The sequence below is a fragment of the Agrobacterium genomosp. 2 str. CFBP 5494 genome (assembly GCF_900013495.1).
GTDB classification, from domain to species: Bacteria; Pseudomonadota; Alphaproteobacteria; order Rhizobiales; family Rhizobiaceae; genus Agrobacterium; species Agrobacterium pusense.
In genome coordinates this window covers 1,204,888-1,257,721 of the sequence record NZ_LT009718.1, presented here as the reverse complement: position 1 = coordinate 1,257,721, position 52,834 = coordinate 1,204,888, and the positions used below count along the sequence as shown (strand labels likewise).

The window sequence follows — 52,834 nt, the reverse complement described above, 5'->3', positions numbered from 1 at the left end:
TCAGTGGCGCTGAGGTCTACCGGTACGATGATCTTCTTGTACATGGCTGTCTCCTTTGACGTGATCCGCCGTTGTGTCGGGCTCAAGCTCATATTTGCCGGCCGGCGCAGCCTTCACCTTGATCGAAGTCAAAGCCGAAGCCATGCCGGAACAGGGCATTGTCAACGAATAGTGGACAGTCAATCGCCAGCTGGTGATCTTTGCTGAACGACGAAACCAGCCCATATTCGTCTTCGACAAACGCCGCAAAGCGGCGAAGCCGATCTCGTCGGCAACCGGCCCACCCCTTGGCGCGTCGGAATCAATATGGAGATGATGATGAGTGAAATCAAACAATTCGCCCTGACGCGCCCGGCCTATGTCGGCCAGGCCCATCTCGTCGTTCACGATCTGCCGCGCGTTTCGGATTTCTATCAAAAGATCATCGGTCTTTCCGTTCTTGAAAAGAACCCGAGCGGCGAGGAGCTTGGCGTCGGAGGCCAGCCGCTGCTCACACTTTCCACCTCCAGCACGGCGGAACGCGCGCCGCGCAATGCCGCAGGCCTGTTCCACACCGCATTCCTGATGCCGAGCCGCGATGACCTCGCGCACTGGCTGGCACATGCCGCTCAGAACAATGTTCAGCTTCAGGGCGCGTCTGACCATCTGGTCAGCGAGGCCATCTATCTCGCAGATCCGGAAGGCAACGGCATAGAGGTCTATCGCGACCGGTTGCCGGAAGAATGGACCTACCAGCCGGATGGCACGGTGGAGATGGCGACAATCGGCCTCAATCTTCAGGCGCTTTACGACAGCGCCCCGAAGGCGGCCTTCACCGGTGCAGCGGAGGGAACCGCCATCGGCCACATTCACCTGCAGGTCGGCAATATTCCGCAGGCAGATGAGTTTTATCAGGATGTGCTGGGGCTTAAGATCATGGCGCGGTATCCCGGAGCAAGCTTCTTCGGATCGGGCGCGTATCACCACCACGTGGCCGCCAATATCTGGAACAGCCGTGGCGCCGTGGCCCGCAGGGAGAATATGACCGGGCTTTCCGGTTACTCGCTGAAATTCAACGAGCCGGCCGCGCTCGAGATGGCTCTTGCCGCACTCGACCGGCTGGAAATATCCACCGAAAGGCAAAGTGACGGCATCTTTTTGAAGGATCCGTGGGGCATAGGGCTAAAGCTTTCCGCATAAACGCTGAACGGGGCGGCAGAAATTTCAGCCGCCCCGGAACCGCCGGATTTGTCGGACGTTAACCTCGTTATTGGGGGATAGTCCGATGAATGAGAATGCCAAGCCGGATCTTTCCGGCACTGCGGCCTTGCCAGTAGACAAGGCCGATCCGCTTGCGACACCCGCCTCTGTTTCACAGCGGGATGACGCGCGCAGTCAGCAGCCGCTGGGGCGGGAGGCGCTTGACGTTTTCGTTGCCTGGTCGGTCATCGGCATTTTCCTGATCGTGTCCATGGCGGTCATTCACGAATTATCGATGATTCTGATGCCCGTCGTCATGGCTGTCGTCGTTGGCATGATCCTGGGCATCTCCGCCGAAAAACTGGCCTCCTACGGCATTCCGGGTGCCGGTGTCGCCATCATCCTGTCCACACTCGTCGCTGCGGTCATTTTTTTCGTGGTCAATTCCCTGATCGACCCGGTCTCACAGCTGGCATCGGAAGGCCCTGCCCTGATCGAGCGCAGCATCGACCGCTTCCTTCCTTACCTCGAAAATCTGCGGTGGCTGAATATTTCCGCGGCCACGTTCAGCATGGGCTCCATGTCGATGGAATCGCTGCTGTCGCGTAGCGGCGAAATCATTTCCCTGCTTGGCGCGAATGTGACGCCGGCCATCGTTCAGGGACTGATCTTCCTGGCGGCTCTTCTAATGTTTCTCTACAGCCGGCTGCGACTGCGCAAGGCTCTCATCATGGCCTTTCCGGCGCGCCATCAAAGGCTCAGAACCATTCGCATCATCGGCTCGGTGGAGAAGGTGCTGGGCACCTATTTTGCCACGGCAAGCCTCATCTACGCCGCGCTGGGTGTGACGATGATCGTGATCGCCTATCTCGGTGGCCTCGCCATGCCGCTTCTTTGGGGGCTTTTTGCCTTTCTTTCGAGCTTCATTCCGTTTCTCGGCATCACGTTGATGACAATATCGCTGACCGTCGCCGGTATCATCACGCATGACAACATGATCCTCGCGCTGCTGCCGGCGGGAGTGTTCTTCACCATCCACCTCTTGATGGAAAACCTCGCCTTTCCGGCGGTGGTGGGCCGCAACATGGAGATCAACCCCTTCCTCGTCTTTGTGATGATCATCTTCTGGACGTGGATGTGGGGCGCGGCCGGCGCCATGCTGGCCCTGCCGTTGTCGCTGATCGTCATGACGGTGACACGCGAACTCTTCCCCTCCCGCCGGGTCGTGCCGAACCTGCCGGATTGAACGGCGGATACAGAGGCGGAGGGCGCGACGCGCCTCCGCCAACGGAAAATCTCCTGAAACCCCACAACGAGGCCGCTCAGGAAGCGAGCGGCATCTCGCGCACCTGCCCTTGCGCCATGCGACGCTCATGCTCGATCAGCCATTTCTTGCGCCACAGGCCGCCGCCATAACCGGTCAGACTGCCATCCGCACCGAGCACCCGGTGGCACGGCACGACGATGGCGATCTGGTTGGCACCGTTGGCGCGCGCCACCGCGCGCACGGCGGATGGCCTTTCCATGGCGGTTGCGAGTGCCGAATAGCTGACGATTTCACCCACCGGGATCTGCCGCAGGCTGCGCCAGACATCGCGCTCGAAGGGCGTGCCGTGGCCGGCAAGGCGGGTTTCGAAGGAGGCTGACTGCCCGGCGAAATAGGCCTTGAGCTCGGCTTCGATCTGACCTGTTACCGCCGTTCGGCCGAGCACCATGTCCGCGCCGGTGCGGCTCTTCAGCCGCTTCAGTTCGGCCGGAAGCGCCGGCCGGTCCGCGAATTCTAGCAGATGCAGGGCATGATCGTCGGCAATGGCGAGCATCGGACCAATCGGCGTATCGATCCAGTCACCCTTCAGGAACCCCCTGCCCTTCATGGCGGCGGGAGAGGAGCCGAAGAACTGGTTGATCGCGGCGCGGAAGCCGCTGCCGGAGTCGTAACCGGCGTCGATCTGCGCGCCGATCACCGCTTCGCCGGAAGCGATGCTTTCCACCGCATCGCCCAAGCGGCGCAATCTGGCGATCTCCAGAAAGCTCATGCCGAAACGGCGCTTGAAGGTGCGCCGCACGGTGGAGGGATCATGGCCAAGCGCCACCACATCCTCCTCACGCCAGCGCCGCGCCGGTTCGTTTTCCAGCACCGTCAGCAGTTGCGTTACCGTTTCATCGGCCGTGCCATAGGAGAGCATCGGTTTGCAGCGCTTGCAGGGGCGGAACCCCGCCTCCAGGCATTCGGCGATGGTCTCGCGGAACCGGCAGTTTTCGATCTTCGGTTTGCGCGCCGTGCAGGTGAAGCGGCAGAAGATTTTGGTCGAGGTCACGCACACATAGGCCACGCCTTCATAGGCGGGGTCCTTGTTCACAAGGGCGGAATACAGGGTTTCGGTGTCGGGGCGTTTGAACAGCATCATGACGAAGATGCTAGCGCAATTTCGAACGGCACGCCGCCGAAAAACGGGCGTAGATGTGGGGGATTTGTCAGCTCTTTTCTTCCGCGCCGTTTGAAGGAAAAGTCTGCGGCATATTTCTTCTCCCCGGCGGGGAGAAGAAACGGGCGGCAACCTTGGAGATCAATTCCCCGGCGGCGCGAATGACGGGTCGTCCAGCCGCGTGAAAATCACGCCGCGTGCCTTGAGCGCCAACAGGCCCTTCACCACGCCCTCGCCCGCCTCGTGGGTGGGCTGGTTGATGTGGGAGATGATGACATCGCCATTCTTCGCCGCAGCGATATGTTTGGCCGTCGCGGCAGCGCCCAGCAGCGAGCCGCCATCGCCATTGACGGAGTAGCCCGCCACGCGCATGCCGAGCCGGTTGATGGTGGCCATGGACGAGCTTGTATATTTGGCCGTCGCACCCCGAAACCATTGCGGCTGGATGCCTGTGGCAGCGACGATGGCCTGACGACCGCCTTCCACTTCCTGCACGACCGCAGCTTCCGATCCCGCAGCAGCGATGCCGTAAATCGAAACGGGCTTGTCCACCGCCGGCACATGGTTTTCGCCGTGGTTTTCGATCTCGAACAGGTCGGGATTTGCCATCAGCACCGCGAGTGCCTCGCCATTATGCTTCAGCCAGCGGGCGGTCACGAAGATTGTTGCGGGAATACGTTCGCGAACGAGCGTATCGAGAATGCGGTGGTCGGTCTTGCCCATGCAGGCGTCGAGCGTCATCGCCACCCGCACCTTGCCATCATGCTGCGGCGACATTTTCAGCGACGGCTCGACAAGGCCGTTCGCCGCAAAGGCGGTCGTGGCGGCAGAGGCAAACAGGGCAGCGAGGAGGAGACGACGTATCATTTCTGGTTCCGCAATTTCATGCAGTCATGGTGTGTGGCAATCCGCCCGCAAAGCGCCCGAATTATGGCGCGGTTTCCAGCGCGGAGAGCGCCTCCAGCGCCTCTTCCACCCGCTGGCGTTCCGCACTCGTAAGCGGCAGGAGCGGTCGGGGCGGTTCGCTGACCGTCAGCGACAGGGTATTGGCGGCTGCATAGACCACGCGGATGCTGCCGAATTCCCTGAACAGCGCCCAGAGCGGCTGGAAGACCGCATCGAGCCTTTTTGCCTCCTCCGCATTGCCGGTCTGTGCCGCCCGCATCAATTGCAGCGCCGGAACCGGCAGCAGGCCGGCGATGACGCTGTACCATGTATCGCCGCCGGCAAGCGTGGCCTCGGCGCAGCCCCAGTCACCGCTATAGCCGATGGCGAAATCGTCCGACAGTTTGGGCCTGAGCCGCGCAAGCTCGCCCGCATAATCGGAATCAGCGGGCAGCGGCATCTTGATGGCGCGGATATTGGGAATATAGGCGAGCCGCACCAGAAGTTCGTCGCTGAAGGTGAAGCGGGTGGTCGTCGGGTTATTATAGATGGCGAGCGGCAGGGCCGTCGCACCCGCCACGGCGGCGAAATGGTGATAGGCCTCTTCCTGCGTCAGCGGCGTGTAGGAGACCGGCGCGAGCAGCAGCGCATCGGCACCGGCCGCTTCCGCATCCCTTGCCAGCGCCAAGGCTTCATCGGTGCGCAAGGCGCCGACGCCCGCCATCAATATGCGCCTGCCCTTGAGGATCGCGGCGGCCGCTTCGATGGCGCGGCGTCTCTCCTCGCGGGTGAGATACATATAGATGCCGGTGCTGCCGAGAATGCCGACCGAATCAACTGCCGCGACATCCAGCCGCTCGATCAGGGCGGAGAAGGCTTCAACATCGACCCGCCCTGCCTCGTCTGCCGGCGTTATCGGAAAAGCAGAAAGTCCCTTGAATCGTCTCGCCATGTCTGTGCCCCTCACTTCGATCAGATGTCAGGGTTACAGAGCCGGTTGCGACGGGGCAACAAAGCGGCGGCTAAACGCCGGTTCGAAACCGAAAAATTCCGTGATCAGTCATAAAGATACAACTTCTTCCACTGCTCCTCGGGAATTTTGTCGCCCACACGGTAGTCGAAGGACTGGATGCTGAGACTATCGCTCTTCAGCTGACACTTGTATCTGAGCTTGTACCATTCGCCCGAACTTCTGAAGACCGCGCCCGGCGCCTTGATGGAGTTTTTTCCCACTTCCGGATCACCGAACGTATAGGCGATCACCTTGTCCGGCTTCATGCCCTTCTGCTCGGTTGCTATCCGCTCCATCGCCTCAATGTCGCAACGCTGCTCTAGACGCTCCTCGGGAGCAAGCGCGTTCAACTGCCGCATGACGCTGGCATCAATCGCAAAAGCGGGGGTAAGGGTCTGCAAGCCAAGGAAAAAGGCAGAAAGGGCAGCGGGAAGAAGCTTTCGCATGGGGTCCTGTCAGTTTTTTCGTTTGTTCTTGACGATGGATGGCGTGCCAGCGGGCGGCACGCATCATCGCTGATTTGCCGGATATTGCCAAAATGTGATCGAAAGCTGACGAAATTGTGCCCGAACGCCATTCCGCCTGTGGAGATTTGAAACTTGATCGGCCGCAAGCCCCGCTCTACATCTTGGTGCCGCTCAAGAATTTTTACAGGAAAGCGAGTTTCCATTGCCGATTTTCAAAAACCTGCCCGCCGCCCCGACCGCCGAAAAACGGCCCGTTCAGGATACGCATCACGGCATTACCCGCACCGACGATTACGCATGGTTCCGGGCCGATAACTGGCAGGCCATGTTCAAGGACACCTCCATTCTCGACCCGGCGATCCGCGCCCATCTGGAGGCGGAAAACGCCTATATGGAAGCGGCCATGGGCGACACCAAGGCGCTTCAGGAGAAGCTTTTCGAGGAGATGAAGGGCCGCATCAAGCAGGATGATTCCTCCGTGCCGGTCAATGACGGGCCTTATGCCTATGGCACGCTTTTCGTGACCGGCGGCGAGCAACCGCATTATTTCCGCACCCCGCGCGGCGGCGGTGAGAAACAGGTGCTTTTGAACGGCGACAAAGAAGCCGAGGGCAAGGATTATTTCCGTCTTGCCGGTCTCGACCAGTCTTCCGATCACACACACGGCATCTGGGGTTATGACGACAAGGGCTCGGAATATTTCACCCTGCGCATCCGTAACCTCGAAACCGGCGAGGACCTTGCCGATATCGTCGAAAACACCGGCGGCGGCGGCGCATGGGCGCCTGACGGCAAGAGCTTCTTCTATACGCTGCAGGATGAGAACCACCGCCCTTCCAAGGTTTTCCACCATATTATCGGCGAGCCGCAATCGGCCGACCGGCTGGTCTATGAGGAGAAGGATCCCGGTTTCTTCATGGGTGTCGGTGCGTCCGTTCTCGACGATTTCATCTTCATCGACATTCACGATCATGAGACCAGCGAATATCGCATTCTCTCCACGAAAGACCTGACCGCCGAACCGGCTATCGTGGCGGAACGCGAAGAGGGCATCGAATATTCGATGTGCGAAGGCGGCGATGTCTTCTTCATCCTCACCAATGACGGCGATGCCAAGGATTTCCGCATTGTGGAAGCCCCGGTCACGGCGCCCGGCAAGGAAAACTGGAAAGAGGTGGTGCCGCATGAGCCGGGCCGGCTGATCCTCTCCGTCGATGCCTATGCCCGCCATCTGATATGGCTGGAACGCCGTGACGGCCTGCCGCGCATCGTCATCCGCGACCGCCGCACCGGCGAGGAACATTCCATCGCTTTTGCCGAAGAGGCCTATTCGCTCGGCCTGCATGGCGCGGCGGAATATGACACCGACGTCATCCGGTTCTCCTATTCCTCGATGACGACGCCGAGCCAGCTGTTCGATTACGACATGGTGACGCGCGAACGCACGCTCCTGAAGACGCAGGAAGTGCCATCGGGCCACAACCCTGATGATTACATCACCCGCCGCATCATGGCCCCTGCGCATGATGGTGAGCTGGTGCCGGTCTCCCTGCTTTACCGCAAGGACGTGGCGCTCGACGGTTCCGCCCCCTGCCTGCTTTATGGCTACGGCGCTTACGGCATCACCATTCCCGCTTCCTTCTCCACCACGACGCTGTCTCTGGCGGACCGTGGTTTCATCTATGCCATCGCCCATATTCGCGGCGGCAAGGACAAGGGTTTCGAGTGGTACGAAACCGGCAAGATGGAGCACAAGCAGAACACGTTCAAAGACTTCATTGCCGCTGCCGATCATCTCGTTCAGGAAGGTTTCACGTCTTACGAGCGCATCATCGCCGAAGGTGGTTCTGCCGGCGGCATGTTGATGGGCGCCGTCGCCAATATGGCGCCGGAGAAGTTTGCCGGCATCATCGCCGCCGTTCCCTTCGTGGACGTGCTGACAACGATGCTGGACGACACGCTGCCGCTGACGCCGCCGGAATGGCCGGAATGGGGCAATCCGCTGGAATCGGCAGAGGAATATGGCTGGATCGCCGCCTACAGCCCCTATGACAATGTCGGTGCGAAGCCTTACCCGCCGATTCTGGCGCTTTCCGGCCTCACCGATCCGCGTGTGACCTATTGGGAGCCGACCAAATGGGTGGCGAAGCTGCGCGAAAAGACCACGGGTGAAGCGCCGATCCTGCTCAAGACCAACATGGCGGCAGGCCATGGCGGAAAGTCCGGTCGTTTCCAGCGGCTGGAGGAAATAGCCTTCGAATACGCCTTCGCGCTGAAGGTAGCCGGCAAGGACGCCGTCTGATGCCCGATGCGGGCGGCGTAGGCTGCCGCCCGCATCGTTTTGCACAAAAATACCTCGCGAAAAAAGATTTCAGATTATTTTTTCCACAAATTGCGGCAAAAATTTCTTATTTAAATAAAACTTGAAATTATTGGGAATTTTTATTTCGATCTACTGTATAGTATATATTTTTTACTGAACAATAAAATACACGCCATGTATTACCCGAACAGGAAAATCGCTCCATAGATCACCTGCATGGCTGCCCTGCGCATTGCCGCGTTGCATTATCACTTTTTGGCCGTATTATGCACGGCGTTGACATATTCATGCGCCTTTTCGCCGCAGTTTTCGCGGCAATCCCGCGGCTTGTTCTGCGGATATTCTCTCGCCGGATTTTCGGCATCTCCACGCGCCATGTCAGTTCGCCCTTGGCAATCCGGGCTTTGCAGTGCTCCCGCTTTGCCAAATGAAAACACTGCATCAGACTTGGAGGTCTCCTCATGAAGAAACTCCTGGCCTCGACCATTCTCGTAACGGGCTTTACCATCGCTGCCGGTGCAGCATCTTCCGCCAATGCCGCAGACAGCTGCGGCAGCATCACCATCGCCGAAATGAACTGGGCATCCGCCGGTGTCGCGGCCTACGTCGACAAGTTCATCATGGAAAACGGCTATGACTGCACGGTTAATGTCGTCAGCGGCGACACCACCCCCACTTTCACCTCCATGAACGAGAAGGGCCAGCCCGACATGGCGCCCGAAATGTGGGTGAACACACTTGGCACCCCCTACGAGGAAGCCGTCAAGAGCGGCAATCTCATTCAGGAAGTCAAAATCCTGAGCGAAGGCGGCGTTGAAGGCTGGTGGATCCCGAAATATCTTGCCGACGAACATCCAGACATCAAGACCGTCGAGGATGCGCTGAAGCATCCCGAACTGTTTCCCGCGCCTGAAGACGCCAGCAAGGGCGCCGTCTTCGGCTGCCCGCCCGGCTGGGGTTGCCAGCCAACTACCGCCAACCTGTTCAAGGCCCGCAAGGCTGATGAAAAGGGCTTTGCATTGATCGATACCGGCTCCGCGGCCGGTCTGGATGGCTCTATTTCCAATGCCTACGAAAAGAAGCAGGGCTGGCTCGGCTATTATTGGGCTCCGACGGCCATTCTCGGCAAATACGATATGGTGAAGCTGGACGATGGCGTTTCACTTGACCGGGCGGCTTACGACAATTGCATCGCCAAGGCGGACTGCGCCGATCCCAAGCCGAATGCCTATCCCGTGGCGGAGGTCTTCACCGTCGTGACCAAGGATTTCGCCGAAAAGGCGGGCCCTTCCATCGACTACATCCGCAAGCGGCAGTGGGACAACGACACCGTCGCCAAGGTTCTGGCGTGGATGGATGAAAATCAGGGCACCAATGAAGATGGGGCCGAGTATTTCCTCGAGAACCATGAGGAACTCTGGACGAAGTGGGTTTCGCCCGAGGTGGCTGAGAAGATCAAGGCTTCGATGTGACGGGAGGCGGGGTTGGCGCAAGCCGCTTACCCCCCTCTGCCCTGCCGGGCATCTCCCCCTCAAGGGGGGAGATCGACCTGCGGCGGGGGTCTCGCCCATCGCTTACGTTGAGATTTTGGAAAGGGTGCGCCCTGCCGATCTCCCCCCTTGAGGGGGAGATGTCCGGCAGGACAGAGGGGGGTGCCCGCACGCACCAACCTCCGCCGCACCATTCCCCAACAACCCAAAGGGAAAACAACAATAATGGCCCTCTGCACCTACCTGCCGGACCTGCTCTGCAAGTTCCCGGCAATCGACAACTCCACCATGCGCGTGGCTCGCAAAACCATCGATGACGGGTTTCGCGATATCGTGCGCAATTACGGCGATGCGATCGACGTCGTCGTTCACCCGCTGCAGCTTTTCCTCAATTCGTCGGAGCGTCTGTTCATCCAGACGCCGTGGATCATTACCATGCTGGTCATTCTCGCCATCGTGCATCTGGCCGGACGCAGCTTCAAGATCACAGGCGGCACCGCCATTTCCCTGCTGATGATCGGCGCGGTCGGCCTCTGGCGCGATGCCATGACGACGCTCTCCATCGTCGCCATCGCTACCCTGATCGCCATCGTCATCGGCCTGCCGCTCGGCATTCTGATGGGTCGTTCCGAACGCCTGCAACGCCTCATCAATCCCGTGCTCGACGTGATGCAGACCCTGCCAAGTTTCGTTTATCTCATCCCCGTGGTGGTGATTTTCGGCATCGGCAAGGTTCCGGGCCTGATAGCAGTGGTGATCTATGCCATTCCACCCGTCATCCGCCTGACCAGCCTCGGCATCCGCCTCGTTGACCGCGAAGTGCTTGAGGCGGCAGACGCCTTCGGTTCCTCCAACGGTCAGAAGCTGTTAAACGTGCAGCTGCCGCTGGCGCTGCCCACCATCATGACCGGCATCAACCAGACCATCATGATGGCGCTCGCCATGGTCGTCGTTGCCTCCATGGTCGGTGTCGGCGGGCTTGGCAAGAATGTGCTGCAGGCCATCAACAACCAGTTCTTCACGGTGGGCTTCCTGAACGGTTTCGCTCTGGTCGCCATCGCCATCATGTTCGACCGGGCGAGCCAGGCTTTCGGCAAGCGTCTGCAGAAATACCGCGAGGTCTCCCATGGCTAAAAGCATCGAAATCAGGAATCTTTACAAGATCTTCGGCAAGCATCCCGAGAAGTACCTCGAAGCGGTGCGTAAAGGCATGGACAAGGTCGAGCTGAACGACAGGCACAACCACGTTCTCGGCCTCAACAACATCAACATCACCATGCCGGGCGGCAAGATCACCGTCGTCATGGGGCTGTCAGGCTCCGGCAAATCGACACTGATCCGCCACATCAACCGGCTGATCGACCCGACCGCCGGCGAAGTTCTTTATGACGGCGAGGATATCTGCGGCATGAGCGCCTCGGCGCTCAGGCAATTCCGCCGCCACAAGACGGCGATGGTGTTCCAGAAATTCGGCCTTCTGCCGCATCGCACGGTACTCGAAAACAGCGTCTACGGCCTCGATATCCAGGGCGTACCGCGCAAGCAAAGCGAGGAAAAGGGCCGTTACTGGCTGGAGCGTGTCGGCCTTGCCGGTTACGAGGATTATTATCCGAACCAGCTTTCCGGCGGCATGCAGCAGCGCGTCGGCCTTGCCCGGGCGCTTGCCAATGACGCCGATATTCTCCTGATGGATGAGGCCTATTCGGCGCTCGATCCGCTCATCCGTGTGGATATGCAGACCATGCTGCTCGATCTGCAACAGGAGCTGAAGAAGACCGTTGTGTTCATCACCCATGATCTCGACGAGGCTTTGCGGCTTGGCGACCATATCGCCATCCTCAAAGACGGCGAAGTGGTGCAACAGGGCGACGGCCAGAGCATCATCCTCTCGCCAGCCGATGGTTACGTCACCGACTTCGTGCGCGACGTCAATCGTGGCCGCGTGCTGCAGGCAAACACTGTCATGGAGCCGCTGGAGAGCAAGCCCGAGGGCATGCCGGTCCCCGAGACCGCAACGCTCGAAACCATCGCCCGCGACATGTCGGAAGCCAACGAAACGACCGCCCATGTGGTGGACGAGGACGGCAAGCCGGTCGGCAGCATCGGGCTCGATACGCTGGTGGCTGCGATGGTGACGCCCGCGCCGCAGGAAGCGGCGGTGACGGTCGACGTTGAGGAAAAGGAGCTGGAGGCCGTGCGGCAAGCGGCGGCACCTGCGGCGAAGGAGACGGCGTGAGCCTGTTGGCCGCGCCTCTCTAGCCCGAAAACTATCCGTCGTCATCCTCGCCCTTGAGGCGAGGATCCATGACCCAAGGTCGGCGCGTGGAAAATGGATCCTCGCCTCAAGGGCGAGGATGACGCGGAATGTGAGGAGACCTACCGGCATTGATGCCGTCCCGCTTCTTCTTGCGCGTAAAACGGGTGCAATCCCCTTGCTCGTCCACTCTCGATGCCAAAACGAAGCACTACTTCGCCGGCTGTCAACCCTCGACAGTCGCTGCAGCGCAGCAAGCGCAAGTTTCGGACAAGTCGCCGCCGTTAACCATTCGTTAACTTTTGAACGCGGAATCACCGACATGCAGATCGAAAGCAATATTGGCGGATATAACTATCAGGGTCGCATCCGTGACATCGAAAAAGCTGGCAGCGCCCAAAGCGCGCCGGAGGAGCAGGCGGTAAAACGCGGCCCCGGCAACCCCACCGTTTCCAGCACCATTCTTTCCCAGTCGCTGGCCAATGTTCTATGGGCCGTAGGCAACGGCAGCGCGCCGGCCTATCAGGATGCGGCCACCGCCTCCCCCGAGGACAAGGCGGAAGCGCAGGCTGAATGGGTACGCAGCGCCTATTCGGAATATACCGAATAGGCGATTCCAATCAGCCTCTTGCCGGGCTGACTTCCACCGTCACATGCGAGAGTTCATGTATGGCGGCAAGTTTCTGCTTATAAAATGCCGGTGCTTTGGGCGCCTGCGAAAGGATCGCCACGATGGCGGCGTGATGCCCCGGCCCCACCTGCCAGACATGCAGATCGGTAATGCGATCCTCTTCCGTTTCCACGCTTTCACGGATTTCCTGCGGCAGATCCTCAGCCGGCGGCAGCGCGTCAAGCAGGGTTGTCGCCGTGGAGCGGATCAGGCCCCATGACCAGCGGGCAATCACCAGACCGCCAACGATACCCATCAACGGATCAAGGAACGACCAGCCGTTCCACTTGCCGAGCAGCAGCGCGACGATTGCCAGAACCGAGGTCAGCGCATCCGCCAGCACATGCAGATAGGCAGCGCGCAGATTATTGTCCCGGCCGCCCTTTGCGCCGTGCCCGGCATGGTGCCCGGCATGGGACCCGTGATCATGGTGGGCGTGGCTGCCGTGCCCATGGTGGGCATGTGAGCCGTGGGCATGACCGTGGCCGTGGCCGTGGCCATGATCGTGGTGATGGTCATCCTTCAAAAGCACGGCGCTGAGAAGATTGACGGCAAGGCCGATGATGGCGACGAGGATGGCCTGGTTGAAATCGATCTCGACGGGACTGACGAGGCGCATCCCGCTTTCCACGGCAATCAGCAATGCCACCACCGCCAGCACGATGGCGCTGGCAAAACCCGCGAGATCGCCGAACTTGCCGGTGCCGAAGGTGAAGCGTGGGTTGCGGGCCTCGCGGCGGGCATAGAGATAAGCGAGTGCCGAAATCAGCATCGCGCCCGCATGGGTGGACATGTGCCAGCCATCCGCCGTTAGCGCCATGGAGCCGTACCAGTGACCGGCGACGATTTCCGCCACCATCATCGCCGCGGTCAGTGCGATGACCATCCAGACGCGCCTTTCATTACGCTCGTGGTTCTGGCCAAGGAAAACATGGTCGTGACCGGCTGCTGCGCGGTATTCGGATGTCGTCGTCATGTCGCTTAATCCTGTCGGTTTTACCGGATGTAGGTCTTCAGCACCTGGGCCAGCTCTTCCGCCGCCCGCGCCCGTTCGTCTTCATTTTCGGCATGCACCACGTGCTCGTGCAGATGCTCCTGCATTACCTCCCCCGTCAGGCCCGAAAGCGCGCCGCGTACCGAAGCGAGCAGCTGCAGCACCTCGCCGCAGGGCTTGGCATCATCGAGCGCACGTTCGACCGCTTCCATCTGCCCTTTCAGGCGGCGGATGCGGGCGAGAAGCTTTTCCTTGTTGCGGATGGTATGGGACATGGCCGACCTCATATACTATAGGGGGGTATAGTATATTTCCCATGTTTTTTGCGCAAGTCGTGTGAGACGCAATCCTCGCGAATGTTTCGGGCATTAAAAAACACCCATCAGAACTTAGGGGACTCAGTCATGACGACTATTGCAGCAACCAGCAGCATCAATTTCACCTCTCCTGCCCGGAGCATCGAGCCGGCGCGGAGCAGGGAGACACAGTCCACCACCGAGGCTTTGCAGGAGCTGACGCGGGCGGCCCATCGCGCCATTTCGGTGGCCGGCAATGTCGCCACGTCCGTGGCACCGCTCGCCAGCGCTTCCGCGAGCCTGGCTGCGGCCCTCTGGAACATGGATAGCGGTGCCTCCGCCGCAACCGGCGTCAACGCTGATGTGGCCGCCTCCACACAGCCCGATATGGCAAGCCTCGAATCGCAGGTTCTGAAGGCGCTTGCCCAGGCACTCGGCGTGGAGGACGCTGCCTGACCCATTGAACAACGGGCCGAAAGGCCATATCTCTAGAGACTGGAGATATGGAGAAAGCCATGCTGTCCATCGGTGAACTGTCCAAACGCACCGGCGTCAAGGTGCCCACGATCCGCTATTACGAGCAGATGGGCCTCATCCGCGAGGCGGATCGATCGGAGGGCAATCAACGCCGCTACGAAAAATCCGATCTCGAACGGCTGGCCTTCATCCGCCACGCGCGCGATCTCGGCCTGAACATAGACGCCATTCGCGAGTTGATCGCGCTCAGCCAGCACCGGGAAATGCCGTGCGAGGGTGCAGACCGCATCGCCGCCGAACATCTTGCCGATGTGCGGGAAAAAATCGCCAGCCTGAAGAAGCTGGAACACGAGCTGGAGCGGATCGTCTCCCATTGCCACGGCCATTCCATCGAGGATTGTTATGTCATCCGCGCGCTTTCCGATCATGGCATGTGCGAGGGGGAGCATTGAGCCGAAAAGAGGCTGACATTCGAATGTCACCTGTACCCGATAATCGCCTCTTGCCCGCCTGAAAAAAGGACGTCAGATGGCCGAGCTCCTCCCTGAAATCACGCCATCAGACACGATTTTCCTTGATGTTTCCGAGGGCCATCGGCTGCACGTGACGATTGCCGGCAATCCGGCGGGGCGACCTGCAATCCTGCTGCATGGAGGGCCTGGTTCAGGATTGTCATCGACAGCGCGACGCTATTTCGATCCTGCCATTTTCCGCATCGTCCAGTTCGACCAGCGCGGCTGCGGTCAAAGCACGCCAAACGCCGCTGATAGTCTTGAGCATAACACCACGCATCATCTGATCGATGACATGGAGGCCATTCGCTGTGCCCTCGCGGTGGAAGACTGGCTGATCTACGGCAGTTCATGGGGCTCCACGCTGGCCCTCGCTTACGCACAGCGCCATGCAGACCATGTTCGCGGCATGGTTCTGGCCGGCGTCACCACCACCCGGCAGAGGGAAATCGACTGGCTGTACAAGGGGCTGGCAATGTTTCTGCCGCAGCAGTGGCAGCGTTTCATCGCCGCGATCCCCGATGACATGTCCAGGCAAGATCCGGTCGGCGCCTATCGCCGGCTTCTGAATGATCCCGATCCCGCCGTGCGCGCGACGGCCGCCTTAGAGTGGCACCTGTGGGAGGCGGGCTCGATCAGCGCGGAGGGCATTTCGGCCTTTCCGGAGAAATGGCGCGACAGCGCGTATATTCTCGCCCGCGCCCGCCTCTGCGCCCATTATTTCCACCATGCGGCCTGGCTGGATGATGGCGCGCTCCTGCGCTATGCCGGAGACCTCGCCGGTATTCCCGGGATACTCATTCAGGGCATGCGCGATTTGCAGGGGCCGCCCGTCACCGCTTTCGAACTAGCCGAGGCGTGGCCGGGAAGCGAGCTTGTTACCATCGATGGCGCTGGCCATTCGACGGGCGATGCGGGCGTGGAAGACGCAATCCTGTCGGCAATTGCGCGATTTGCGAATTGACCCGCTTGACAGACGGCGGATTCGGGCGCATTTCATTTTCCATGATCAACGAACGCGCACCCATCTCCTGCTCGTATTTTTGGGCCTTCCTCTAAGGGCGGCTCGACAGATCATATTGTCAACAAGCCGCCGTCAGGCGGCTTTGTTGTTTTCAAACGTCCTGACGGCACCGATAAGACCAAAGGACCGAAAAAATGACCGAAGATAGCTCCCTGACACTGGAAAGACCGCCCGTCGTCATCATCCGTGGCGCGCGCAAGACGGATCTGCCCGAACTCAACGAGATGATCACGCTGCTGGCCTCCTACCACGGCGATGCGGCGGCGATCACGCCGGCGAAACTGGAGCGCGACCTGTTCGGCCCGCTGCCCTGGGTGCATGGTCTCGTGGCCGAGGCCGATGGCGCGTTGATCGGTTACGCCCTGCTTCTGCCGCTCTACAGGGCGCAGGAGGGCCGCCGCGGGCTCGAACTGCATCATCTCTTCGTGCGTGACGGCCATCGTGGCCATGGCACCGGCCAGCATCTGGTTTCCCGGGCCCGCGATATCGCCAAGCGTCTCGGCTGCGACTATCTTTCCGTCAGCGCCACAACCGGCAATGTGGCGGCGCATCGTTTCTACGAAAACATGGATTTCGCGCCCCGCCCGGTGACCGGCATGCGCTATATGCAGTCCATCGCCTGATTAAAAAACACGGAGACGACCATGACACGGATCGCCATTGCGCTCGCCCAGGATTTTGCGGACTGGGAGCCGGCGCTGCTTGCCGCCGCGGCGCGCAGCTATCTCGGTGTCGAGATCGTCTATGCCACGCCGGACGGACGGCCGGTAACCTCCATGGGCGGGCTGAAGGTGACGCCGGATACATCCTATGACGCGCTCGATGCCGTTGACATCGATGCGCTGGTTATTCCCGGAGGTCTGAGCTGGGAAAAGGGAACAGCTGCCGATCTCGGCGAACTGGTGCGCCGGTTTCGCGAGAAGAACCGACTGGTGGCCGGCATCTGCGCGGCGGCAAGTGCGCTGGCAGGCACGGGCGTTCTGAACGCCGTTGCCCATACCGGCAATTCGCTGGCGTCGCACAGGGCCTATTCGGCCTATGGCGGCGAGACGCTTTACCGCGACCAGCCGAAAGCGGTCAACGATGGCGGCATCATTACCGCGGCCGGCAGCGCGCCAGTCAGTTTCGCGGTGGAAATTCTGAAAAGCCTCGGCCTCTTTGGTCCGGAAGCCGAGGCCGAACTTCAGGTTTTTGCGGCGGAGCATCGCTGAGGCATAGCCGCCTCGGTTGTTTGCACTCCCCTACTCCCCGTCATTCCGGCCTTGAGCCGGAATCCAGCCGACGCGCATCTGCGCGGCGAGATGACTTCTTTCAGCCCAAGGACTTGGGCTGGATGGATTTCGGCTCAGGGCCGGGATGACGGAGGTGAGAACAGCGATGATTATCGCTGATCCAGCACCCGGCACACACGTGCTGTGTGATCGCCGCCCTCCCCGGCAATCGCCCGGCGAATATCGCGGCTGTTCAGATGCAGGCTGCGGCCGGCGGGTAAATTTGCACGTTTGATCTTGGCGAGTGCCGCCGCCACAAAGGCGGCCTGATGGTGTTGGAAAAAGGCAAGAGCCGCCTCATCCGCCGGGCTCGGGCCCAGTACCGCCTTGAAGGCGAGACGATGCACGGCGCAGTAAGCGCCGTGACCGGGAACTGCAAAACGCAGCGCATCGAGTTCCTCACTCCAATCCGCTGCGTCCTCCATGACTTAGGCCGACTGGAAGCGCTTGAGGAAAAACGTGCTCAATGTTCCGAGCAAAGCCCAGAAGACGAAGCTTGTAACCGTAGCGGCGACGATGAACTGACGCTCCAGCGGCAGCGGCGCCAGTGCATGTTCGCCTTCCGGCGGCAGGGGCGCACCCACCACATGCGGCGCGACGATCAGCACCAGCGCAAGGACGATGGCCCAGGGTTCGCGACGGAAGGCGATCAGCGCGATGCCGCCGGCTGTTGCGGCAACGGTTGCGAGCCACCAGATCTGCCGTGCCTCAAGTGCTGCGGCGGGGCTGCCCGGCAGTTCCGGCGGCAGGCCGATCATCGGGGCGAGCATGACGGCGACAAATCCGGCAACGCCCCACAAAAGCCCCTCACGCCAGCCGCCATTGGTGCCGCGCAGCGAAATCAGTCCGGTCAGCACCAGCGCATAACCGATCGCGGTCAGGACATTGGCGGCAACCGTATAGGCAGTGCGTTCGAAACCATCGGCCGGAGTCCAGGCCTCTTCATTGTGCTCGTGGGCGGGAACCACAGCACCGGGCGCCGTGGCCTCGTGGCTGTGGGCAGCTTCACCGCCCGCGCCCTCATAGGTCTCTGCCTGAAGGATGAGCGGCGTAGTGCCGAAGGCCTGCATGGCTGAAACGGCTAAGCCGCCGAGGATGCCGACGAGAACGGCGGTAAAGACGATATTGCGAAAAGACGACATGACATTCCCCTCAATGGCAGGGGAAGGCATTGGCATGACGCGTGTCATGAGCGGCATTGTGAACGGCTTCCACATGCGAGAAACCGACAAAACCGACAACGAACAGGCCAAGCACGATCGCCGTCAGCGATTGCGCGAAGCTGCCCGTTTTTGCTGAAACGGCTGAATTGGCCGTATTCTGGTGGATGGACATGGTGACCCCTCTCCGGCGCGACCCCGCGCCTCTGGATGCGGTCGAACGGCAAAGCCATGCGACCGCCTGCGATACACTTCACCACGGGGATACGAGACTGACACAGGGGGCATCGATCTTGCCACCCTGACATTCCGCTCTTCCGGACACCCCGCCGGCATGGACATTTCCGTGATGGCAGGTCTCCTGGCTTACGGGTCAAAACCTGAAACACCTTCCCGGCATCACCTCGCCTCAACCGGAAACGCCGGTTCGGTCGAAGGGTCTGCCAGTGGCATTTCGTTTCAGGCTCTCCGCTCACAGTTGCGGGGGCAGCCACGAATGAGGATTTCTCCCTATCGTGTTCCCTTTTCACCTTCCGGAACGCCCGGAAGGAACCATCACAGGGTTGTTATCCGCCGCGTGGGGACGGGAGTCAATGGGCACGCATGCCAACGGGACCCTCAGCGCGCCGGGATCGCCTTCAGATAAGCGGCGATCGCGTCGCGGTCCTCGGCTGTCAGATGCGCCATGTTCTGCTGCACCTTCACCATGGAACCGCCGACACTGTCGAATTCCGGGGTGAAGCCGGTTTCGAGATAGCTCGAAATATCGGCCTCGGCCCAGCTTCCGATGCTTTGCGAGCCGGGGGTAATGTCCGGAATGCGGCCTTCGCCTTCCGGATTGGGGCCGCCGGCCAGCCACTTGCCCTTCAGGAAGCCACCGAGCGCATTGCGCGGCGTGTGGCATTCGCCGCAATGGCCCGGACCTTCCACCAGATATTGGCCACGCAGAAGTTCGGCATTGGCATTGGCCAGCTCGACGCGCGGCGGTGCCGAAGGGTCGAAATACAGGAACTTCCAGCCGCCGAGCGCCATGCGCATGTTGAAGGGGAACGGCAGATCGTGGTCGGGCGCATCGTTCTGGCTCGCCGGCAGGGCCTTCAGATAACCGAAGAGGTCATTGATGTCCTTCTGCGTCATCCGGGCATAAGAGGCATAGGGGAAGGAGGGATAGAGATGTTCGCCGTTCTTGCCCACACCACGCGTCATGGCATCGCCAAATTCCGCCAGCGTCCAGCCGCCGATGCCGTGCTGCGGATCAGACGAAATATTTGGAACATGAAAGGTGCCGAAGGGGCTTTTCAGTGCCTGCCCGCCTGAAAGCGTCAACAGCGCTTCACCCTTAGCATCCGGCGCGGCATGACAGCTTGCGCAGCCGCCCGCCCAGAACAGCGTCTCGCCATTGGCGAGATCCGGCTCACCGAGGCTCACCCAATGGCTGGGCGCCTGGCGCTGCGGCGCGGTCACCCATGCGAAAATCCCGTAGCCCGCAACGGCCGCGACCACGATCCCGCCCACAAGCTTCGTCCAAATGGAAGACATGCCCCTCTCCCCATTCTCCCCTGACAAGGTCAGGTGTCTTTCGTGACGGAAAAACGCCGCCCGGGAGCGGCGTTTCAAACTCGTTCGATTATTTCTTCAGGCGATAGGTCTGGTGGCAGGTGCCGCAATCGGCGCCCAACGTCTGCATGGCGGTGGTTACACCCGCCTGATCGGTGGGGAGATTGGCGAGAATCTTATCCGCATCTGCGCCGAGCTTGGCGGACTTGGCCTTGAAGTCCTCGAAGTTTTCCCAGATCGCGGGCGCTGCCGCGCTGCCGGTCTCGGTGCCGGCGGGGAACTGGTCGGGGAAAGCCTTGGCATTGGTGCTGATGGTCGTCACGGCGGCCTTGACGGCTTCGGCGTCGAAAGGCTTCTGGCCCTTGGAGATGGCGGCGAGCGCTCCCATGGAGCCACCGATCTGCTTCATCATGCCTTCACGTTTTTCGACTTCGCCGGCAGCATAGACCGCTCCGGCGCAAAGACAGCCGAACAGCGTGGCCGCTGCGATTGTTTTCAGTTTCATACACTCTCTCCTTGATTCCGGCGGGCGCCGGACGCTTGATGGAACGCCGCGAGGATGCCCTTTCCACATGGCGAAAAGAAGTCACATTGCGGTGAATTCCATCGTGAAAACAGAAGCCTAAGACAAGGCTTCCCACAATGTGAGAAGTGCTGCGGCGATCAGCATGAAACCGGCGATGCGGCCGATGAAGATCGTGGCGGCGGGAGAGGAAACGAGCCATGCCCGGCTTCTATCCGCCGTCAGCGCCAGCGCGCCATAAACGGTGAACTGCGTTACCGCCACCATCGCCCCCATCACCAGCCCCTGCATCCAGATCGGCCCATAGGCGGGTTTGAGAAACTGTGGGTAGACGGCCATCATGAACAGGTAGGCCTTCGGGTTCGACAGGCAGGTCAACACCGCCCGCCAGAATGCCTTTTTCACCGAAGCGCTTGCTTCAGCCTCATCGCCGTTCACGACAATAGCACTGCGCACCAGGCCGATACCGATCCAGACCATGTAAGCCGCGCCGACGACAAGCAGCGGCAGGAACAGCGACGGCATCCATGCGGCAAGCATGCCGACACCCAGCGCGCCATACAGCGAATGCACGATGCCGCCGGCGCTCATGCCGACGGCGGCGGAAAGGCCGGTTCTCCTGCCACCTGTCAGCGCGCTTGCCAGCACAAAGAGCATGTCCATGCCCGGCAGGATGATGATGCCGAAGAGGACAACAAAGAAAAGCCAGAGATTTTCGGCATAACTCATGTCAGTATCTTTCATACCGGATAGAGGTGCATTCGAGAAACCCCATGTTTCTCAATGTATTTTTCCGTTTATAGGGAACGCCAACTGACAGCGTTGTGTCAGTTGCGTGGGAAAATCCATCGGGAAGACGGCAATGCGCAAGGCCTCAAGACTGTTCGAGATCATCCAGATTTTGCGGCTGGCGCGCCGCCCGGTGACCGCGCAGACGATTGCCGACATGCTGGAAATAACAGTGCGCTCGGTCTATCGCGATATGGCAGCGCTTCAGACCATGCGTGTGCCCATCGCAGGGGAACGCGGCGTGGGGTATATTCTCCGGCCCGGTTTCAACCTGCCGCCACTGATGTTTTCCATTGAGGAAACCGAGGCAATCGTGCTGGCGCTCGCCATGGTCGATCGCACCGGCGATATGGAATTGCGCCGGGCCGCGAAGAAGGCGAGCGACAAGATTGCCGCGTCTCTGCCCGAACCGCTGTCAAAGACCCTTTCCGCCAATGCCCTCCACGCGTGGGGCAGCATCGCGCCGGCACCGGCAGGACTTGATCTCTCGACGGTCAGGCGTGCGGTGCGCGACGAGGAGACGCTGGAAATCATCTATCGCGATGAAGCCGGCGCGGAAACGCGGCGGCGGGTTCGGCCAATCGCGGTGATCTACTATTCCGAAACAGTGAATATTGTCGCCTGGTGCGAGCTGCGGCAGGCGATCCGTAATTTCCGCTCGGACCGGGTGCAGAGCTGCCAGGCCACCGGCAGCTTCTTCAAGCTCGAAGGCGAGAAGCTGCGGCATTTGTGGATGGCCGGCTGGCAGAGCAACCAGCCGGCCATCCCTTACTCACAGCCGTAAGAGGCGATCCTCCTCCCGCCCGAAACCGCGAATGGCGATTCGGTCGGCAAAGACATCGGCGATGGCGAAGGTGTTCTGGTCTGGCGTGTCGACCATGCCCTTGAAATTCACGAAATGTGTAGTGCCCGATACGCCGTAATTGCCTTCATGGTTATGGCCGTTGAACCATGCGATGGCGCAAGGATGGGCGTTGAGAAGATCAAGGATGCGCGGCGCGTCCCACATGTTATGGGCGTTCTCCGGATAGACAGGGTAGTGGCACAGCACGATGACTCTTTCGCCCGCCGCATTCGCCTTTTGCAGAACCGCCCGCAGCCAGTCGAACTGCTCTTCGCCAAGCGAGGCGTTCCAGTCCTGCGCGTTGATTGCGCCTACATCCGAGAGGCGCTTCAGCCGCTCGGCAGCAAGGGTGCGACGCGGATCCCCGACCGGTGGGGCGAAAAGGCTGACGTCATTGCCATCAAGCACGGCGAAGCGGATGCCGCCGACGGTAAAATCATGCCAGGCGGCGGCCATGCCGAGGCGGGCGTGGACGCCAGGCAAATGCTCGGCGGCAACGGCGAAATCGTGATTGCCCGGCAGCAGGAGCGAGCGGTGGCGAAGCCGGTCGTAAACGGCAAGAATCGCATCGAAATTTTCAAAACCGCGATCGATGATGTCGCCCAGCGTCACGACGAAGGCCAGATCTTCGCGATTGAAGGCATCCACCGCCTCCGCGAGCTTTTTGGGACTTTCGCGATAATGACGGCCCATCTCGGGACGGGGATCGATATCGGCATATTGGGGATCGGCGACTATGCCGAAGGAGAAGAGAGGAGTTGTTTTTTCAGTCATGATGCGCCGCGATAAACCCGGCGGATGACAGGCTTGTGACAGGAGCAGAATATGCTCCAAAGCAAAACACCCGGCCTGAGAGCCGGGTGTTCAATAGGTGGTTCCGCAAGCTTTCCGTCGCCATGCTCGGGCCTGTCCCGGTGCATCTGCTGACATCCCGTTTCAGGGAACATCCGCGGATCCTCGGCACAAGGCCGAGGATGACGTCGCGCAAGAGGTGGCTGCCTCGATCAGCAACCACGCTTGTCGCAAGCCTTACTTGGCAGCAGCTTCGTAACGCTCCAGGACGTAGTCCCAGTTGATGAGGTTATCGACGAAGGCTTCAAGGTACTTCGGACGCAGGTTGCGGTAGTCGATGTAGTAGGAGTGTTCCCAAACGTCGACGCCGAGGATCGGTTCTGCACCATGAACCAGCGGGTTTTCGCCGTTCGGGGTCTTGGAGATTTCGAGCTTGCCGTTCTTGACGGACAGCCACGCCCAGCCGGAGCCGAACTGCGTGGTGCCGGCTGCGATGAAATCGGCCTTGAACTTGTCGTAACCGCCGAGATCGGAGGCAATAGCCTGCTCGAGCTTGCCCGGCAGCTTGTTGCCGCCGCCGCCCTTCTTCATCCACTTCCAGAAATGAACGTGGTTGTAGTGCTGGGCCGCATTGTTGAAGAGACCGGCATTGGTGCCAAAGGACTTCTTCACGACTTCTTCGAGCGACAGGTCGGAAAGACCGGCTTCAGCTGCAAGCTTGTTGCCGTTGTCGACATATGCCTTGTGGTGCTTGTCGTGATGGAACTCGAGCGTCTCGCGCGACATGTAAGGTGCAAGCGCGTCGTAGTCGTAGGGGAGTTCGGGAAGTTCGAAGGCCATGGTTTTTACTCCTTTTTGCAGCGCGTTACCGCTCCTAGAAACCGTGTGAGCGGACCATAGGAGCGAAGCTCTGTTTGGGCAACCTGTGAATTATCAAAATGTTCCGCCAAAAGAGAAAATTCCTCTCGCGCCGGCCGCCACCATATTTGTTTCACATCGCTGGCGTACCGTTTTCCACCCTATCGGTTCGCTTTTGATCGAGATTGCAGGAAGGAAATTCCATGATACGCCCGATGATCCACACAGCCGCACTTCTTGTTGCCGTCTCGTCGGCTGTCCTGCCTGCGTCCGCATCTTCGGACGATGCGTGGAAGGAATTCGTGGCGGATGTGCAGACTGCCTGTCTTGCCGCAGCCGGAGACATGATCGACGACGCCAAGGCGGCCGTCGATCCCGTTGGCAGCGAGAATTACGGTCTTGCCATCCTGACCGGCAGGGCAAAGGGCGCGGATGTAACGGTCAGCCATATCTGCGTCTATGACAAGAAGACAAAGGCCGTGGAACTCGGCAGCGAACTTGCCGGCGATACGCTGAAGGTGGAAATTCCCGGCTCCACCAAGCCCTGACGCGGGTCAAAAACGCGGCGTGGTATCGCCTTCGCCCAGTGCGCGCTGCATCAGCACAGTGTCCAGCCATTGACCGTGTTTCCAGCCGATGGATTTGAAGGTTCCGACGTGCTCGAAACCGGCGGCGCGATGTACGCCGACCGAAGCCGCATTTGCGCTGTCGCCGATGACGGCGATCATCTGCCGGAAGCCGCGCACGGTCGCCTCCTTGATGAGCGCGTCGAGCAGCTTGCGGCCAATACCCATGCCTTTCATCGAAGGGTCGATGTAAACGGAATCCTCAACCGTCGCGCCATAGGCCGGGCGGGCGCGATAAGCCCCGGCATAGGCATATCCCGCCACCTTGCCGTCACGCTCAGCGACGAGATAGGGGAAATTGCCCTCCACCAGAAGGCGGCGGCGCTCAGCCATCGTTTCCGCCGTTGGCGGATCGATCTCGAAGCTGGCGCGGCCATGCAAAACGGCGTCCCGGTAAATTTCGGTAATGGCTGGGATATCCGCCTCTTCACAGGGGCGGATCAGAAGGCTGGAAACGGTGGAAAGGGTCATTCTCTTGTCCTGCGGATCATTCACATCGTCATTGTGCATTGCGGCGCAGCCAAAATAAAGATTATCTGACTTATACAAACGATAAGGTTTTCTTTGATGATGGATCTCGACCTTCGGCAAGTGCGAAGTTTCATGGATGTGGCCGATCTCGGCAGCTTTTCCGCCGCCGCCGACAAGGCCGGAGTGACGCAGCCGGCCATCAGCCTGCACATAAGGCTGCTTGAAAAACAGCTGGGTGTGCGGCTGATCGAGAGGGTGGGCAGGCGCGCCCAGCCGACGGCGGCGGGCCGCGACTTCCTCATTCATGCAAGGCGGATTGCAGAAGAGGTGGCGCACGCCATCGATACGGTCGCGCCGCATCGCAGCGGGGTGATGGGACGCCTGCGCATCGGCACGGGCGCCACCGCCTGCATCTATCTCCTGCCGCCGGTTCTGGGGCGGATTCGCGCAGCCATGCCTGGCATCGAGATCGTCGTGCAGACGGGCAATACCCACGATATCCTACGGCTTCTGGAGGCCAACACGATCGACGTCGCCGTGGTGGCCCTGCCCGCCAGCGGCCGCAGCCTCGATATCAGCGATATCCATTTCGATGAGCTGGTCGCCGTCTTCCCGAAAGATATGATCGCGGACACAGCGCTGCTCACCGCAGATGTGCTCTCGACCAAGCCGCTGTTGCTCTACGAGGGCGGCAATACGCGCAGGCTGGTGGATCAATGGTTCGCTGCAAGCGGTCGTGCCGTGCAGCCGACGATGGAACTCGGCAGCGTGGAAGCCATCAAGAAACTGGCCGGGGCCGGGCTTGGGCTCGCCATCGTGCCAAGGATGGCGGTGGAGCAGGAAGCCACCTCATCTGGGCTCGAGTGGCGTTCGCTCGAGCCGCCACTCGAACGCCGGATCGCGCTGGCCATGCGCCGCGACAAACATATGACGGCGCCGCTGAGGGCGCTTGCCGCTGCGCTGGAGGATGTGCGGAAGGGATGAGGCCCGCGCCGGTTTTTGGGCACAGGTCAGACCATCGGAGCCGATAGCGATAGTGCGCATTTAATCAACGTCATCCTTTGGGCTCGTCCCAAAGATCTGAGCACGTCCACAAATCAATCGGTTGCAGATCCTCGCGACGAGCCCGAGGATGACGTCGCGAGGGGGAACCTCAGTAACAACATTGCCCGCGCCCTTTGATGACGCGGGCCTCGCCGGCGAAACTCAGAACTCCGTCCAGTCGTCACCCTTCACGGCCAGTGCCGCATTGCCGCGTGCAGCGATCGGGCGGGCTTTCGGGGCGGAGGTGACCGGCGCAGGGGCCGGGCTTGCAACGCGCTGCATCTGCCGCGCCGTCTCCCGCAGGGCCGAGGTCTGGTGGCCAAGCTGGAACTGCGCCAGCAGCGCCTGGAGGTTGGCGCATTCCTGTGCGAGCCCCGCACCGGCCGCATTCATTTCCTCGACCATGGCAGCATTCTGCTGCGTGGCCTGATCCATGTGGTTGACGGCGGTGTTGACCTCGGAAAGGCCGGCCGACTGTTCCTGCGCCGCCGTGGCGATGGCGTCCATGTGGCTGTTGACGGAAAGCACCAGCTGCTCGATCTCGGAAAGCCCGACGCCGGTATCGGCCACCAGCTTCACGCCTTCGCCCACCGCAACGGCTGACGTATTGATGAGCTGCTTGATTTCCTTGGCCGCATTGGCGGAGCGCTGCGCCAGTTCGCGCACCTCCTGTGCAACGACGGCAAAGCCCTTGCCGGCATCGCCCGCCCTCGCCGCTTCAACGCCGGCATTCAGCGCCAGAAGGTTGGTCTGGAAGGCGATCTCATCGATCACGCCGATGATCTGACCGATCTGACGCGAGGAATGTTCGATGCGTTCCATGGCGGCAACGGCATCGCGCACCACCTTGCCGGAAAGATCGGCCTTCGTCCGCGCTTCCCGTACCGTGTCGCGCGCTTCGCCGGCGCGTTTGGACGTGGCGGACACGTTGGCGGTGATCTCTTCCAGCGCGGCGGCTGTCTCTTCCAGGGAGGCGGCCTGCTGTTCGGTGCGGCGGGAAAGATCGTCGGATGCCGACGACACCTCGTGTGCGCCGCCATTCACCGTCTGCACGGACTGGCCGACGCTGGTCAGCGCTTCGCGAAGCTGGTGCACGGAGCTGTTGAAATCGTGCCGTAGCGCCTCGAATTGCGGCGCGAATGGCGTGGCGATCTCGCAGAGCATATCGCCCGAGGCGAGGCGGCGCAGGCCGCCTGCCAGCGAACCCGTCGCCTGGTTGAGCCGTGCTTCGGCTTCGGCCTCGGCACGCTGCTGCAGCTCGATGCGGTCGCGTTCGGCCTGTTCCCGGTTTGCGACGGCATCCGCCTCCAGCTGCCGATTGCGGATGGCGGCCTCACGGAAAACTTCCACGGCCCGGGCCATCTCGCCGATCTCGTCACCGCGTTTTGCGCCAGCGATATCGATTGCGAGATTGCCGCCCGACAGTGCCATCATGGCATTGGTCAGCCGGCTGATCGGCCGGGTGACGCGGCCGACGATGACGGCGAGCGAGACAATGCAGAGGGCGAGCGTGACCACGAAGACCGCGAGAAAGATCACCGCATCGGTGAAGGCTTCCTGTTTCGCCTTCTCGGCGTTGGCATCCAGCACGTCCATGGCGGCAGAAGCGATCTTGGCAATCGTGCCGAGATTTTCCGTGACGGTGGTGCGCCAGCTATCCATGGTAAAGGACGGCGTGCGGCCATTGTTCAGATCTTAGATGAGCTTGGTTCGCTGGGCGTTGAAATCGCCCTTGAAATAAGTCTTGTCCGCAGTGGCGTAGATGTCCTTGAGCGATTGCGGCGCCGATTCATGCGCCACGAGATCGCCCGTTGCTTTCCACGCGAAAGCCGCGCCGGCATCGAAGGCGCCGAGCTGCTGCATTTCCTGGGCGGTAAGAGGACGGTTCTGCGCCACAGCAGCGTTGAGGACAACGGTGGCGCTGCCACCAAGCGCGCGGGCGGACCAGCCGTAGGATCGCAGCTGAATGAGGCCTGTCTGGCCCTGATCCAGCGAACGGACGGCGCCTTCCAACGCAGTCGAGCCGGCTTCGAGAGACGCAAGGAAATCGGCGCCCAGCGTCATCACGGTCTTGTCGAGGCCGTTTTCGCGCCGATCAAGCGGCTGGGAAATATTGGCGTCCACCTTCTTTCGCAGGTCGACGAACTGTGCGTAGACATCGCTCACGCGCTTGAGCGGCCCCTGGAGCTTCGCATCTGCAATCGACGGAGACTGCGCGATAAAGGCCGTCATGGCGGCATCCACCTTCTGACGCGCCGCCTGCACGCTGGCGACGCTGCCCGCCGATTTCGAAGGATCGACAGTGAGCGCGGTGGCGCTGTCGCCGCGCTCACTGCGGAAATTCAGAAGCGCGTTGAAGAGAAGCTTGTCGAGCGCGACAAGCTGCGCAACCTCAGAAAAGGCGCTGGCGCGATTGACCGAGCGCCAGGCTTCGTTGCCGACCAGACCGGCAAGTGCAAGGCTGATGGTGAGAAAAAAACCTACAAGTACATTTCGAATGCTGAAAGACATCTGGCGGCCCCCGCTGCCCGGAAGTGAAGATGTCGCAAGCTACAATTCTGTTTTCTAAAATTGGATTAAATTACCCCCTGTTTTCAGGGTTTTTTTGCATCGCAAAAAAATGGCCATGACCGAACGAATGTCTGTCATGGCCGTTTCACGCGAATAGATGCAGAATTCAGACGTCTGCGCCGAGACGTGCCCATTCCATGTAAAGATCAAGCGCCTTGCGGGCGACCGGGCCGGCCTGCAGCTCGCGGTCGTCGAGCTTCACGACAGGCGAAACCTTGGAATAGTTGCCGGAGCAGAAGATTTCGTCGGCCTCACGGAAATCCTCAACCGAAAGCGTCGCTTCCCGCACGTCAAAACCGGCCTGGCGCAGAAGACCGATCACGCGTGAACGGGTGATGCCGGCAAGGAAGGTACGGTTCGGGACCGGCGTGAGAACGACGCCGTCCTTGACCATGAAGATGTTGGCGGAGGCTGATTCCGCGACATTTCCGTTCATGTCCCGCATCAGGGCGTTGTCGAAACCGCGTGAGCGCGCTTCCAGAATCGCGCGGCCGCTATTCGGATAAAGGCTGCCTGCCTTCGCGTCCGTCATTGCCGTTTCCGGCGAAGGGCGGCGCAGCGGCGAGACGGTGAGCGTCAGCGGCTTGCCGGCGTCCATCGGCGCTTCGAAAAGGCAGAGCGCAAACCGGGTGGAACTGGCATCCGGTGCAACGACGCTGCCGGGCATGCCGTGTTCGGCCCAGTACATAGGCTTGATGTAGATCGCCATCTTGCCGTCGAATTTCTTCACGCCTTCGAGCGCCAGGGCCTCGATTTCCTCGGCGGTCATGGTCGGCTTCATGCCCATGTTGACGGCAGAGCGATTGACGCGCTGGCAGTGCAGATCAAGATCAGGCGCGACGCCATCGAACCAGCGTGCACCATCGAATACCGCAGAGGCCAGCCACATGGCATGCGAGGTTGGCCCGATGAGCGGCGGATTGCCAGGCAGCCATTGACCGTCAACATAGGTCCAGGTGGTTGATCGGGGTGCGGTATCGACGCTCATGATGGTCTCCTGTCTCGAGCGTTTCCGTTCGGTAAAAACGCTCCGTCTTTTTGTTCTGATGCATTGCCGGATGAGGAACGCTGTGCGCGCGCAACCTGGCATGTGCGGGAAATCGGCCGGAGTGAATGCCTCTCCCTCAATGAGGTCAAGTTTTAATTGCCGCGATTTCTGATTTTGATGGAAAATAACAAAGCAGCGGCCCCGGCAGGATGTTTTATGAGGCGAAACAAAAGGTTGGTGAATAGATTCATCACAATAATTCATCGATTGAATGATGGCGGGGCGATTTCGCCCATGCGATGCTGACGATCTGACGGCAGCCCGCAGGAGAAAAATCATGGCATGGTCCGCACAGCAATATCTGAAATTCGAAGACGAGCGGACGCGCCCGGCGCGGGATCTCCTGGCCCAGGTGCCGCTGGAGCGGGTGCTGAACGGCTATGACCTCGGTTGCGGTCCCGGCAATTCCACCGAGCTTCTGACCGACCGTTACGGCGTCAATGTCATCACCGGTATTGATAGCGATGATGATATGCTGGCGAAGGCAGCAGACCGGCTGCCGACCACCCGCTTCGGCAAGGCCGACCTCGCGCATTGGAAACCGGCGCAGAAGGCGGACCTGCTTTACGCCAATGCCGTTTTCCAGTGGGTGCCGGATCATCTCGCCATTCTTTCGCAGCTGATGGACCAGCTGGAAAGCGGCGGCGTTCTGGCCGTGCAGATGCCTGACAATCTGCAGGAGCCGACGCATATCGCGATGCATGAGACAGGTGACGAAGGCCCATGGAAACAGACTTTTTCCGATGGCCGGTTGCGGCGCAAACCCCTGCCCGCACCTTCGGATTATTTCAATGCGCTTTCACCGAAATCCGTGCGGGTGGATGTGTGGCACACGATCTATAATCACCCGATGAAAGATGCGGATAGCATTGTCGAATGGGTGAAGGGCACGGGGCTGCGCCCCTATCTCGCCGCCGCCGGCGAGGAGAACCGCGAAGCCTTCCTCGCCGACTATACGCGGCGTATCAGGGAGGCCTATCCGCCGATGGCGGATGGCCGGTTGCTTCTGCGGTTTCCCCGCCTTTTTGTCGTGGCGGTCAAGACGTAGGGCATCAGATGCGACGTGCGATTGTCACACGCGGACGCCTCCCCACCGCCCTCATTCCTGTGCCTGTCCCAGGAATCCAGCCAACCCAAGTCCTTGGGCTGGCAGGGCTCTCCCCGCCGCGCAGACGCGCGTCGACTGGATCCCTGTGACAAGCACAGGGATGGGAGCGTGCGGAATACCGCGTGCATGGACGAGGATGGCTTTATTTGACCAACCCGGCCAAGCCGCTTGTCATCAGCTCGCGAAGGCATAGACCCGGAGGCGATGGCTGTCCGGGTCGGCGGCCGTGAAGGTATAACCGAACTCCATTTTCGCTGGCTGCTGCAGCATGGCGACGCCTCTTGCCTTCCAGCTCGCGAAAGTCTCTTCCACCTGAAGGTCGTTTTCGACGCGGAAGGCGAGTTCGACGCCGCCGCCCGTAACGGATGCCTTCGGTTCCACCGTGTGCCGCGACCAGAGGCCGAGCTTCATGCCGTTGGCAAGGACGAAGAGGGAAAATGTCGGGGAGGCTTCGACGGGATCGACGCCCAGCAGGGCCTTGTAGAACTCGGTGCTGGCCGGCGGATTATCGACGTAAAGAATGGTGAAATCGGGGTGGGTCATGGTTGTTCTCCTGTGTTGCGGATGAACGGTTTCTAGACCCCGATGCTGTCAGTTTTTGTCAGCATGTTGCCGCCGCCGCTGTTTTTCCCGTTCGCGCCATTCTTTCAGCAGCACCTGGCGGCGGCGCGGATAACGGCCGTCGAGAGGACGAAAGCTTTCGATGCGGTCAGCCCGGAAACTGCGGTAGTCCTGCCGTGTCTCGCACCAGCCCAGCACCACCCGCACCAGATCGAAAAAAGCGAGTGCGAAAGGCCAGATGACCCGCTCCGTCACGTCCCCCTTTTCGTCGCGATAGGTGATGACGACCCTGCTTTCCCTGCGAATCGTATCGCGAATGGCCGCCAGATCGACATGGATGGCCGCAAGCCCCCGCCCCGGACCGACAAGCAGGGTGGAGTGATCGAGTTCCTCGCGCAGGGCTTCGGGCAGAACGGCGCCGATCTTGACGAGTGCGGCGCGCGCAGCCTCCGCCAATCCGGCATCGGCGCGGCCCGCCACCCAGCGCGAGCCGAGCACCAGCGCCTCGATTTCGTGCTGGGAAAACATCAACGGCGGCAGCAGGAAACCGGGACGCAGCACATAACCCACGCCCGCTTCGCCCTCGATATCGGCGCCCTGCGCCTGAAGCGTTGCTATATCACGGTAGAGCGTGCGCAGGCTGACGCCGGTCTTCGCGGCAAGGGCTGCACCACTCACCGGCATGCGGTGGGAACGAAGAATCTGCAACAGATCAAGAAGCCGTTGTGAACGTGACACGCGACATTTCCTTCCACCCCGCACGGTCGGATCATCTATTGACGATGCCCGCGATAGACGCGTAGCGCTGCCAGCCGCCGTGCGCAACCACGCAAAAAAGGGTGGACAAGGCCGCGTAGCCAGCATGTAGATAAGGGTAGGGATTTCCACGCGCCCTCACCCGCCACAGGCATTTCGAGTTTCCACCATGATCGTTCGTCCAAAACCGAACCTGCTGCAGCTTTTCCTCATCGTGCGCGGCTCCATCATCGTCCGCATCTTTCCGCAGGTGCTTGCGGTTTTCCTGCTGTCGACGCTGGTGGTCTGGGCGCACAAGGATCGCCCGGATCTGGTGCCGGCGCTAAATGGAGCGCCGTTCTCGCTGCTCGGCATCGCGCTTTCGGTGTTTCTCGGTTTTCGCGCCAATGCCTGTTACGATCGCTGGTGGGAAGCCCGCAAGCAGTGGGGCGCGCTGATTACCGTGGCCCGCACGCTCTCGCGCCAGACCGTGATGCTGGAAGGCCGGCAGGATGTGGCCGATCCCGTCACCCGCAGACGGATCACCGATCTTGTCATCGCCTTCTGTCACGCGCTGGTCTCACATCTGCGTCCGGCGAATGCGACGGTCACCACCGACCTCATTCCGGAGGACCTTTCGCTGACCTATGCCCGCAGCCGCAACAGGCCGGACATGCTGCTGCGGGAAATCTCCGGCGCCATCGTCGCCGCTCATGGCAAAGGCCAGATCAGCGATATACAGTTGCAGATGCTGGATGCGACCGTGCAGCAGATGGGCGCCGCACAGGCTTCGTGCGAGCGCATTCGCCACACGCCGGTTCCTTTCGGTTATTCGCTGCTGCTGCACCGGACCGCGCATCTTTTCTGCCTTCTCCTGCCGTTCGGTTTCACCGATCTGCTCGGCTGGGCAACGCCTTTCACGAGTACGTTGATCGCCTATACGTTTTTCGGCCTCGATGCGCTGTCCGACGAGCTGGAGGACCCCTTCGGCACCGGCCTCAACGCGCTGCCGATCAATGCCCTTGCCACCACAATCGAGATCAATCTGCGCGAGGCGATCGGCGATACCGACCTGCCGGCCGATCCGCGTCCGGTGGATTACGTGCTGATGTGACTGGCGTCGCCGGGTTGAAACCGATCGTGCGGATACCAGTTAATGAAAGACGGCTTCCCTGCCCGGCGTCCCGCGCCGGCCATGTTTCAGCAAACAGGAGAGACATCCCATGTATGACGTCAGCGCAAATGGCGCGAACATTCCCGCCCTCGGTTTCGGCACCTTCCGCATTCCGGAAGACGATGTCAGGCGCATTCTGCCGGAGGCGCTGAAGCTCGGTTTCCGCCATGTCGATACCGCGCAGATCTACAAGAACGAAGGGGCCGTGGGCGAAGTCATCGCCAAGTCGGGCATTTCCCGGCACGATATATTCCTGACCACAAAGGTCTGGGTGGACCGCTATCGCCACGACGATTTTCTCGCTTCCGTTGATGAGAGTCTTGCAAAGCTGAAGACCGACTATGTCGACCTTTTGCTGCTGCACTGGCCAAAGAGCGATGTGCCGCTTGCCGAGCGCATGGGCGCGCTGAACGCGGTGCGCAAGGCCGGAAAGGCGCGCAATATCGGCATTTCCAACTTTAACGTGGCGCTGACCGAAGAGGCGGTGAAACTGTCCGACACGCCGCTTGCCACCAACCAGATCGAATATCACCCCTATCTCGACCAGACCAAGGTGATTGCGGCTGCGCGCAAGCACGGCATGTCGGTGACAGCCTATTACCTGATGGCCGACGGCAAGGTGCCGAACGACCCTGTTCTGAAGGATATCGGCGCGAGGCATGGCAAAACCGCCGCGCAGGTAGCCCTTCGCTGGGCGGTACAACAGCCGGATATCGTGGCGCTTTCCAAGACGGCGACGGAAAGCCGCCTCAAGGAGAATTTCGATATTTTCGATTTTGCGCTCTCGGAAGAAGAAATGCAGGCGATCCATGCGCTGGCAAAGCCAAATGGCCGCATTGTCAGCCCCGGCCACCTCGCGCCCGACTGGGACAACTGAGGCGACGGGGCCGTTTGGTCCCCCCTTATCGCTCGGTCAAGGCCAGCTTCGCCCCCAGCGCCACGAATGCGGCGGCGAAGCTGCGTCTCAGCCAGGCGAGGACCGCCGGGCGTGACACCACCTGCCGCCGGACCGAGGCGGCAAAACAGCCGTAAAGCGCAAAGACCAGAAACGTCATGGCCATGAAGATCAGCCCGAGATCGACCACGCGCCATGTCGGCAAAGCCTCATCCGGCGCGATGAACTGCGGCAGGAAGGCAAAAAAGAAGATCGACAGTTTCGGGTTCAGCAGATTGATGAGGATCGCCTCACCGATGACGCGGGCGGCTTTCTGCGGCTGCCTCGTCTCATCGATCTTCAGCGCGCCATTCTCCTGCAGCGTGTTCCACGCCATGTAGAGCAGATAGGCGACCCCCAGATATTTGACCACGCTAAAGGCCAGCGCACTGGTGTGCAGGATGGCGGCAAGACCGGTGATGGCGGCGAGCAGATGCGGCACGATGCCGAGCGTGCAGCCGAAAGCCGCAATGACGCTCGCCCGCGTCCCCTGCGAAAGGCCGGCAGCCAGCGTGTAAACCACGCCGGTGCCCGGAGAGGCAGCGACGATGAAGGATGTGATGAGGAATTCGGGTGTCATGATGCAGTGTCCTGTGGGTGAAGGACGAGAGCATGGTGATGACTGGGGCGGGTGTCTTGGATGAAATTGCAGGGCCAAATCCGCACACCGTCACCCCGGCCCCCGAGCCGGGGTCCAGCGTGGTCAAGTCCTTGACCACGAAAGACTTCTTTCACGGCGCAGACGCGCCATGGCTGGATGCCGGATCTAGTCCGGCATGACGGAAGAGAGCGACGATCCGCCGCCCGTCGCCGCCCGGTAAACCGCCGGCGTCACCCCGAACTGGCGCACGAAAACGCGGTTCAGATGGCTCTGGTCGGCAAAACCGGCAAGGAAGGCAACCTCGGCCGGCGGCTTACCTCCGGCCAGCGCGTGCCGGGCCAGATGGACGCGCCGCTGGAGAAGATAGCTGTGCGGCGTCAGGCCGGTTGCTTTTGCGAAGGCGCGCAGGAAACGGAATTGGCTCATGCCGGCTTCCGCGGCCAGATCGGCAAGGCGGAACGGGTGGGCAGGGTCGTCATCGATGCTGCTTTTCGCGCGCCTGATGGTGTCGGGCGAGGTCACCACGGGCGGTTTAGCCGCCGTCTCCATCGCAGCCGCCAGAAGCATCAGCAAGGTCTCGTCGCTGTGCAGGGTTTCGCCCGGACGTTCCTTTGCAGTGACGGCGGAAAAGACAGCGTTGAACCGCTCCGCCAAAGGCCTTGCACCAACAGGATAGGCGAATTCGAAAAAGCCGCGATCCTTCTCACAGACATCGGCAATGACATCGCGCACGATATCGACGCCGAGATAGAGCATCCGCCAGGCGCGGCCGCCCTCCCCGAGCGGGATACCGTCATGTATCTCGCCGGGATTGACGGTGATGACCTGACCGGCGGCCGCTTCCACCATGCCACGGCCGGAAAGCGATTTCTGCGCGCCGCGTTCGATGACGCCGATACCGAATTGATCATGCATATGGCGTGGGAAAGAACGATCGCTATCCGCCACTACGGCGACGACACCGGGCATGCTGGTTTTCGGCATCAGGAACCGGCCTTGGGCCATGAAAGCGCGCACTCCTCAGATAGGAGCGCGACGCTATCACAGGATGTCCCCATGCGACAGACGCTGCCGCTCAAGGATGCATATGGTTGATCATGGCGAAGACCTGATCGAAATTTCCGTTCTGCGCGGCAAACCGCAGCGGCTTGCAGCGTTCCACCACCACTTCCTTCTCGTCCGGACGATTTTCGAGGATATCCATGACTTCGGCAATGAAGGCATCAAGCGGCATGGCTCTTTCATCCTTCGCCTGCCCCTCACCCATCAGCGTCGTCTGCACGTAAGGCGGCACGATTTCGATGACTTCCACCGGCGTCTCTTCAAGCTGCTCGCGCAGAGCGACCGAATAGGCATGAATGGCGGATTTGGTGGCGCTGTAGGTGGGGGTCAGCACCATCGGCACGAAGGCGAGGCCGGAGGAGACCGTCAGCACCGTCGCGGCGGGTTGCTTGAGGAAATGCGGCAAAAGCGCCGCCGTCAGGCGGATGGGTGCAAGAAGATTGGTAGCGATGGTTTCTTCGGCCGTGTCCAGATAATCCGGGGCTGCGGCGATGTCTTCCGGCCGCATGATGCCGGCATTGTTGATGACGGCGTTGAGAGTGGGATGGGCCTTTACCAGAGCCTCTGCGAAAGCGCGGATGCCTGCCGCGTCAGTCGCATCCATCACCATCGAGGCCATGGCGGGATTGGCGGCCGTCACCTCGTCGAGTACGGCCTTGCGCCGGCCGGAAATGATGACCCTGTTGCCGGCCTTGTGAAAGGCCTCCGCCAGAGCACGACCGATGCCGGAACCGCCGCCGGTGATGAGAATGGTATTGCCAGAGATTTTCATGGGAACATCCTTTGCTTGTTGGCTGAAAGGAAGTTAGCTATGATGCTCTCCAATCGAAAGTAGGCACCCAAAAGATTTATACTTACTAAATGGAGAGTGTAAAATGAAGCGGCACGCAGCCGACCCGGCCATCGAGAACCGGCGCAAGGTTCCGCCACCCACGGATACAGATCCGGCAATAGAGGCGCTGGTTCAGGACATCATTGCCAAGGTGGCCGACAAATGGACGATGCTCATTCTCGAAGTGCTGGAAGAGCACGGCACGCTGCGCTTTACGCAGATCGGCAAACATGTCGGCAATATCAGCCAGAAGATGCTGACGAAGACGCTGCGGCAGATGGAAAGCGACGGGCTGGTGCGCCGCACCGTCCATCCCGTCATTCCACCACATGTGGATTATGCTCTGACGAATCTTGGCCGCACGCTGGGCAGCGCTTTTTGCGGGGTGTGGATATGGGCGGAAACGCACCATGCCGAAATAGAAGAGGCGCGGCGCCTGTTCAACGAACAGCCGCCACGCCCCGCGATGGAATAGTCCGGCTCAGGCGAACTGGCTGAGGCCCGGGACCGAGGCGATCACCTGATCGACGGTTTCATCGCCGGCATGCTGGCGGGCAGCGGCGATGGTTTCCTTGGCGAGGGTGGAAATCTCGCTCATGCCAAGGCCCTGGCTCATCAGCTGCTGGCCAAGCCCCATGATGCCGCCGCCGCCGATGGCGCTCATCAGGCCACCGAGCAGACCGCCGCCGCCGGCACCTTCGCCATTATACTGCGCCACCAGCTCGCTCGCGCCGGGAATGGCTTCGATCATCCGCGCGATCGGGCCGTCTGCAGCCTCGCGCTGGAGAAAACCGAGAATCATGCCAATGGCCTTTTCAGCCAGTTCAGGGTCGATCCCCGCCTTTGCGGCGATCTGATCCACGACTTCGTTCATTCTTGCCTCCTGTTGAAAAACGACGTCAACTTCTACGAACTGACGTTAACGTCAACGTAAAACAATCTCATGTGGCATTCAAGCGGCCATGAGCGGTGCGGCAACTTTCATCAAGCGCTTTTTCTTCATCGCCATCAAGCAGTTGTTGCGCCTTGAAACTGTCCTTATAAGATCATCGCAACCAAACTATGAAAGGGCTGCTCCCTGCCGGAGTCTCCCTATCATGCCGGAACACTTTTAATTCGGACATGACTTTTGCAAAATCCGCCGCGATTTTAGGGGTCGTGTTTCAGCCGCAGGAGAAATTGGTCGATGTTGCAGGACGGACAGCTCTATATCGGCGCCAGCCGCAATCCGGATGACAGCCTGAACAAGGGCGAATATCTGGAACTGAAATTCGGCAACCGCCACGGCCTCATCACCGGCGCGACAGGCACGGGCAAGACCGTGACGTTGCAGGTTCTGGCAGAAGGTTTTTCGAAGGCCGGCGTGCCGGTCTTCTGCGCCGATATCAAGGGTGACCTTTCCGGAATCGCGGCGGAAGGCGAAGCGAAGGACTGGGTGCAGAAGCGCGCCGAACAGATCGGCTTTACCGATTTTTCCTACGGCAAGTCGCCTGTCATCTTCTGGGATCTCTATGGCGAAAAAGGCCATCGCGTGCGTGCCACCATCGCCGAAATGGGGCCGCTGCTGCTCGCCCGGCTGATGGATGCTTCCGAGGCGCAGGAAGGCGTTCTCAACATCGCCTTCAAGATCGCCGATCAGGGCGGGCTGCCGCTGCTCGATCTGAAAGACCTGCAATCGCTCCTCAACTATATGGGCGAAAACGCAACGGAACTCTCCAACCAGTTCGGCCTGATTTCCAAGGCTTCGGTCGGTTCGCTGCAGCGCGGGCTGCTGGTTCTCGAACAGCAGGGCGCTGCCAATTTCTTCGGCGAGCCGGCGTTGAAGATCGCCGACATCATGCGTGTGGGCACGGATGGGCGCGGCACGGTTTCGGTTCTCGCCGCCGACAAGCTGATGATGAACCCGCGCCTTTACGCCACCTTCCTGCTCTGGATGCTCTCCGAACTCTTCGAAGAGCTTCCCGAGGTCGGCGATCCGGAAAAGCCGCGTCTGGTGTTCTTCTTCGATGAAGCGCATCTGCTGTTCAACGATGCGCCGCGCGTGTTGGTGGAGCGTGTGGAGCAGGTCGTGCGCCTCATCCGCTCCAAGGGCGTTGGCGTTTATTTCGTGACGCAGAACCCGCTCGACGTGCCGGAGACCGTGCTTGCCCAGCTAGGCAACCGCGTGCAGCATGCGCTGCGCGCCTATACGCCGCGCGAACAGAAAGCCGTGCGCACGGCAGCCGATACGTTTCGACAGAACCCGGCCTTCAACACGGCAGATACCATCACCACGCTCGGCACGGGTGAAGCGCTGATTTCCACCCTGCACGACAAGGGTGCGCCCTCGATCGTCGAGCGCACGCTCGTCAGGCCACCATCCGGCCGCGTCGGACCGCTGACGGATGCGGAACGCAAATCGCTGATCGATCTCAGCCCCGTCTCCGGCCAATATGACAAGGATATAGACCGGGAATCGGCTTTCGAGATTCTTGCCGTCCGTGCCCAGAAGGCGGCGGAGGCCGAGGCTGCGAAGCGTGCTGAAGAAGAAAATACCCAAAACCAGTCCGACAACGCCTCCGGCCGCTGGCGCCTGCCCGGCTTCGGTGATGACGAACCTGCGCAAAATTCCAGCGGCTCACGCAACGGCGGCACGCGCCGTTCCGGCTACCAGCGCGAAACGGTGATCGAGGCCGCGATGAAAAGTGCTGCCCGTTCGGTCGCGACTTCGGTAGGCCGCGCCATCGTACGCGGGATTTTGGGTAGTTTGAAGCGATAGCAACAAGCGCGCCGCCCGCTCTCGATGGAGCGGGCGGCGCTTGATTGGCGTGGTTATCACTTCTCGCGGTAGAAGATCATGCCGCCGTGGTAGAGAATGTCGTCCACGAATTCGCCATCGGCCGTAAAGCCGGTATCGTCCCAATAGTCGATGTGGTTTCCCTTCACCTCATATCGTCCCTGATAGGCGCTCTTGCGGTTACCCCGCGCCTCGTCGTAGCGGCCATTGGGCAGAAGTTCCTGACGAACGTGGCCATCGCCGGTGACCCACATGCCGACATAAGGGTGGTTCTTTATTTGGGCCGTCTCCGTCATCTTCACTTCCGTGGCGTTGCTAGATTTGCGGTTCTCCCCTTCGGCGGAAGCCGCCGCAAGCAGAAGCGCAACCGATGTCGATACGATGTTCATTGTCTCTCAACTCCCGTTGCGGCATTGGCGCGGCGTTCCTCGAACAGTTCCGCAAGCGTGCGTGATGCGGCGATGGCCTTTGGGAAGCCCGCAGGAACGGTGATGAGATAGATCATCTCCTTCAGTTCCTCGTCGGTTGCGCCCACATTCAGCGCATAGCCGGCGTGGACCTTCATCAGATCACGCTCGCCAAGGGCCGCCATGACAGCGACGGCGGCCAGCTGGCGGGTGCGGTTATCCAGGCCCGGCCGCGACCAGACCTCACCCAGGGCATACCCTTCTGTTGCCTGCGCCAGGAACGGAAACTCCTGCCGCATGCGCTCCAGATTGGCCTGCGGCTGGCCATTGTTGAGGCTGCGGACGACCTCATCGCCGCGTTTCAAACGGTCATCCATGTGCTGCGTATTTGCGAGTGCGGCGGCAGATCCCGCGAGCATGGCAATCGCAAGCGCGGTCGAAAAAATGGCTTTCATGTCAATCTCCTCAGGCAGCGGTGGGGCGGACAACGATTTCGTTGACGTCCACATCGTCAGGCTGTTCGATGGCGTAGCGCACCGCGCGGCCGATCGCGTCCGGCTTCAGGGCGATGGCCCTGTAGCTCTGCATCAGTTCGGCGGCGGCCGGGTCGGTGATGGTGTGGGCGAGTTCGCTTTCCACCACGCCGGGGTGAATGCAGGTGACACGCAGGTCGCGGTTTTCCTGCCGCAGCCCGTCCGAAATCGCCCGCACGGCAAATTTCGTCGCGCAATAAACGGCCGCCGTTGGCGAGACCGCGAGCGCGCCAATGGAAGCGATGTTGATGATGTGGCCGGAGGCACGTGCGGTCATCTCGGGCAGAACGGCCGCGACGCCATAAAGCACGCCCTTGATGTTGACGTCGATCATGCGGTCCCATTCATCGACCTTGAGCGACGACATCAGCGACAGCGGCATGATGCCGGCATTGTTTACGATGACGTCGATATCACCGAAAGCCTTGCGGCCTGCCTCTGCGAAGGCCTCGACGCTCTGCCTGTCGGTGACGTCAAGCGCATGGACGACGACGTCGGCGCCCGTGCGGCGCAGTTCTTCGGCCAGCGCCTCAAGGCGATCCAGCCGGCGCGCGCCGAGCACCAGTTTTGCGCCGGCGGCGGCCAGCTCTCGCGCAATGCCTTCACCGATCCCGCTCGATGCACCCGTGATGAGAACAACTTTGTTCAATGTCATGGCTATCTCCTTGCTGTTACGGTCGGCTTTTTCGAAATCGACCGTTGCAGGGAAGATAGCGCTCAGGCATTGTCGCGATAACCGCCTTAATATTTACCTCAATGGATAGAATTTCTAACCAATGAACATTGATCTCAATGCTGTTTCGACGTTCTGCCTTGTTGCCGAGGAACGGAATTTTCGCGCCGTCGCGGACAGGCTGGGCGTCACCCGCTCCGCCGTCAGCCAGACCATCCGCAAGCTTGAGGAGACAATGGGAATTGCGCTGGTCCAACGAACCACCCGCAGCGTGAGCCTGACGGAAGCGGGGCAGCAGCTTTACGCTGATGTCTCGTCTTCCATAGGCGCGATCTCGCAGGCGGCGCAGGCAGCCTCATCGCTTGGCGGCACGGTGCGCGGTCAGCTTCGGCTGGCGGTGTCGTCCATTGCAGAACGTTTCTTGTCGGGACCTCTGCTCGCAAGCTTTGCCGAGGCACATCCCGAAGTGCAGCTCGACATCGTCGTGACGGATGAAGAATTCGATATTGTCGCCGAGCATTATGATGCCGGCGTGCGTTTGGGAGAGCTTATCGAACAGGATATGATTGCCGTTCCGGTATCAGTTCCCCAGCGGCAGCTTGCCGTCTGTTCTCCTGGATACCGTAACAGTTTCGCCCTACCGACGCAGCCGAGCGAGTTGATCGAGCACAGGTGTATTGGCTGGCGGCCTCGTCCGGGTATTGCGCCATATAGATGGGAATTTGCCGAAAGCGGCCGGGAGTTTGCGGTGGCGGTGGAGCCTGCTTTCACCACCAACGACATGCAGCTGATGATCAAGCTCGCCTGTGCCGGTGCAGGCATTACCTTTGGCATGGAAGAGACATTCCGGCCCTATCTGGAGCGCGGAGAGCTTGTTTCCATGTTGGAAGACTATTCGCCCAGCTTCGCAGGGTTTTATCTTTATTATCCCAGCCGTCGCAACCTTGCGCCGAAGCTGCGGGCCTTTATCGATCACGTTCGCCTGTCGAGAGAGCGATGATCTGCCGGACGTTGCCCCGGCAGATCATCAGCAACAGACTTATTTCTTCTGCGAGACCAGCGAGAAATAGGCACCCTGCGGATCGACGCAGTTAACGATCCAGCTTTCGCCGGGCACTTCCATCGGGCCGTTGACGACCTGTCCGCCGCCGGTACTGACGCGAGTGATGGCGTCATCGATGCCATCCACATTGAAGTAATAACCCCAATGGCAGACGGGAACCTGCGGCATGCGTTTCATGATGCCGCCAACGGCTTTGCCGTTATGGGCGAAGATGCGGTACGGGCCCATTTCGCCCATGTCGAAATCATGGTCCTTGGTCCAGCCGAAAACATCGCCGTAGAAGGCCATCGCTTCATCTACATTGTCGGTGAAGAGTTCGTACCAGCCGACATGGCCCTGTTTCGCCTGCATATCCTCAGGGAAACCGCCGGTTTCCATTGGCTGCGGCGTCATGATGCAGAGCACGGCGCCATAGGGATCGGCCACCACGGCAAAGCGGCCGATTTCCGGGATATCCTGCGGCGGACGTCGGATCGCGCCACCTTTTTCGGCAAAACGTTTTGCCGTCGCGTCCACATCGTCGACATCGACATAGGCCGTCCAGTTCGGCGGAATGCCCTGGCCCTTGTGCTCGTCGGTCAGTTCCATGACGCCGCCCATGCCCTTGCCGTCGGCTTCCAGCACGAGATAGGGCATTTCCGGCGAGCCGAAATCCTTGGTCTGCCAGCCAACGACATGACCATAAAAGCGGGCGGCCGCTTCCATGTCGGGTGTCATCAGCTCGACCCAGATGAATTTTCCATGCGTATCGGACATTGTCGTCTCCTATGGAGGGTTTGGCGGGTGTTTCGGCAAGCGCCCGCCGCAGGGCGCGGCGGCACGTTCGTTCAGATCAAGTCCGGGCGAGCTTTACGACTTGCGCCGGAACTCCGATGTCATGAAGGTCTTGAATGTGCCGTCCGGCTGCCTGACGCTGCCGGAGAAACTGCGGTGATTGTCATCATGCAGCACCAGCACGTCGTGATAGGTCGCGGTGCCACCGGAACCGTCGAAAGCGGGGCCTTCCGCTTCCAGCGTCAGGGTCTTGCCGTCCTCTTCCAGCCAGCCCTTGTAGACCCAGAGATGCGTCATCATCGACCCTACCCAGGTGCCGACAAAATTGCCCTTGGCCGGATCGAAGCCGACCGTTATGACGGCCGTCATCCGGTCGCCGTCAGGCATCCTGCCGGAGCCTTCGCCGATGATCCATAACCCGCCGATGGAGCGGACGGTCTCCGTAAAACGCTGGTCCGGATCATCAGGATCGTATCCTTCATGGCCGGCAACCATTACCCAGTCGCCGACGAGCCTAGACAGGAATTCGTGTTCCTTCTGCGGCTTGACGCTTTCCATTTCCATTGTCGTCTCCTCCTCTCGTCTTGCCGTTTTCAGTGGCAGCAGGATGCGGCTTTCGGCGCGTCCTCATATTGGTCGTGGCGGCGCACCCAATCCATTACACCCTCTTCATTACGGCCTTTTGGCACCAGATCGAGCAGCATCAATGTGCCGAGCGTCTGCTCCGCGCCGCGGGCATAAGTGGAATAGGTGTGATAGATCTTGCCGTCCTCGCCCTTGGCGAAAACGCTGATGCCGTGCAGGTCCTTCAGGTCGCCATAGGGCGCCATGTCACGGTAATTGTAGGTGATTTCGCCGCTTGCCATGTCCTCGTCGCGAAACGAGGCCTGATAATCATAATTGAAATCCGTACCTGCGGCTGAAACCCAGGGGAATTTCCAACCCATGCGGTTTTTGTAGCTTTCGATCTTTTCAAGCGGTGCCCGCGACACCGCGACGAAGCCAGCATCGCCATGCTTGAGATGGATCAGCGCGCCATCGACGTGATCGGCGAAGAAGGAGCAGCCAACGCAGCCCTCCTCCCAGTCCGGCGCCAGCATGAAGTGGTAGACGATCAGCTGACTGCAATCACCGAACAGCTCCTGCAGCGATTTGGGGCCGGAGGGCGCGTCGAAGATATAATCCTTCGTCACCTCCTCCCACGGCAATGCGCGACGGGCTTCGTTCAGCCTGTCACGAGCACGGGTCAATTCCTTTTCCTTCACCAGCAGATCGCGGCGGGCCGCAAGCCACTCCTCTTTTGAAACGACGGGATGAGACATGATCTTTCCTCCTTGGATCCGTCCTTCACCTCGGCGCCGCTCCGTCCCAACGGCCGGCACCGCCTATTTCTGTGCTGAAAGGCAACAAACAGTCTGCAGAGCACCAAGTTCCGCTTGACTAATTAGGTTGATATCAACATATTTAGCGCATGTCAAACGTCAGCGTGATTCCTTTTGCGACAACCATTCTCGTGCGTGATTCCTGCCTGTGCCTGCATGCACAGCGTGCGGCACGGGCGCTGGCACGGCTGTTCGACAATGCGTTGAAGCCGGTGGGCATCAACAATGGTCAATTTTCGCTGCTGATGTCGCTGAACCGACCGGAGCCGCCGTCGATGGGGCCGGTCGCCAATCTTCTGGCGATGGACCGCACGACGTTGACGGCGGCGCTGAAGCCGCTGGAGCGGCGCGGGCTGGTCAGCATCGAACAGGACCCGAAGGACAAGCGCGGCAAACGGCTGCGGCTGACGGCTGACGGGATGGCCGTACTCGCCGCCGCGTTCCCGATATGGGAGCAGACCCATGCGGAAATCGAAGCAAAGATTGGAAGCGGTGACCCTGAAAGACTGCGCCGCGACCTCATCGATCTTGGCTGACACGGGTGGAGCGCCCCGGCAAGACTGTCATCCGGTTGTCGCGCCGGAGAGCGAAACTGAACGAAACGCAATCCAGGAGGAATGATCATGCGTGCAATCGTTTTTGTAAAAGCCACAAAAAGCAGCGAAGACGGCGTGATGCCGACGACGGAACTGATGGAGGCAATGGGGAAATTCAACGAAGAACTGGTCAATGCCGGCATCATGCAGTCCGGCGACGGCCTGCACCCCTCCTCCAAGGGTAAGCGCGTGATCTTCGACGGCGACAGCCGCACCGTGATCGACGGTCCCTTCCCGCACACCAACGAGTTGGTCGCCGGTTTCTGGATCTGGAACGTGAAGGACATGGACGAGGCGGTAGAATGGGTAAAACGCTGCCCGAACCCGATGTTGGAGCGCAGCGAAATCGAAATCCGCCCCATGTTTGAAATGGAAGACTTCGGCGACGCGGTGACACCTGAAATCGCCGCTCATGTCGAAGAACTGCGGGCGCGTGTCGGCAACCAATGACGCCAGCGGGCCAAACGAGCCCGGCTGAAAGGATCAGGTGCGGCATCGACTAAATCTCACACCGGGCAGGCCTTGCCGCATCGGCCCTACCCACCCCTTCTCAAAGTGGGTTGCAACGGATCGCCGCCGCTGTTAATGGTCGGGCGGTTCAACCCGTTTCAAGAAAGGAGGCTTCGCATGGATATTTCCTGCTTCTGGCGCAATCGTCAGCTCTGCCACCTTTTTGCCCTGCGGACACGTTTGCAGGGCTGACCGGAACATCACCCTCTGGTTTGCCTAAAAGGCCGCGCAGGACGCAGTTCGTCTGCCATTGCGCATAGTTTCACGACGGATCACCGATAACCGAACCCACGTCCTGCACGCGCAGGCAACGGTGCGGGTCCGTCTTCGCCAGAGACGACATCATGACCATCATTACGCTGCGCAACCTCGGTATCATCCTTGGCAAACCGCTTTTTTCCAATCTTAGCCTCACCGTGAATGCGGGCGACCGCATCGGCATCGTCGCCGCCAATGGTTGCGGCAAGTCCACCCTGCTCAATTGCCTGGTGGGCGACATGGAGCCCAGTAGCGGCGACATCACCCGGCTGCGCGGGCTCACCCAGTCCATCGTGCGCCAAAATCCGCCTGCCGCCCTGATGGAGCTGACCATGCGGGATGCTGTGCTCTCCGCCCTGCCGGCGGATACGATCGATAGCGAAAGCTGGCGCGCAGACATCATCTTCGATGACATGCTGGTGCCGGAGCCGTTTCGCGAGCGTCGCCTGAAAGAACTGAGCGGCGGCTGGCAGAGGCTTGCCATGCTGGCCAAGGCCTGGATCACAGAGCCTGACGTGCTGCTGCTCGACGAGCCGACCAACCATCTCGACCTTGAAAAGATCAACGTGCTGGAAAGCTGGCTGGGCGCCCTGCCGCGCGACACGGCCGTCATCATCGTCAGCCACGACCGCGCCTTTCTCGACAATGTCACGCGGACGACGCTTTTCCTTCGGCCTGAGAACTCGGCGCTGTTTCGCCTGCCCTATGGCCGTGCGCGCGCGGCGCTGGAGGAGGAGGACGCCGCCGATGAGCGGCGTTTCCAGCGCGACATGAAAACCGCACAGCAGTTGCGCCGGCAGGCGGCCAAGCTCAACAATATCGGCATCAATTCCGGCAGCGATCTCCTGACCGTTAAAACCAAGCAATTGCGCGAGCGTGCGGAAAGGATCGAGGAGAAAGCGCGCCCTGCCCATATCGAACGATCCGCCGGCAAAATCCAGCTCGCCAATCGCGGCACCCATGCCAAGGTACTGGTAACGCTGGAGGATGTGGCCGTCTCCACGCCGGACGGAACGGTGCTGTTTCGCACCGACCGGCAATTCATCCGCCAGGGCGACCGCATCGTCATTCTCGGTCGCAACGGTGTCGGCAAGACGCGGCTGATGTCACTGCTGCAGGCGGCGGTGACGGGTGATGGCCATATTCAGGAGGGCATCAAGGCCACGCCCTCGCTAGTAGCCGGATATGTCGACCAGTCGCTTGCCGACATCGATGACGACAGCACGCCGGCGACGCTTCTCTCGCATCGCTTCGACATTGGCGACCAGCGCATCCACGGCCTGCTCGCTGGCGCCGGCATCGACATGGAAATGCAGAAACGCCGGATCGCCACGCTCTCAGGCGGGCAGAAGGCGCGACTTGCCATGCTGGCGCTCAGGCTGGCGGAGCCGAATTTCTACCTGCTGGACGAGCCGACGAACCATCTGGATATCGAGGGACAGGAAGCGCTGGAGGCGGAAATCATCAGCCGTGAAGCCAGCTGCGTCCTCGTTTCGCATGACAGGAGTTTTGTGCGGACGGTAGGTAACCGCTTCTGGCTGATCGACAAGCGCAGGCTGGTGGAAGTTGACGACCCGGAAGCGTTTTTCGCTTCCGCCTGACATCATCGGCCCGCCAAGAGGATGAAACAGAGAACGCCCGTCAGCCCAGCAGGCTGGCGAGGCGTGGATCACCGGCAAAATCCGCGGCCGAAAAACCGGTTCGCCGCATCGGGAATTCGCACAGCGCCTGCACCCCGGTTTTCGAAAGATGGATGCGCCAGCTCATCCGCTCCACCGGCGATTTTTCGGCGAATGCCTTCGGCGACAGGATGGCAATGTTGAGGCCGCCTGCCGGATCGCGCACCGAGCGGTAGAGTATGGCCTCGATCCGGGCGAGACGCGCCTGATCCGCCAGTGTCTGGCAAGCTTCGTAATTCGTGGGATCAGTCCACAGGGCCTCGTCGCGGTTGAGTGCCGGTTCGGTCAGATCCAGCGCGGCATCGGTGGCGACGCGGGCGGCAAAGGCGGAATAATCGGCTGGATTGGCAGGCAGCGGCGTGCCAGGCGATTCGGCGTAAAACAGCAGCCGGTAAAAGGCCATTTCAGCAAGCGCCGTTTCCACCTTCGCGGCGGCGTAATAAACGCCTTCGGTATAGCCCGCGCGGCGGAACCGCGAGCCATGCGGATAGGCTGCGCCATAACGGAAGGGCGTCGCGAGAAGATAATCAAAACCGGCGCATTCGGGTGGAAACGGCCGCTTGCTCGCCTCCAGAATATCTTCCAGCAGCGATTGCTCTTCCACCGTATCCACCAGCTTCATGGTGGAAACCTGGTGCTGCGCCTCCACCAACCGCCAGTATTTTCCCGCCGCAGCGCGTTTTTCAGACAGGAGCGCGTCGGGCGTCCAGATAGGAGAGGACATCGATCAATCCGGTAATGGTAGTCAGCTTGTCGGCAGGTACGGCGCCGAGCGCCGTGTTATGATTGCGCAGCCAGCTTTTCGCCACGGCCTCGTCGCCGCCGGCAATCGCATCCAGCGAACGGAAAACCCGGATCAGCAACACAGCCAGTTCAAAAGATTTGGCACCCGGCTCCAGCAGGAAATCAAGCCGCTTCATACGCGACACCGTGGGCGCGGAAACGCCAAGAATATCCGCCGTGCGGGCGGCATTCAGGCCGAGCCGCTCCGCGGCGGCGATGACAGCCTTGGTGACGACCCTGCCTTGCGATGCGGGGTCCGCGGTGGCCTTGGTGTGAATATTCATGGGTCTATCCTTTCCTTGGAAAGAATATAGCACATTTCTTTCTGCAAACAAGAAGGGCGGAATGAACGCAGGAATGACGATCCACTGCCCAAGCCTGATATTTATCGTGTGCAGGGCGCCCCGCCCCGTCACCCCGGACTAGATCCGGGGTCCAGCGCGATCAAGTCCTTGATCGCGATAGACTCCTTTCAAGGCGCAGACGCGCCGGGGCATGGATGCCGGATCTAGTCCTGCATGCGGAGGAGACGTCGCGGTCCACTTCAGGCCGGGATGAACCCGCCACACATTTCAGACCTGAAAAATCAGGCTACCGAGACCGGCACTTCCGTGGAGGTGCGCATGGCGTGGCTGTAGGGGCAGACGATGTGCGCAGCAGCAACCAGTTTTTCAGCAACTTCGCGCTCCACACCAGGAATATTGGCCTTCAGCGAGACTTCGATGCCGAAGCCGCCGCCGTCTTCGCGCGGGCCGATACCGACGGTTGCCGTCACAGTGGTGTCTTCAGGAATCTTTACCTTTTCCTTGCCGGCGACGAATTTCAGGGCGCCGAGGAAGCAGGCGGAATAACCGGCTGCAAAAAGCTGTTCCGGATTGGTGCCGCGGGCGCCATCACCGCCCAGTTCCTTGGGAACAGTGAGTGTGACGTCGAGAACGCCGTCTTCCGACTTGGCGTTACCGGCGCGGCCACCGGTGGCAGATGCTTTGGTCGTGTAGAGAATTGGCATGACATTTACTCCTTCGGGTTGGCGTTGAGGCTCTTATAGCGAACAATTGAATTGTGCGCAATATAATTTTGCACATTGAATGCGAATTCGTTTTTTGCGATAATTTTCACGAAATTTCGCCGCGCATCCATGCGGCAGGAACCGAAAGCGGGGGCCGATTGTTCCCTCCCCGGTTGATTTTGGAGCAGGAAAATGGGTGCAGAGGGCGACGACAAGAAGATGGAAAGCCTGCTGAGGCTGGACCAGCAGATATGTTTTGCGCTTTACGGCGCGGCGCATGCCTTCACAAGGGCCTACAAACCGCTGCTCGACCCAATCGGGCTGACTTATCCGCAATATCTGGTCATGATGGCGCTATGGGAGAAAGAGACCTCGACCGTCAAGGCGCTCGGCGAAATGCTGGGGCTCGATTCCGGCACCCTTTCCCCGCTGCTGAAAAGGCTGGAGCATGCGGGCCTGATCACCCGCAAGCGCGGGACGGTGGACGAACGACAGGTGCTGGTGGCCCTGACGCCAAAGGGCGCGAACCTTAAAAAAGAGGGCGTGAAGATCATGGCGGCAATCGGCAATGCCACTGGTTGCGGGCTGGAAGAGCTGGTGCAGATCCGCGACCGGGTGAATGCGCTGAAGGACAGCCTCACCCGACCCTGACGTAACAAAAAAGGCGGCACGGAGCCGCCTTTTTTCATATGAAGAAGTCGCGGCTCACTGCCAGACCACGACACGCGCCTTCTGCGGCACGCGGTCGTAGAGATCGATGACGTCCTGGTTCATCAGGCGCACGCAGCCGGAGGAGACCGCCTTGCCAATGGAGTTCCACTCCGGCGAACCGTGCAGGCGGTAAAGTGTGTCCTTGCCATTCTGGAAGATATAGAGCGCGCGGGCGCCGAGCGGGTTCTTCAGGCCCGGCGGCATGCCGCCGTTCTTGGAGGAATATTTGGTGAGTTCCGGCTGGCGGGCGACCATTTCGTCCGGCGGTGTCCACTTCGGCCATTTCTGACGCCACTGGATGACGCCCTCGCCCGACCAGGCGAAACCTTCGCGGCCAATGCCGACGCCATAACGCATGGCGCTGCCGCCCGGCTCCACCACGTAAAGGAAGCGCGAACGCGTATCGACGACCACGGTGCCTGGACGTTCGCCCGTCGGATCAACGACCCGCTGGCGGTAATAACGTCGGTCGATTTTCTGATACGGCACGGCAGGAATGACGTAACCGCCATCCTCGACCGAGCCGTACATGACGGCCAGTTCCGCGTCGCTGACGCCGGACGAGAACATCTGGCGGAAATCGCTGCCAATGGCATTTGCCTGCTGGCGGATGGCGTCTCCCGTGCCCGATGAGGCGCAGCCTGCGAGAAGCGAAGCGGAAGAAAGGCCAAGAAGGGAAAGAAAGGTGCGTCTGGAAAGATCTGTGTCGGTGCTTGTCATAAGGCCGGTTTGTCCCACATTTCGAACGGCTAGATCGCCGTTGTACGTCATTTGTTCCGTATCATGCGTATTGCGAAAATAGTTAACCGACCGCTAAAAGCCAGTCACAAGCTGCTGGCGGAATGGGTCCCCTATCTCTTTCTTTTAGAACGTGTTCAGATAACCACAATCTGGGCACCCTGCGGCACGCGCTCATAGAGATCGATCACATCCTGATTGAGCATGCGCACGCAGCCGGAGGACGTCGCCTTGCCGACAGACTGCCAGTCCGGCGTGCCATGCACGCGGTACAGCGTGTCCTTGCCATCCTTGAAGATATAAAGCGCGCGTGCGCCGAGCGGATTGTTCAGACCCGGTGTCATGCCGCCATTGGCGGCGGAGATGGAGGCGAGTTCCGGCTGGCGCTTGACCATTTCATCGGGCGGCGTCCAGCGCGGCCACTTGGCCTTCCACTGGATCTTGCCACGGCCCGACCAGGCGTAACCGTCACGTCCCAGCCCGACGCCATAGCGGATGGCCTTGCCGCCGGATTGCACGAGATAGAGGAAATGCTGCTTCGTATCGACCACGATGGTGCCGGGCGCTTCCGCCGTCTGGTAGCTTACCTCCTGCCGGAGATAACGCGGATCGATGCGGCCATAGGGAATGGCCGGCAAGGAGCGGTCCTCGTCGCGGATTGGGCCATACATGACACGGTGCAGCGGATTGGAGACCGGCAGGCCATAGGCCACCGCCTGGCCTTGGCTTTGACCCTGGGGCACATTATAGCCCTGCACCTGCGGGGCCTGCAGCCCCTGGCCGCGCACCGGCGGGCCATATTCCTGATGGAAGCGGGTTCGGAACAGATCCGGCGGGCGCGTCGAAAGCTGGCCCGGCTGCGGCGGCAGTTCCGGCTGGCGATTGGAGCTGACGGAATTGAAATTGAACACCGGCGCCGTTTCCCTGACGAAGACGTCCGGGTCCATTCGGGTCGTATCCGTCACGAAAAGGCAGCCGCTCATCAGGGGCAGCAGGGCAAGCCCGACCAGAGAGGCCGCCCGGCGACCGTTTTTCAAAAGGAGTGCTATCATCTGAACCGCTTCATGGAATCCAATCTGAGGCCATGATGGACCGCGCGGCTGGCGCGAAGCTGGCGTCGGTTTTTCAAAAAAAATCGGAGAATCGCATTTTTCCTCTTGAAGCTCTAGTTGCTAGAGGTGCCAGATTGGCTGTCGAGTGGAATTCAGGAGCGAAACCATGAATATTTCGACACGCGGCAGTTTGAACGGGGAACCGGAGGCCCTGACCTTCTCGGTCGGTGGCATGGATTGCGGCAGCTGCGCGGCCAAGATCGAAACCGCGCTGTCGCGCCTGCCGGGCGTTGCCGACGTCAAGGTGTCAGTGGCCCGCGAGCGGCTGAACCTTTCGCTTGCCGAAAACAAAACCCCGGTGGAAAAAATCGAGGATACGTTGCGCAAGCTCGGCTTCAAGCCCGCTCTGCTGCCGCGCGAAAAAGCGCCCGCAGCAAAGGTGGAGGCCGATCGGCACGACCATTCCTCCTGCGGCGGTCACCATCATGACACGCCCCAAACGGCTATTGAAAACAACAATGCGCTGACCTTTGCGGTCGGCGGCATGGATTGCGGCAGCTGCGCGGCCAAGATCGAAACCGCACTGTCCCGCCTGCCCGGCGTTGCTGACGTCAAGGTGTCGGTGGCCCGCGAGCGGCTGAACCTTTCGCTTGCCGAAAACAAAACCCCGGTGGAAAAGATCGAGGATACGTTGCGCAAGCTCGGCTTCAAGCCGGCCCTGCTGCCGCAGGAGAAGGCCGCGCGCGAAAAAACGCCGGATCAAAAGCACGAAGACGATCATGATCACGCGACATGCGGTGGCCATCACGATCATGATCATTCCGGTCATGATCACTCCGGGCATGATCATTCCGGCCACGACCACGCAGCGCATGACCATTCTGGAGACAAGCAGCATTCCTGCAACGGGCATGACCACGATCACTCCGGCCATGATCATTCAGGTCACGATCACGGACACGACCATGCGGGCCATTCCCACGCTGCCGCACCTGCCGCCGCAAACCAGAGCGCCGAGATAGGGCACGCCCATGGCGCGGACGAAAAAGGTGCATGGTGGCGCACCGCCAAGGCGCGCAACACCTTCACCGGCACCATTCTGGTCGCGATTGCCTATGCGGCGGAACTGACCTTCCCGGCCTGGGGTAGTTACGCCTTCATCGTCGCCACGCTGGTCACGCTCTTCCCGATCGCACGCAATGCCTTTAATGCTGCCCGTTTCGGCGCTGTCTTCACCATCGAGATGCTGATGACCATTGCCGCCATCGGCGCGATCATCATTGGCGAGGCGGAAGAGGCGGCTATCGTCGTGCTGCTGTC

63 protein-coding genes, 1 pseudogene and 1 riboswitch (1 of these 65 cut by a window edge) are annotated in these 52,834 nt (G+C 60.6%); of the genes and pseudogenes, 27 read left to right on the top strand and 37 right to left on the bottom strand.

Annotated elements, in window-relative coordinates; translation table 11 throughout:
- On the bottom strand, positions 1 to 44 hold the start of the coding sequence (locus AGR2A_RS06030) for a universal stress protein (RefSeq protein ID WP_004440622.1). The gene continues 367 nt to the left of window position 1, outside the view; only the first 44 of its 411 coding nucleotides appear in the window; it begins with the start codon at positions 42 to 44; its stop codon lies off the left edge, out of view.
- Positions 1 to 336: a hypothetical protein gene (locus tag AGR2A_RS06025; RefSeq protein ID WP_234797385.1), complete on the bottom strand. Its 336-nt coding sequence runs from the start codon at positions 334 to 336 to the stop codon at positions 1 to 3. Before AGR2A_RS06025 ends, AGR2A_RS06030 begins: the two co-directional genes overlap by 44 nt.
- On the opposite strand from AGR2A_RS06025, the gene AGR2A_RS06020 reads away from it, so the two are divergent.
- Together AGR2A_RS06020 and AGR2A_RS06015 are read left to right on the top strand one after the other, a co-directional pair.
- Positions 319 to 1,179, top strand: coding sequence for a VOC family protein (locus AGR2A_RS06020; protein WP_072494162.1), 861 nt, complete (start codon positions 319 to 321; stop codon positions 1,177 to 1,179). The genes AGR2A_RS06025 and AGR2A_RS06020 overlap by 18 nt on opposite strands.
- A gap of 85 nt (positions 1,180 to 1,264) precedes the next feature.
- Positions 1,265 to 2,425 carry an AI-2E family transporter gene (locus AGR2A_RS06015; protein ID WP_072494161.1) on the top strand — a complete coding sequence of 387 codons (1,161 nt, stop codon included), beginning with the start codon at positions 1,265 to 1,267 and terminating at the stop codon, positions 2,423 to 2,425.
- Positions 2,426 to 2,501: 76 nt separating this feature from the next.
- Here the strand turns inward: AGR2A_RS06015 and AGR2A_RS06010 are convergent, their stop codons facing one another.
- The 4 genes from AGR2A_RS06010 to AGR2A_RS05995 all read right to left on the bottom strand — a co-directional run bounded on the left by AGR2A_RS06010 (position 2,502) and on the right by AGR2A_RS05995 (position 5,948).
- The gene (locus AGR2A_RS06010; protein WP_072494160.1) at positions 2,502 to 3,587 is read right to left on the bottom strand and encodes a bifunctional transcriptional activator/DNA repair enzyme AdaA; all 1,086 of its coding nucleotides are present in this window, start codon (positions 3,585 to 3,587) and stop codon (positions 2,502 to 2,504) included.
- 159 nt (positions 3,588 to 3,746) lie between these two features.
- A complete protein-coding gene (locus AGR2A_RS06005; protein WP_072494159.1) occupies positions 3,747 to 4,472 on the bottom strand; it encodes a polysaccharide deacetylase family protein in 726 nt (241 codons plus the stop codon).
- Between the two features lie 61 nt (positions 4,473 to 4,533).
- The gene (locus AGR2A_RS06000; protein ID WP_072494158.1) at positions 4,534 to 5,442 is read right to left on the bottom strand and encodes a dihydrodipicolinate synthase family protein; all 909 of its coding nucleotides are present in this window, start codon (positions 5,440 to 5,442) and stop codon (positions 4,534 to 4,536) included.
- Positions 5,443 to 5,546: 104 nt separating this feature from the next.
- Positions 5,547 to 5,948, bottom strand: coding sequence for a DUF930 domain-containing protein (locus AGR2A_RS05995; protein WP_004440606.1), 402 nt, complete (start codon positions 5,946 to 5,948; stop codon positions 5,547 to 5,549).
- Between the two features lie 223 nt (positions 5,949 to 6,171).
- On the opposite strand from AGR2A_RS05995, the gene AGR2A_RS05990 reads away from it, so the two are divergent.
- Both AGR2A_RS05990 and AGR2A_RS29980 read left to right on the top strand, forming a co-directional pair.
- The gene (locus AGR2A_RS05990; protein ID WP_045532483.1) at positions 6,172 to 8,271 is read left to right on the top strand and encodes a S9 family peptidase; all 2,100 of its coding nucleotides are present in this window, start codon (positions 6,172 to 6,174) and stop codon (positions 8,269 to 8,271) included.
- Positions 8,271 to 8,396, top strand: a complete 126-nt coding sequence (locus tag AGR2A_RS29980; RefSeq protein ID WP_257784218.1) for a hypothetical protein — start codon at positions 8,271 to 8,273, stop codon at positions 8,394 to 8,396. Before AGR2A_RS05990 ends, AGR2A_RS29980 begins: the two co-directional genes overlap by 1 nt.
- Positions 8,397 to 8,540: 144 nt before the next feature.
- Here the strand turns inward: AGR2A_RS29980 and AGR2A_RS29975 are convergent, their stop codons facing one another.
- On the bottom strand, positions 8,541 to 8,669 hold the full coding sequence (locus AGR2A_RS29975) for a hypothetical protein (protein WP_272936966.1): 129 nt from the start codon (positions 8,667 to 8,669) through the stop codon (positions 8,541 to 8,543).
- Positions 8,670 to 8,753: 84 nt separating this feature from the next.
- On the opposite strand from AGR2A_RS29975, the gene AGR2A_RS05985 reads away from it, so the two are divergent.
- The 4 genes from AGR2A_RS05985 (at position 8,754) to AGR2A_RS05965 (ending at position 12,646) form a co-directional block, all read left to right on the top strand.
- The gene (locus tag AGR2A_RS05985) at positions 8,754 to 9,764 is read left to right on the top strand and encodes an ABC transporter substrate-binding protein (protein ID WP_072494157.1); all 1,011 of its coding nucleotides are present in this window, start codon (positions 8,754 to 8,756) and stop codon (positions 9,762 to 9,764) included.
- Between the two features lie 243 nt (positions 9,765 to 10,007).
- The gene (locus AGR2A_RS05975; protein WP_072494156.1) at positions 10,008 to 10,916 is read left to right on the top strand and encodes an ABC transporter permease; all 909 of its coding nucleotides are present in this window, start codon (positions 10,008 to 10,010) and stop codon (positions 10,914 to 10,916) included.
- Complete coding sequence (locus AGR2A_RS05970; RefSeq protein ID WP_072494155.1) at positions 10,909 to 12,018, top strand: quaternary amine ABC transporter ATP-binding protein; 1,110 nt, start codon at positions 10,909 to 10,911, stop codon at positions 12,016 to 12,018. Before AGR2A_RS05975 ends, AGR2A_RS05970 begins: the two co-directional genes overlap by 8 nt.
- Positions 12,019 to 12,358: 340 nt before the next feature.
- Entirely contained in the window at positions 12,359 to 12,646 is a 288-nt protein-coding gene (locus AGR2A_RS05965) for a hypothetical protein (RefSeq protein ID WP_004440595.1), read from the top strand.
- A 10-nt stretch (positions 12,647 to 12,656) separates the two neighbouring features.
- Here the strand turns inward: AGR2A_RS05965 and dmeF are convergent, their stop codons facing one another.
- The gene (dmeF, locus tag AGR2A_RS05960; protein ID WP_022555819.1) at positions 12,657 to 13,682 is read right to left on the bottom strand and encodes a CDF family Co(II)/Ni(II) efflux transporter DmeF; all 1,026 of its coding nucleotides are present in this window, start codon (positions 13,680 to 13,682) and stop codon (positions 12,657 to 12,659) included.
- 20 nt (positions 13,683 to 13,702) lie between these two features.
- A complete protein-coding gene (gene dmeR / locus AGR2A_RS05955) occupies positions 13,703 to 13,975 on the bottom strand; it encodes a Ni(II)/Co(II)-sensing transcriptional repressor DmeR (RefSeq protein WP_003509296.1) in 273 nt (90 codons plus the stop codon).
- Positions 13,976 to 14,104: 129 nt separating this feature from the next.
- On the opposite strand from dmeR, the gene AGR2A_RS29480 reads away from it, so the two are divergent.
- From AGR2A_RS29480 to AGR2A_RS05930, 5 genes are all read left to right on the top strand, one after another.
- Positions 14,105 to 14,452 (top strand): hypothetical protein, encoded by a 348-nt coding sequence (locus AGR2A_RS29480; protein WP_004440589.1) that lies wholly within the window; start codon positions 14,105 to 14,107, stop codon positions 14,450 to 14,452.
- 59 nt (positions 14,453 to 14,511) lie between these two features.
- Entirely contained in the window at positions 14,512 to 14,925 is a 414-nt protein-coding gene (locus AGR2A_RS05945; RefSeq protein ID WP_004440587.1) for a MerR family transcriptional regulator, read from the top strand.
- Between the two features lie 76 nt (positions 14,926 to 15,001).
- On the top strand, positions 15,002 to 15,949 hold the full coding sequence (pip, locus tag AGR2A_RS05940; protein ID WP_072494154.1) for a prolyl aminopeptidase: 948 nt from the start codon (positions 15,002 to 15,004) through the stop codon (positions 15,947 to 15,949).
- A gap of 194 nt (positions 15,950 to 16,143) precedes the next feature.
- The gene (locus tag AGR2A_RS05935; protein ID WP_003509304.1) at positions 16,144 to 16,632 is read left to right on the top strand and encodes a GNAT family N-acetyltransferase; all 489 of its coding nucleotides are present in this window, start codon (positions 16,144 to 16,146) and stop codon (positions 16,630 to 16,632) included.
- Positions 16,633 to 16,653: 21 nt separating this feature from the next.
- Positions 16,654 to 17,220, top strand: coding sequence for a type 1 glutamine amidotransferase family protein (locus tag AGR2A_RS05930; protein ID WP_004440580.1), 567 nt, complete (start codon positions 16,654 to 16,656; stop codon positions 17,218 to 17,220).
- A 170-nt stretch (positions 17,221 to 17,390) separates the two neighbouring features.
- Here the strand turns inward: AGR2A_RS05930 and AGR2A_RS05925 are convergent, their stop codons facing one another.
- From AGR2A_RS05925 to AGR2A_RS05900, 6 genes are all read right to left on the bottom strand, one after another.
- Entirely contained in the window at positions 17,391 to 17,705 is a 315-nt protein-coding gene (locus AGR2A_RS05925; RefSeq protein ID WP_037091650.1) for a hypothetical protein, read from the bottom strand.
- Between the two features lie 3 nt (positions 17,706 to 17,708).
- Positions 17,709 to 18,422: a CbtA family protein gene (locus tag AGR2A_RS05920; RefSeq protein ID WP_072494153.1), complete on the bottom strand. Its 714-nt coding sequence runs from the start codon at positions 18,420 to 18,422 to the stop codon at positions 17,709 to 17,711.
- Positions 18,423 to 18,432: 10 nt separating this feature from the next.
- A complete protein-coding gene (locus AGR2A_RS05915) occupies positions 18,433 to 18,615 on the bottom strand; it encodes a CbtB domain-containing protein (protein WP_004440573.1) in 183 nt (60 codons plus the stop codon).
- Positions 18,616 to 18,774: 159 nt separating this feature from the next.
- A riboswitch (cobalamin riboswitch) is annotated at positions 18,775 to 19,012 on the bottom strand.
- 46 nt (positions 19,013 to 19,058) lie between these two features.
- Positions 19,059 to 19,979: a c-type cytochrome gene (locus tag AGR2A_RS05910; RefSeq protein ID WP_004440571.1), complete on the bottom strand. Its 921-nt coding sequence runs from the start codon at positions 19,977 to 19,979 to the stop codon at positions 19,059 to 19,061.
- Positions 19,980 to 20,067: 88 nt separating this feature from the next.
- Entirely contained in the window at positions 20,068 to 20,502 is a 435-nt protein-coding gene (locus AGR2A_RS05905; RefSeq protein ID WP_006700046.1) for a c-type cytochrome, read from the bottom strand.
- A gap of 117 nt (positions 20,503 to 20,619) precedes the next feature.
- Entirely contained in the window at positions 20,620 to 21,249 is a 630-nt protein-coding gene (locus AGR2A_RS05900) for a LysE family translocator (RefSeq protein WP_035210797.1), read from the bottom strand.
- A 133-nt stretch (positions 21,250 to 21,382) separates the two neighbouring features.
- Here AGR2A_RS05900 and AGR2A_RS05895 point away from each other — a divergent pair, with 133 nt between their 5' ends.
- Entirely contained in the window at positions 21,383 to 22,093 is a 711-nt protein-coding gene (locus AGR2A_RS05895) for a helix-turn-helix transcriptional regulator (RefSeq protein ID WP_072494152.1), read from the top strand.
- On the opposite strand, the gene AGR2A_RS05890 is transcribed toward AGR2A_RS05895, so the two are convergent.
- Together AGR2A_RS05890 and AGR2A_RS05885 are read right to left on the bottom strand one after the other, a co-directional pair.
- The gene (locus AGR2A_RS05890; RefSeq protein ID WP_072494885.1) at positions 22,082 to 22,927 is read right to left on the bottom strand and encodes a metallophosphoesterase; all 846 of its coding nucleotides are present in this window, start codon (positions 22,925 to 22,927) and stop codon (positions 22,082 to 22,084) included. The two genes, AGR2A_RS05895 and AGR2A_RS05890, sit on opposite strands and share 12 nt — an antisense overlap.
- Before the next feature lie 255 nt (positions 22,928 to 23,182).
- A complete protein-coding gene (locus AGR2A_RS05885) occupies positions 23,183 to 23,785 on the bottom strand; it encodes a superoxide dismutase (protein ID WP_006700042.1) in 603 nt (200 codons plus the stop codon).
- A gap of 221 nt (positions 23,786 to 24,006) precedes the next feature.
- On the opposite strand from AGR2A_RS05885, the gene AGR2A_RS05880 reads away from it, so the two are divergent.
- Positions 24,007 to 24,351: a hypothetical protein gene (locus tag AGR2A_RS05880; RefSeq protein WP_072494151.1), complete on the top strand. Its 345-nt coding sequence runs from the start codon at positions 24,007 to 24,009 to the stop codon at positions 24,349 to 24,351.
- Between the two features lie 6 nt (positions 24,352 to 24,357).
- On the opposite strand, the gene AGR2A_RS05875 is transcribed toward AGR2A_RS05880, so the two are convergent.
- Positions 24,358 to 24,900, bottom strand: coding sequence for a GNAT family N-acetyltransferase (locus AGR2A_RS05875; protein ID WP_022555811.1), 543 nt, complete (start codon positions 24,898 to 24,900; stop codon positions 24,358 to 24,360).
- A gap of 96 nt (positions 24,901 to 24,996) precedes the next feature.
- Between AGR2A_RS05875 and AGR2A_RS05870 the strand changes: the two genes are divergently transcribed.
- Positions 24,997 to 25,884, top strand: a complete 888-nt coding sequence (locus AGR2A_RS05870) for a LysR family transcriptional regulator (RefSeq protein ID WP_072494150.1) — start codon at positions 24,997 to 24,999, stop codon at positions 25,882 to 25,884.
- Positions 25,885 to 26,106: 222 nt separating this feature from the next.
- Here the strand turns inward: AGR2A_RS05870 and AGR2A_RS05865 are convergent.
- Both AGR2A_RS05865 and AGR2A_RS05860 read right to left on the bottom strand, forming a co-directional pair.
- A pseudogene (locus AGR2A_RS05865) lies at positions 26,107 to 28,455 on the bottom strand (methyl-accepting chemotaxis protein).
- 166 nt (positions 28,456 to 28,621) lie between these two features.
- On the bottom strand, positions 28,622 to 29,503 hold the full coding sequence (locus tag AGR2A_RS05860; protein WP_072494149.1) for a branched-chain amino acid aminotransferase: 882 nt from the start codon (positions 29,501 to 29,503) through the stop codon (positions 28,622 to 28,624).
- A gap of 337 nt (positions 29,504 to 29,840) precedes the next feature.
- Here AGR2A_RS05860 and tam point away from each other — a divergent pair, with 337 nt between their 5' ends.
- Positions 29,841 to 30,611, top strand: a complete 771-nt coding sequence (gene tam / locus AGR2A_RS05855) for a trans-aconitate 2-methyltransferase (RefSeq protein ID WP_004440553.1) — start codon at positions 29,841 to 29,843, stop codon at positions 30,609 to 30,611.
- Between the two features lie 234 nt (positions 30,612 to 30,845).
- Here the strand turns inward: tam and AGR2A_RS05850 are convergent, their stop codons facing one another.
- The gene (locus AGR2A_RS05850) at positions 30,846 to 31,214 is read right to left on the bottom strand and encodes a VOC family protein (protein ID WP_004440552.1); all 369 of its coding nucleotides are present in this window, start codon (positions 31,212 to 31,214) and stop codon (positions 30,846 to 30,848) included.
- A gap of 48 nt (positions 31,215 to 31,262) precedes the next feature.
- Complete coding sequence (locus tag AGR2A_RS05845) at positions 31,263 to 31,970, bottom strand: helix-turn-helix transcriptional regulator (protein ID WP_072494148.1); 708 nt, start codon at positions 31,968 to 31,970, stop codon at positions 31,263 to 31,265.
- A 187-nt stretch (positions 31,971 to 32,157) separates the two neighbouring features.
- On the opposite strand from AGR2A_RS05845, the gene AGR2A_RS05840 reads away from it, so the two are divergent.
- Together AGR2A_RS05840 and AGR2A_RS05835 are read left to right on the top strand one after the other, a co-directional pair.
- Entirely contained in the window at positions 32,158 to 33,081 is a 924-nt protein-coding gene (locus tag AGR2A_RS05840; RefSeq protein WP_072494147.1) for a bestrophin family protein, read from the top strand.
- A 109-nt stretch (positions 33,082 to 33,190) separates the two neighbouring features.
- Complete coding sequence (locus AGR2A_RS05835; protein ID WP_072494146.1) at positions 33,191 to 34,018, top strand: aldo/keto reductase; 828 nt, start codon at positions 33,191 to 33,193, stop codon at positions 34,016 to 34,018.
- Positions 34,019 to 34,043: 25 nt separating this feature from the next.
- Here AGR2A_RS05835 and AGR2A_RS05830 read toward each other — a convergent pair whose 3' ends face one another.
- The 3 genes from AGR2A_RS05830 to AGR2A_RS05820 all read right to left on the bottom strand — a co-directional run bounded on the left by AGR2A_RS05830 (position 34,044) and on the right by AGR2A_RS05820 (position 36,510).
- Positions 34,044 to 34,655, bottom strand: coding sequence for a LysE family translocator (locus AGR2A_RS05830; protein WP_072494145.1), 612 nt, complete (start codon positions 34,653 to 34,655; stop codon positions 34,044 to 34,046).
- A 186-nt stretch (positions 34,656 to 34,841) separates the two neighbouring features.
- The gene (locus tag AGR2A_RS05825) at positions 34,842 to 35,681 is read right to left on the bottom strand and encodes a helix-turn-helix transcriptional regulator (protein WP_072494144.1); all 840 of its coding nucleotides are present in this window, start codon (positions 35,679 to 35,681) and stop codon (positions 34,842 to 34,844) included.
- A gap of 70 nt (positions 35,682 to 35,751) precedes the next feature.
- Positions 35,752 to 36,510 (bottom strand): SDR family oxidoreductase, encoded by a 759-nt coding sequence (locus tag AGR2A_RS05820; RefSeq protein WP_072494143.1) that lies wholly within the window; start codon positions 36,508 to 36,510, stop codon positions 35,752 to 35,754.
- A gap of 103 nt (positions 36,511 to 36,613) precedes the next feature.
- Between AGR2A_RS05820 and AGR2A_RS05815 the strand changes: the two genes are divergently transcribed.
- Positions 36,614 to 37,045: a winged helix-turn-helix transcriptional regulator gene (locus tag AGR2A_RS05815; RefSeq protein WP_022555799.1), complete on the top strand. Its 432-nt coding sequence runs from the start codon at positions 36,614 to 36,616 to the stop codon at positions 37,043 to 37,045.
- 6 nt (positions 37,046 to 37,051) lie between these two features.
- On the opposite strand, the gene AGR2A_RS05810 is transcribed toward AGR2A_RS05815, so the two are convergent.
- Positions 37,052 to 37,444, bottom strand: coding sequence for a hypothetical protein (locus AGR2A_RS05810; protein ID WP_045532513.1), 393 nt, complete (start codon positions 37,442 to 37,444; stop codon positions 37,052 to 37,054).
- Positions 37,445 to 37,756: 312 nt separating this feature from the next.
- Here AGR2A_RS05810 and AGR2A_RS05800 point away from each other — a divergent pair, with 312 nt between their 5' ends.
- Positions 37,757 to 39,328 (top strand): helicase HerA-like C-terminal domain-containing protein, encoded by a 1,572-nt coding sequence (locus AGR2A_RS05800; RefSeq protein ID WP_072494142.1) that lies wholly within the window; start codon positions 37,757 to 37,759, stop codon positions 39,326 to 39,328.
- A 56-nt stretch (positions 39,329 to 39,384) separates the two neighbouring features.
- Here the strand turns inward: AGR2A_RS05800 and AGR2A_RS05795 are convergent, their stop codons facing one another.
- The 3 genes from AGR2A_RS05795 to AGR2A_RS05785 are packed head-to-tail and all read right to left on the bottom strand — an operon-like array spanning position 39,385 to position 40,941.
- Entirely contained in the window at positions 39,385 to 39,735 is a 351-nt protein-coding gene (locus tag AGR2A_RS05795; protein WP_072494141.1) for an Atu4866 domain-containing protein, read from the bottom strand.
- Positions 39,732 to 40,208, bottom strand: coding sequence for a carboxymuconolactone decarboxylase family protein (locus AGR2A_RS05790; protein ID WP_072494140.1), 477 nt, complete (start codon positions 40,206 to 40,208; stop codon positions 39,732 to 39,734). Before AGR2A_RS05790 ends, AGR2A_RS05795 begins: the two co-directional genes overlap by 4 nt.
- 10 nt (positions 40,209 to 40,218) lie before the next feature.
- On the bottom strand, positions 40,219 to 40,941 hold the full coding sequence (locus tag AGR2A_RS05785; RefSeq protein WP_072494139.1) for an SDR family oxidoreductase: 723 nt from the start codon (positions 40,939 to 40,941) through the stop codon (positions 40,219 to 40,221).
- A gap of 121 nt (positions 40,942 to 41,062) precedes the next feature.
- Between AGR2A_RS05785 and AGR2A_RS05780 the strand changes: the two genes are divergently transcribed.
- Positions 41,063 to 41,959: a LysR family transcriptional regulator gene (locus AGR2A_RS05780; protein ID WP_022555795.1), complete on the top strand. Its 897-nt coding sequence runs from the start codon at positions 41,063 to 41,065 to the stop codon at positions 41,957 to 41,959.
- Positions 41,960 to 41,998: 39 nt separating this feature from the next.
- Here AGR2A_RS05780 and AGR2A_RS05775 read toward each other — a convergent pair whose 3' ends face one another.
- From AGR2A_RS05775 to AGR2A_RS05765, 3 genes are all read right to left on the bottom strand, one after another.
- Positions 41,999 to 42,778 (bottom strand): VOC family protein, encoded by a 780-nt coding sequence (locus AGR2A_RS05775; RefSeq protein WP_045532522.1) that lies wholly within the window; start codon positions 42,776 to 42,778, stop codon positions 41,999 to 42,001.
- Between the two features lie 93 nt (positions 42,779 to 42,871).
- Positions 42,872 to 43,360: a DUF1579 domain-containing protein gene (locus tag AGR2A_RS05770; protein WP_035209477.1), complete on the bottom strand. Its 489-nt coding sequence runs from the start codon at positions 43,358 to 43,360 to the stop codon at positions 42,872 to 42,874.
- A gap of 29 nt (positions 43,361 to 43,389) precedes the next feature.
- On the bottom strand, positions 43,390 to 44,118 hold the full coding sequence (locus AGR2A_RS05765; protein WP_035209476.1) for a DUF899 domain-containing protein: 729 nt from the start codon (positions 44,116 to 44,118) through the stop codon (positions 43,390 to 43,392).
- A gap of 149 nt (positions 44,119 to 44,267) precedes the next feature.
- Between AGR2A_RS05765 and AGR2A_RS05760 the strand changes: the two genes are divergently transcribed.
- The 3 genes from AGR2A_RS05760 to AGR2A_RS05750 all read left to right on the top strand — a co-directional run bounded on the left by AGR2A_RS05760 (position 44,268) and on the right by AGR2A_RS05750 (position 47,143).
- The gene (locus AGR2A_RS05760) at positions 44,268 to 44,714 is read left to right on the top strand and encodes a MarR family winged helix-turn-helix transcriptional regulator (protein WP_072494138.1); all 447 of its coding nucleotides are present in this window, start codon (positions 44,268 to 44,270) and stop codon (positions 44,712 to 44,714) included.
- 87 nt (positions 44,715 to 44,801) lie between these two features.
- Positions 44,802 to 45,224: a YciI family protein gene (locus tag AGR2A_RS05755; protein ID WP_004440523.1), complete on the top strand. Its 423-nt coding sequence runs from the start codon at positions 44,802 to 44,804 to the stop codon at positions 45,222 to 45,224.
- A 404-nt stretch (positions 45,225 to 45,628) separates the two neighbouring features.
- Positions 45,629 to 47,143, top strand: coding sequence for an ABC-F family ATP-binding cassette domain-containing protein (locus tag AGR2A_RS05750; protein WP_072494137.1), 1,515 nt, complete (start codon positions 45,629 to 45,631; stop codon positions 47,141 to 47,143).
- A gap of 40 nt (positions 47,144 to 47,183) precedes the next feature.
- On the opposite strand, the gene AGR2A_RS05745 is transcribed toward AGR2A_RS05750, so the two are convergent.
- From AGR2A_RS05745 to AGR2A_RS05735, 3 genes are all read right to left on the bottom strand, one after another.
- Positions 47,184 to 47,945 carry an RES family NAD+ phosphorylase gene (locus tag AGR2A_RS05745; RefSeq protein ID WP_004440518.1) on the bottom strand — a complete coding sequence of 254 codons (762 nt, stop codon included), beginning with the start codon at positions 47,943 to 47,945 and terminating at the stop codon, positions 47,184 to 47,186.
- Positions 47,905 to 48,288: an MbcA/ParS/Xre antitoxin family protein gene (locus AGR2A_RS05740; protein WP_004440515.1), complete on the bottom strand. Its 384-nt coding sequence runs from the start codon at positions 48,286 to 48,288 to the stop codon at positions 47,905 to 47,907. The genes AGR2A_RS05745 and AGR2A_RS05740 overlap by 41 nt, the downstream gene beginning before the upstream one ends.
- Before the next feature lie 302 nt (positions 48,289 to 48,590).
- Positions 48,591 to 49,013, bottom strand: coding sequence for an organic hydroperoxide resistance protein (locus AGR2A_RS05735; RefSeq protein ID WP_003509379.1), 423 nt, complete (start codon positions 49,011 to 49,013; stop codon positions 48,591 to 48,593).
- A 192-nt stretch (positions 49,014 to 49,205) separates the two neighbouring features.
- On the opposite strand from AGR2A_RS05735, the gene AGR2A_RS05730 reads away from it, so the two are divergent.
- Positions 49,206 to 49,664: a MarR family winged helix-turn-helix transcriptional regulator gene (locus AGR2A_RS05730; protein WP_004440509.1), complete on the top strand. Its 459-nt coding sequence runs from the start codon at positions 49,206 to 49,208 to the stop codon at positions 49,662 to 49,664.
- A 54-nt stretch (positions 49,665 to 49,718) separates the two neighbouring features.
- On the opposite strand, the gene AGR2A_RS05725 is transcribed toward AGR2A_RS05730, so the two are convergent.
- Together AGR2A_RS05725 and AGR2A_RS05720 are read right to left on the bottom strand one after the other, a co-directional pair.
- On the bottom strand, positions 49,719 to 50,444 hold the full coding sequence (locus tag AGR2A_RS05725) for a L,D-transpeptidase (protein WP_072494136.1): 726 nt from the start codon (positions 50,442 to 50,444) through the stop codon (positions 49,719 to 49,721).
- Between the two features lie 155 nt (positions 50,445 to 50,599).
- Positions 50,600 to 51,514: a L,D-transpeptidase gene (locus tag AGR2A_RS05720; RefSeq protein WP_035209470.1), complete on the bottom strand. Its 915-nt coding sequence runs from the start codon at positions 51,512 to 51,514 to the stop codon at positions 50,600 to 50,602.
- A gap of 166 nt (positions 51,515 to 51,680) precedes the next feature.
- Between AGR2A_RS05720 and AGR2A_RS05715 the strand changes: the two genes are divergently transcribed.
- Positions 51,681 to 52,834 (top strand): heavy-metal-associated domain-containing protein (locus AGR2A_RS05715; RefSeq protein WP_139786379.1); only part of this gene is annotated, 1,154 nt, incomplete at its 3' end.

Bases quoted from the DNA above. Each gene is read 5' to 3' on its own strand.
- AGR2A_RS06020 (WP_072494162.1), top strand. From the start codon at position 319: ATGAGTGAAATCAAACAATTCGCCCTGACGCGCCCGGCCTATGTCGGC.
- AGR2A_RS06015 (WP_072494161.1), top strand. From the start codon at position 1,265: ATGAATGAGAATGCCAAGCCGGATCTTTCCGGCACTGCGGCCTTGCCA.
- AGR2A_RS06010 (WP_072494160.1), bottom strand. From the start codon at position 3,587: ATGATGCTGTTCAAACGCCCCGACACCGAAACCCTGTATTCCGCCCTT.
- AGR2A_RS06005 (WP_072494159.1), bottom strand. From the start codon at position 4,472: ATGATACGTCGTCTCCTCCTCGCTGCCCTGTTTGCCTCTGCCGCCACG.
- AGR2A_RS06000 (WP_072494158.1), bottom strand. From the start codon at position 5,442: ATGGCGAGACGATTCAAGGGACTTTCTGCTTTTCCGATAACGCCGGCA.
- AGR2A_RS05995 (WP_004440606.1), bottom strand. From the start codon at position 5,948: ATGCGAAAGCTTCTTCCCGCTGCCCTTTCTGCCTTTTTCCTTGGCTTG.
- AGR2A_RS29980 (WP_257784218.1), top strand. From the start codon at position 8,271: ATGCCCGATGCGGGCGGCGTAGGCTGCCGCCCGCATCGTTTTGCACAA.
- AGR2A_RS29975 (WP_272936966.1), bottom strand. From the start codon at position 8,669: ATGGCGCGTGGAGATGCCGAAAATCCGGCGAGAGAATATCCGCAGAAC.
- AGR2A_RS05985 (WP_072494157.1), top strand. From the start codon at position 8,754: ATGAAGAAACTCCTGGCCTCGACCATTCTCGTAACGGGCTTTACCATC.
- AGR2A_RS05975 (WP_072494156.1), top strand. From the start codon at position 10,008: ATGGCCCTCTGCACCTACCTGCCGGACCTGCTCTGCAAGTTCCCGGCA.
- AGR2A_RS05970 (WP_072494155.1), top strand. From the start codon at position 10,909: ATGGCTAAAAGCATCGAAATCAGGAATCTTTACAAGATCTTCGGCAAG.
- AGR2A_RS05965 (WP_004440595.1), top strand. From the start codon at position 12,359: ATGCAGATCGAAAGCAATATTGGCGGATATAACTATCAGGGTCGCATC.
- dmeF (WP_022555819.1), bottom strand. From the start codon at position 13,682: ATGACGACGACATCCGAATACCGCGCAGCAGCCGGTCACGACCATGTT.
- dmeR (WP_003509296.1), bottom strand. From the start codon at position 13,975: ATGTCCCATACCATCCGCAACAAGGAAAAGCTTCTCGCCCGCATCCGC.
- AGR2A_RS29480 (WP_004440589.1), top strand. From the start codon at position 14,105: ATGACGACTATTGCAGCAACCAGCAGCATCAATTTCACCTCTCCTGCC.
- AGR2A_RS05945 (WP_004440587.1), top strand. From the start codon at position 14,512: ATGCTGTCCATCGGTGAACTGTCCAAACGCACCGGCGTCAAGGTGCCC.
- pip (WP_072494154.1), top strand. From the start codon at position 15,002: ATGGCCGAGCTCCTCCCTGAAATCACGCCATCAGACACGATTTTCCTT.
- AGR2A_RS05935 (WP_003509304.1), top strand. From the start codon at position 16,144: ATGACCGAAGATAGCTCCCTGACACTGGAAAGACCGCCCGTCGTCATC.
- AGR2A_RS05930 (WP_004440580.1), top strand. From the start codon at position 16,654: ATGACACGGATCGCCATTGCGCTCGCCCAGGATTTTGCGGACTGGGAG.
- AGR2A_RS05925 (WP_037091650.1), bottom strand. From the start codon at position 17,705: ATGGAGGACGCAGCGGATTGGAGTGAGGAACTCGATGCGCTGCGTTTT.
- AGR2A_RS05920 (WP_072494153.1), bottom strand. From the start codon at position 18,422: ATGTCGTCTTTTCGCAATATCGTCTTTACCGCCGTTCTCGTCGGCATC.
- AGR2A_RS05915 (WP_004440573.1), bottom strand. From the start codon at position 18,615: ATGTCCATCCACCAGAATACGGCCAATTCAGCCGTTTCAGCAAAAACG.
- AGR2A_RS05910 (WP_004440571.1), bottom strand. From the start codon at position 19,979: ATGTCTTCCATTTGGACGAAGCTTGTGGGCGGGATCGTGGTCGCGGCC.
- AGR2A_RS05905 (WP_006700046.1), bottom strand. From the start codon at position 20,502: ATGAAACTGAAAACAATCGCAGCGGCCACGCTGTTCGGCTGTCTTTGC.
- AGR2A_RS05900 (WP_035210797.1), bottom strand. From the start codon at position 21,249: ATGAGTTATGCCGAAAATCTCTGGCTTTTCTTTGTTGTCCTCTTCGGC.
- AGR2A_RS05895 (WP_072494152.1), top strand. From the start codon at position 21,383: ATGCGCAAGGCCTCAAGACTGTTCGAGATCATCCAGATTTTGCGGCTG.
- AGR2A_RS05890 (WP_072494885.1), bottom strand. From the start codon at position 22,927: ATGACTGAAAAAACAACTCCTCTCTTCTCCTTCGGCATAGTCGCCGAT.
- AGR2A_RS05885 (WP_006700042.1), bottom strand. From the start codon at position 23,785: ATGGCCTTCGAACTTCCCGAACTCCCCTACGACTACGACGCGCTTGCA.
- AGR2A_RS05880 (WP_072494151.1), top strand. From the start codon at position 24,007: ATGATACGCCCGATGATCCACACAGCCGCACTTCTTGTTGCCGTCTCG.
- AGR2A_RS05875 (WP_022555811.1), bottom strand. From the start codon at position 24,900: ATGACCCTTTCCACCGTTTCCAGCCTTCTGATCCGCCCCTGTGAAGAG.
- AGR2A_RS05870 (WP_072494150.1), top strand. From the start codon at position 24,997: ATGATGGATCTCGACCTTCGGCAAGTGCGAAGTTTCATGGATGTGGCC.
- AGR2A_RS05860 (WP_072494149.1), bottom strand. From the start codon at position 29,503: ATGAGCGTCGATACCGCACCCCGATCAACCACCTGGACCTATGTTGAC.
- tam (WP_004440553.1), top strand. From the start codon at position 29,841: ATGGCATGGTCCGCACAGCAATATCTGAAATTCGAAGACGAGCGGACG.
- AGR2A_RS05850 (WP_004440552.1), bottom strand. From the start codon at position 31,214: ATGACCCACCCCGATTTCACCATTCTTTACGTCGATAATCCGCCGGCC.
- AGR2A_RS05840 (WP_072494147.1), top strand. From the start codon at position 32,158: ATGATCGTTCGTCCAAAACCGAACCTGCTGCAGCTTTTCCTCATCGTG.
- AGR2A_RS05835 (WP_072494146.1), top strand. From the start codon at position 33,191: ATGTATGACGTCAGCGCAAATGGCGCGAACATTCCCGCCCTCGGTTTC.
- AGR2A_RS05830 (WP_072494145.1), bottom strand. From the start codon at position 34,655: ATGACACCCGAATTCCTCATCACATCCTTCATCGTCGCTGCCTCTCCG.
- AGR2A_RS05825 (WP_072494144.1), bottom strand. From the start codon at position 35,681: ATGGCCCAAGGCCGGTTCCTGATGCCGAAAACCAGCATGCCCGGTGTC.
- AGR2A_RS05820 (WP_072494143.1), bottom strand. From the start codon at position 36,510: ATGAAAATCTCTGGCAATACCATTCTCATCACCGGCGGCGGTTCCGGC.
- AGR2A_RS05815 (WP_022555799.1), top strand. From the start codon at position 36,614: ATGAAGCGGCACGCAGCCGACCCGGCCATCGAGAACCGGCGCAAGGTT.
- AGR2A_RS05810 (WP_045532513.1), bottom strand. From the start codon at position 37,444: ATGAACGAAGTCGTGGATCAGATCGCCGCAAAGGCGGGGATCGACCCT.
- AGR2A_RS05800 (WP_072494142.1), top strand. From the start codon at position 37,757: ATGTTGCAGGACGGACAGCTCTATATCGGCGCCAGCCGCAATCCGGAT.
- AGR2A_RS05795 (WP_072494141.1), bottom strand. From the start codon at position 39,735: ATGAACATCGTATCGACATCGGTTGCGCTTCTGCTTGCGGCGGCTTCC.
- AGR2A_RS05790 (WP_072494140.1), bottom strand. From the start codon at position 40,208: ATGAAAGCCATTTTTTCGACCGCGCTTGCGATTGCCATGCTCGCGGGA.
- AGR2A_RS05785 (WP_072494139.1), bottom strand. From the start codon at position 40,941: ATGACATTGAACAAAGTTGTTCTCATCACGGGTGCATCGAGCGGGATC.
- AGR2A_RS05780 (WP_022555795.1), top strand. From the start codon at position 41,063: ATGAACATTGATCTCAATGCTGTTTCGACGTTCTGCCTTGTTGCCGAG.
- AGR2A_RS05775 (WP_045532522.1), bottom strand. From the start codon at position 42,778: ATGTCCGATACGCATGGAAAATTCATCTGGGTCGAGCTGATGACACCC.
- AGR2A_RS05770 (WP_035209477.1), bottom strand. From the start codon at position 43,360: ATGGAAATGGAAAGCGTCAAGCCGCAGAAGGAACACGAATTCCTGTCT.
- AGR2A_RS05765 (WP_035209476.1), bottom strand. From the start codon at position 44,118: ATGTCTCATCCCGTCGTTTCAAAAGAGGAGTGGCTTGCGGCCCGCCGC.
- AGR2A_RS05760 (WP_072494138.1), top strand. From the start codon at position 44,268: ATGTCAAACGTCAGCGTGATTCCTTTTGCGACAACCATTCTCGTGCGT.
- AGR2A_RS05755 (WP_004440523.1), top strand. From the start codon at position 44,802: ATGCGTGCAATCGTTTTTGTAAAAGCCACAAAAAGCAGCGAAGACGGC.
- AGR2A_RS05750 (WP_072494137.1), top strand. From the start codon at position 45,629: ATGACCATCATTACGCTGCGCAACCTCGGTATCATCCTTGGCAAACCG.
- AGR2A_RS05745 (WP_004440518.1), bottom strand. From the start codon at position 47,945: ATGTCCTCTCCTATCTGGACGCCCGACGCGCTCCTGTCTGAAAAACGC.
- AGR2A_RS05740 (WP_004440515.1), bottom strand. From the start codon at position 48,288: ATGAATATTCACACCAAGGCCACCGCGGACCCCGCATCGCAAGGCAGG.
- AGR2A_RS05735 (WP_003509379.1), bottom strand. From the start codon at position 49,013: ATGCCAATTCTCTACACGACCAAAGCATCTGCCACCGGTGGCCGCGCC.
- AGR2A_RS05730 (WP_004440509.1), top strand. From the start codon at position 49,206: ATGGGTGCAGAGGGCGACGACAAGAAGATGGAAAGCCTGCTGAGGCTG.
- AGR2A_RS05725 (WP_072494136.1), bottom strand. From the start codon at position 50,444: ATGACAAGCACCGACACAGATCTTTCCAGACGCACCTTTCTTTCCCTT.
- AGR2A_RS05720 (WP_035209470.1), bottom strand. From the start codon at position 51,514: ATGATAGCACTCCTTTTGAAAAACGGTCGCCGGGCGGCCTCTCTGGTC.